Source organism: Mesorhizobium sp. M0239 (genome assembly GCF_040321815.1).
Taxonomy (GTDB): domain Bacteria; phylum Pseudomonadota; class Alphaproteobacteria; order Rhizobiales; family Rhizobiaceae; genus Mesorhizobium.
The window spans coordinates 1-57,671 of record NZ_JAMYSG010000025.1; the positions used below are offsets into that span (position 1 = coordinate 1).

General features: G+C 61.7%; 48 protein-coding genes and 2 pseudogenes (1 of these 50 running past the window's edge). 32 read left to right on the top strand and 18 right to left on the bottom strand.

The window, feature by feature from the left end:
* Window positions 1-300: 300 nt before the first annotated feature.
* Window positions 301-546: a hypothetical protein gene (locus NKI99_RS24105; RefSeq protein WP_352612303.1), complete on the bottom strand. Its 246-nt coding sequence runs from the start codon at window positions 544-546 to the stop codon at window positions 301-303.
* Between the two features lie 185 nt (window positions 547-731).
* Between NKI99_RS24105 and NKI99_RS24110 the strand changes: the two genes are divergently transcribed.
* From NKI99_RS24110 to NKI99_RS24130, 5 genes are all read left to right on the top strand, one after another.
* Complete coding sequence (locus tag NKI99_RS24110) at window positions 732-1,979, top strand: metallophosphoesterase family protein (protein WP_127297995.1); 1,248 nt, start codon at window positions 732-734, stop codon at window positions 1,977-1,979.
* Complete coding sequence (locus NKI99_RS24115) at window positions 1,976-5,446, top strand: AAA family ATPase (RefSeq protein WP_352612305.1); 3,471 nt, start codon at window positions 1,976-1,978, stop codon at window positions 5,444-5,446. The genes NKI99_RS24110 and NKI99_RS24115 overlap by 4 nt, the downstream gene beginning before the upstream one ends.
* Window positions 5,447-5,572: 126 nt before the next feature.
* Window positions 5,573-6,304, top strand: a complete 732-nt coding sequence (locus NKI99_RS24120; protein WP_352612307.1) for a DUF6088 family protein — start codon at window positions 5,573-5,575, stop codon at window positions 6,302-6,304.
* A gap of 144 nt (window positions 6,305-6,448) precedes the next feature.
* The gene (locus NKI99_RS33910; RefSeq protein WP_502905560.1) at window positions 6,449-6,550 is read left to right on the top strand and encodes a nucleotidyl transferase AbiEii/AbiGii toxin family protein; all 102 of its coding nucleotides are present in this window, start codon (window positions 6,449-6,451) and stop codon (window positions 6,548-6,550) included.
* Complete coding sequence (locus tag NKI99_RS24130; protein WP_352612308.1) at window positions 6,547-6,738, top strand: DUF309 domain-containing protein; 192 nt, start codon at window positions 6,547-6,549, stop codon at window positions 6,736-6,738. The genes NKI99_RS33910 and NKI99_RS24130 overlap by 4 nt, the downstream gene beginning before the upstream one ends.
* Before the next feature lie 330 nt (window positions 6,739-7,068).
* Here NKI99_RS24130 and NKI99_RS24135 read toward each other — a convergent pair whose 3' ends face one another.
* Window positions 7,069-7,536 carry a Ros/MucR family transcriptional regulator gene (locus NKI99_RS24135; RefSeq protein ID WP_206638070.1) on the bottom strand — a complete coding sequence of 156 codons (468 nt, stop codon included), beginning with the start codon at window positions 7,534-7,536 and terminating at the stop codon, window positions 7,069-7,071.
* Window positions 7,537-7,966: 430 nt separating this feature from the next.
* Between NKI99_RS24135 and NKI99_RS24140 the strand changes: the two genes are divergently transcribed.
* The 11 genes from NKI99_RS24140 (at window position 7,967) to NKI99_RS24190 (ending at window position 20,036) form a co-directional block, all read left to right on the top strand.
* Entirely contained in the window at window positions 7,967-8,968 is a 1,002-nt protein-coding gene (locus NKI99_RS24140) for a LacI family DNA-binding transcriptional regulator (RefSeq protein ID WP_352612310.1), read from the top strand.
* Window positions 8,969-9,160: 192 nt separating this feature from the next.
* Entirely contained in the window at window positions 9,161-10,174 is a 1,014-nt protein-coding gene (locus tag NKI99_RS24145; RefSeq protein ID WP_352612312.1) for an SIS domain-containing protein, read from the top strand.
* A gap of 28 nt (window positions 10,175-10,202) precedes the next feature.
* Window positions 10,203-11,525 (top strand): ABC transporter substrate-binding protein, encoded by a 1,323-nt coding sequence (locus NKI99_RS24150; RefSeq protein ID WP_127297606.1) that lies wholly within the window; start codon window positions 10,203-10,205, stop codon window positions 11,523-11,525.
* Between the two features lie 8 nt (window positions 11,526-11,533).
* Window positions 11,534-12,496: a carbohydrate ABC transporter permease gene (locus tag NKI99_RS24155; RefSeq protein ID WP_352441571.1), complete on the top strand. Its 963-nt coding sequence runs from the start codon at window positions 11,534-11,536 to the stop codon at window positions 12,494-12,496.
* Window positions 12,493-13,353: a carbohydrate ABC transporter permease gene (locus tag NKI99_RS24160; RefSeq protein WP_352441570.1), complete on the top strand. Its 861-nt coding sequence runs from the start codon at window positions 12,493-12,495 to the stop codon at window positions 13,351-13,353. The genes NKI99_RS24155 and NKI99_RS24160 overlap by 4 nt, the downstream gene beginning before the upstream one ends.
* Window positions 13,354-13,374: 21 nt before the next feature.
* Window positions 13,375-14,229 (top strand): sugar phosphate isomerase/epimerase family protein, encoded by an 855-nt coding sequence (locus tag NKI99_RS24165; RefSeq protein ID WP_127297609.1) that lies wholly within the window; start codon window positions 13,375-13,377, stop codon window positions 14,227-14,229.
* Window positions 14,226-15,092 (top strand): PfkB family carbohydrate kinase, encoded by an 867-nt coding sequence (locus tag NKI99_RS24170; RefSeq protein WP_352441569.1) that lies wholly within the window; start codon window positions 14,226-14,228, stop codon window positions 15,090-15,092. The genes NKI99_RS24165 and NKI99_RS24170 overlap by 4 nt, the downstream gene beginning before the upstream one ends.
* The gene (locus NKI99_RS24175; protein ID WP_127297611.1) at window positions 15,089-16,507 is read left to right on the top strand and encodes an NAD(P)/FAD-dependent oxidoreductase; all 1,419 of its coding nucleotides are present in this window, start codon (window positions 15,089-15,091) and stop codon (window positions 16,505-16,507) included. Before NKI99_RS24170 ends, NKI99_RS24175 begins: the two co-directional genes overlap by 4 nt.
* Before the next feature lie 292 nt (window positions 16,508-16,799).
* Entirely contained in the window at window positions 16,800-17,621 is an 822-nt protein-coding gene (locus tag NKI99_RS24180) for a transporter substrate-binding domain-containing protein (protein ID WP_352441567.1), read from the top strand.
* A 143-nt stretch (window positions 17,622-17,764) separates the two neighbouring features.
* Complete coding sequence (locus NKI99_RS24185) at window positions 17,765-19,045, top strand: NAD(P)/FAD-dependent oxidoreductase (RefSeq protein WP_128305986.1); 1,281 nt, start codon at window positions 17,765-17,767, stop codon at window positions 19,043-19,045.
* 19 nt (window positions 19,046-19,064) lie between these two features.
* Complete coding sequence (locus tag NKI99_RS24190) at window positions 19,065-20,036, top strand: amino acid ABC transporter permease (RefSeq protein WP_127297614.1); 972 nt, start codon at window positions 19,065-19,067, stop codon at window positions 20,034-20,036.
* A gap of 383 nt (window positions 20,037-20,419) precedes the next feature.
* Here the strand turns inward: NKI99_RS24190 and NKI99_RS24200 are convergent, their stop codons facing one another.
* On the bottom strand, window positions 20,420-20,662 hold the full coding sequence (locus NKI99_RS24200) for a DUF982 domain-containing protein (RefSeq protein ID WP_127297616.1): 243 nt from the start codon (window positions 20,660-20,662) through the stop codon (window positions 20,420-20,422).
* 407 nt (window positions 20,663-21,069) lie between these two features.
* Here NKI99_RS24200 and NKI99_RS24205 point away from each other — a divergent pair, with 407 nt between their 5' ends.
* The 4 genes and pseudogenes from NKI99_RS24205 to NKI99_RS24220 all read left to right on the top strand — a co-directional run bounded on the left by NKI99_RS24205 (window position 21,070) and on the right by NKI99_RS24220 (window position 26,032).
* On the top strand, window positions 21,070-22,266 hold the full coding sequence (locus NKI99_RS24205; protein WP_352612315.1) for a DUF932 domain-containing protein: 1,197 nt from the start codon (window positions 21,070-21,072) through the stop codon (window positions 22,264-22,266).
* A gap of 324 nt (window positions 22,267-22,590) precedes the next feature.
* Window positions 22,591-24,741 carry a ParB/RepB/Spo0J family partition protein gene (locus tag NKI99_RS24210; RefSeq protein ID WP_352612317.1) on the top strand — a complete coding sequence of 717 codons (2,151 nt, stop codon included), beginning with the start codon at window positions 22,591-22,593 and terminating at the stop codon, window positions 24,739-24,741.
* 117 nt (window positions 24,742-24,858) lie between these two features.
* The gene (locus tag NKI99_RS24215) at window positions 24,859-25,251 is read left to right on the top strand and encodes a hypothetical protein (RefSeq protein ID WP_352441565.1); all 393 of its coding nucleotides are present in this window, start codon (window positions 24,859-24,861) and stop codon (window positions 25,249-25,251) included.
* Between the two features lie 191 nt (window positions 25,252-25,442).
* Window positions 25,443-26,032 (top strand): annotated as a pseudogene (locus NKI99_RS24220) (DUF1419 domain-containing protein).
* 139 nt (window positions 26,033-26,171) lie between these two features.
* Here NKI99_RS24220 and NKI99_RS24225 read toward each other — a convergent pair.
* The gene (locus tag NKI99_RS24225) at window positions 26,172-26,567 is read right to left on the bottom strand and encodes a hypothetical protein (RefSeq protein ID WP_164780532.1); all 396 of its coding nucleotides are present in this window, start codon (window positions 26,565-26,567) and stop codon (window positions 26,172-26,174) included.
* Window positions 26,568-26,856: 289 nt separating this feature from the next.
* On the opposite strand from NKI99_RS24225, the gene NKI99_RS24230 reads away from it, so the two are divergent.
* A complete protein-coding gene (locus NKI99_RS24230) occupies window positions 26,857-27,534 on the top strand; it encodes a transposase (RefSeq protein WP_352612318.1) in 678 nt (225 codons plus the stop codon).
* A 36-nt stretch (window positions 27,535-27,570) separates the two neighbouring features.
* Here NKI99_RS24230 and NKI99_RS24235 read toward each other — a convergent pair whose 3' ends face one another.
* On the bottom strand, window positions 27,571-28,764 hold the full coding sequence (locus NKI99_RS24235) for a DUF1173 domain-containing protein (RefSeq protein WP_352612354.1): 1,194 nt from the start codon (window positions 28,762-28,764) through the stop codon (window positions 27,571-27,573).
* A 184-nt stretch (window positions 28,765-28,948) separates the two neighbouring features.
* On the opposite strand from NKI99_RS24235, the pseudogene NKI99_RS24240 reads away from it, so the two are divergent.
* The 8 genes and pseudogenes from NKI99_RS24240 to NKI99_RS24275 all read left to right on the top strand — a co-directional run bounded on the left by NKI99_RS24240 (window position 28,949) and on the right by NKI99_RS24275 (window position 38,720).
* Window positions 28,949-33,488: pseudogene (locus tag NKI99_RS24240) on the top strand (strawberry notch-like NTP hydrolase domain-containing protein).
* 13 nt (window positions 33,489-33,501) lie between these two features.
* Complete coding sequence (locus NKI99_RS24245) at window positions 33,502-34,566, top strand: DUF7146 domain-containing protein (protein WP_352612320.1); 1,065 nt, start codon at window positions 33,502-33,504, stop codon at window positions 34,564-34,566.
* A 245-nt stretch (window positions 34,567-34,811) separates the two neighbouring features.
* Complete coding sequence (locus NKI99_RS24250) at window positions 34,812-35,753, top strand: DUF2493 domain-containing protein (RefSeq protein ID WP_352612321.1); 942 nt, start codon at window positions 34,812-34,814, stop codon at window positions 35,751-35,753.
* Window positions 35,754-35,815: 62 nt separating this feature from the next.
* A complete protein-coding gene (locus NKI99_RS24255) occupies window positions 35,816-36,076 on the top strand; it encodes a type II toxin-antitoxin system prevent-host-death family antitoxin (protein ID WP_352442677.1) in 261 nt (86 codons plus the stop codon).
* Window positions 36,066-36,485, top strand: coding sequence for a hypothetical protein (locus NKI99_RS24260; protein WP_352442715.1), 420 nt, complete (start codon window positions 36,066-36,068; stop codon window positions 36,483-36,485). The genes NKI99_RS24255 and NKI99_RS24260 overlap by 11 nt, the downstream gene beginning before the upstream one ends.
* Before the next feature lie 289 nt (window positions 36,486-36,774).
* Window positions 36,775-37,308, top strand: coding sequence for a hypothetical protein (locus tag NKI99_RS24265; protein ID WP_352442678.1), 534 nt, complete (start codon window positions 36,775-36,777; stop codon window positions 37,306-37,308).
* Window positions 37,309-37,997: 689 nt separating this feature from the next.
* Window positions 37,998-38,321 (top strand): DUF736 domain-containing protein, encoded by a 324-nt coding sequence (locus tag NKI99_RS24270; protein WP_006205585.1) that lies wholly within the window; start codon window positions 37,998-38,000, stop codon window positions 38,319-38,321.
* Between the two features lie 57 nt (window positions 38,322-38,378).
* Complete coding sequence (locus tag NKI99_RS24275) at window positions 38,379-38,720, top strand: hypothetical protein (RefSeq protein ID WP_128304909.1); 342 nt, start codon at window positions 38,379-38,381, stop codon at window positions 38,718-38,720.
* 118 nt (window positions 38,721-38,838) lie between these two features.
* Here NKI99_RS24275 and NKI99_RS24280 read toward each other — a convergent pair whose 3' ends face one another.
* On the bottom strand, window positions 38,839-39,246 hold the full coding sequence (locus NKI99_RS24280) for a hypothetical protein (protein WP_352442679.1): 408 nt from the start codon (window positions 39,244-39,246) through the stop codon (window positions 38,839-38,841).
* The gene (locus tag NKI99_RS24285) at window positions 39,243-39,923 is read right to left on the bottom strand and encodes a nucleotide-binding protein (protein ID WP_352442680.1); all 681 of its coding nucleotides are present in this window, start codon (window positions 39,921-39,923) and stop codon (window positions 39,243-39,245) included. The genes NKI99_RS24280 and NKI99_RS24285 overlap by 4 nt, the downstream gene beginning before the upstream one ends.
* Window positions 39,924-40,413: 490 nt before the next feature.
* Here NKI99_RS24285 and NKI99_RS24290 point away from each other — a divergent pair, with 490 nt between their 5' ends.
* Window positions 40,414-40,821, top strand: a complete 408-nt coding sequence (locus tag NKI99_RS24290) for a hypothetical protein (protein ID WP_352442681.1) — start codon at window positions 40,414-40,416, stop codon at window positions 40,819-40,821.
* Window positions 40,818-43,043, top strand: coding sequence for a relaxase/mobilization nuclease domain-containing protein (locus NKI99_RS24295; RefSeq protein ID WP_352612324.1), 2,226 nt, complete (start codon window positions 40,818-40,820; stop codon window positions 43,041-43,043). Before NKI99_RS24290 ends, NKI99_RS24295 begins: the two co-directional genes overlap by 4 nt.
* Window positions 43,044-43,307: 264 nt before the next feature.
* Here NKI99_RS24295 and NKI99_RS24300 read toward each other — a convergent pair whose 3' ends face one another.
* Both NKI99_RS24300 and NKI99_RS24305 read right to left on the bottom strand, forming a co-directional pair.
* Window positions 43,308-43,946 (bottom strand): FMN-binding negative transcriptional regulator, encoded by a 639-nt coding sequence (locus NKI99_RS24300; protein ID WP_352442683.1) that lies wholly within the window; start codon window positions 43,944-43,946, stop codon window positions 43,308-43,310.
* A gap of 28 nt (window positions 43,947-43,974) precedes the next feature.
* On the bottom strand, window positions 43,975-44,640 hold the full coding sequence (locus NKI99_RS24305) for a helix-turn-helix domain-containing protein (protein WP_352612326.1): 666 nt from the start codon (window positions 44,638-44,640) through the stop codon (window positions 43,975-43,977).
* 86 nt (window positions 44,641-44,726) lie between these two features.
* On the opposite strand from NKI99_RS24305, the gene NKI99_RS24310 reads away from it, so the two are divergent.
* The gene (locus tag NKI99_RS24310) at window positions 44,727-45,863 is read left to right on the top strand and encodes a trans-sulfuration enzyme family protein (RefSeq protein ID WP_352442685.1); all 1,137 of its coding nucleotides are present in this window, start codon (window positions 44,727-44,729) and stop codon (window positions 45,861-45,863) included.
* A 413-nt stretch (window positions 45,864-46,276) separates the two neighbouring features.
* On the opposite strand, the gene NKI99_RS24315 is transcribed toward NKI99_RS24310, so the two are convergent.
* The 9 genes from NKI99_RS24315 to NKI99_RS24355 form a co-directional block, all read right to left on the bottom strand.
* Window positions 46,277-48,427, bottom strand: coding sequence for a type IV secretory system conjugative DNA transfer family protein (locus NKI99_RS24315; protein WP_352442686.1), 2,151 nt, complete (start codon window positions 48,425-48,427; stop codon window positions 46,277-46,279).
* A 12-nt stretch (window positions 48,428-48,439) separates the two neighbouring features.
* The gene (virB11, locus tag NKI99_RS24320; RefSeq protein ID WP_352442688.1) at window positions 48,440-49,465 is read right to left on the bottom strand and encodes a P-type DNA transfer ATPase VirB11; all 1,026 of its coding nucleotides are present in this window, start codon (window positions 49,463-49,465) and stop codon (window positions 48,440-48,442) included.
* Window positions 49,462-50,925, bottom strand: coding sequence for a type IV secretion system protein VirB10 (gene virB10, locus NKI99_RS24325; RefSeq protein ID WP_352442690.1), 1,464 nt, complete (start codon window positions 50,923-50,925; stop codon window positions 49,462-49,464). Before virB10 ends, virB11 begins: the two co-directional genes overlap by 4 nt.
* Window positions 50,925-51,722: a TrbG/VirB9 family P-type conjugative transfer protein gene (locus NKI99_RS24330; RefSeq protein WP_352442691.1), complete on the bottom strand. Its 798-nt coding sequence runs from the start codon at window positions 51,720-51,722 to the stop codon at window positions 50,925-50,927. Before NKI99_RS24330 ends, virB10 begins: the two co-directional genes overlap by 1 nt.
* Window positions 51,719-52,495 (bottom strand): VirB8 family type IV secretion system protein, encoded by a 777-nt coding sequence (locus NKI99_RS24335; RefSeq protein WP_352442692.1) that lies wholly within the window; start codon window positions 52,493-52,495, stop codon window positions 51,719-51,721. Before NKI99_RS24335 ends, NKI99_RS24330 begins: the two co-directional genes overlap by 4 nt.
* Before the next feature lie 8 nt (window positions 52,496-52,503).
* Window positions 52,504-53,547, bottom strand: coding sequence for a TrbL/VirB6 family protein (locus NKI99_RS24340; protein WP_352442693.1), 1,044 nt, complete (start codon window positions 53,545-53,547; stop codon window positions 52,504-52,506).
* Window positions 53,548-53,730: 183 nt separating this feature from the next.
* The gene (locus NKI99_RS24345; RefSeq protein WP_023785080.1) at window positions 53,731-54,465 is read right to left on the bottom strand and encodes a type IV secretion system protein; all 735 of its coding nucleotides are present in this window, start codon (window positions 54,463-54,465) and stop codon (window positions 53,731-53,733) included.
* A gap of 9 nt (window positions 54,466-54,474) precedes the next feature.
* Window positions 54,475-55,632 (bottom strand): transglycosylase SLT domain-containing protein, encoded by a 1,158-nt coding sequence (locus NKI99_RS24350; RefSeq protein ID WP_352442694.1) that lies wholly within the window; start codon window positions 55,630-55,632, stop codon window positions 54,475-54,477.
* Window positions 55,616-57,671 carry the 3' portion of a VirB4 family type IV secretion/conjugal transfer ATPase gene (locus NKI99_RS24355; RefSeq protein ID WP_352442695.1) on the bottom strand. Its footprint extends 347 nt past the window's final position, so only the last 2,056 of its 2,403 coding nucleotides appear in the window; its start codon lies beyond the right edge, outside the window — the gene reads right to left on this strand; its stop codon occupies window positions 55,616-55,618. The genes NKI99_RS24350 and NKI99_RS24355 overlap by 17 nt, the downstream gene beginning before the upstream one ends.

Here is a 57,671-nt window from a genome sequence, read left to right on the forward strand (position 1 = left end):
TGGCCTCCAATCCAGCCAGCATCTTGAATCACAAACATCCGGCTTTGGGAATCCTACGATTCTCTCAAAATAGGAATCGCTCTAGCCTCGGGCTTTTGGAAGCTGATAGAGGGCAGCCTTCTGGCCTTGGCTAACGGCGAGTAAACTAAGGCGAATCAGAACTTCGCCCCCTGAAGAATGTTCCCGCAGGGGATTGGTGTTTCTCTCGGCTGGGTCAACTGCGATCTGCGCGAGCAGCTATTTATTCCCAGAAGATAGTCACGGACCTCTACGGCATACTTAACCGTCGGTTTGGCCCCCTCACTTCGTCTGCGATGCTGCTTTTCGAACTTTCAGAGAGACGATGACCAGGCGCCGGCTGATAATTCCGGGCGGTTTGCTGGCAGCCCGCTTCGCGCCCTCGGCATGGGCTGCGCGCCGATCCCAAGGCGTCTGAAACGTTCCGACCCACACGCCGATCTTCGCCGCCTTGGCGTTTGCCTGCTGCCCCGCATAGGCGCCGTGGCTGAAAGGGGGCCAGTCGAGCGCCTGGCCGTGCTTGACCATCAAGGCGTCCGCGCTGGCGCCCTGACGAAGCTCAATGATATCTTAAGAATTGTTCGTGGGGCGGGAAGGTCGACCGCGATAAGGACGGGATCCCGTGTGGTCTGGACACCCAACACCGCGTGTCGTGAAATTCTTCTATCGGGCCGCGATCGAACATCGATATGTTCGTGGGCGGAGACCGCTCAATGGCATTTCGATTCGTACACACGGCCGATATTCACCTTGACTCGCCGCTGCGTTCGCTGGCGATGCGAAACCCCGACCTTGCCGAACTGGTCGGAGACGCCAGCCGCCAGGCTTTTATCTCGATCGTGGATCTCTGCCTTGCGGAACGTGTCGATGCGCTGGTCATTGCCGGCGATCTCTACGATGGCGATCAGACATCGATGAAAACCGCGCGGTTCTTGGCGTCACAGATGACACGACTTCACCAGGCCGGCATCAAGGCTTTCAAGATCCGCGGCAATCATGACGCCCTGTCGCGGATATCGAAACAGCTGGTGTTCCCTGACACGGTCACGATCTTCGGTGGCCGTCCGCAGTCCGTGCTGCAGACAGCCGGCGGGCTTGACGTCATGTTCCATGGTTTGAGCTTCGCGAGCCCCAAGGCACCGGAGAGCCTGCTGCCCAAGTATTCAGCGCCGCGTGAAGGCGCGGTCAATGTCGGCATTATGCATACCAGTCTGGCCGGATCGCCCGGCCACGACGTCTACGCTCCCTGCAGCGTCGCTGACCTGCACAGCCATGGCTTCGACTACTGGGCCCTTGGGCACATCCACGTCCGCCAAGTCCATCCCGGTGCGAGCACCGTGGTGATGCCAGGAATTCCACAGGGCAGGGACATCAACGAGGCCGGGGAGAAATCCGTCACCCTGGTGACGATACGAGACGACCGCACCGTAGAGATCGAGGAGAGACTGACCAGCATCGCGCAATTCGAAAGGGTGAATGTCGACCTGACCGAAACGGTGGAATGGTCCGATGTCGTCGGACGAGTCCGCTCCGCGCTCGAAGATGTGCGCGCCTCCGTCAGGTCCCGTCACGTTGTGGTCCGCCTCGGCCTGACCGGGGCTTCACCCTTATCCTGGCGGCTGATCCGTGACCGCGACCTGCTGCTCGCAGAAGCTGAGCAGGTTGGCGGAATCTGGGTGGAGAAGCTCGAACTTAACGTTGCTCCATCCGTAGCCGAAGCATCCGAGGGCGTCGCTGATCCGATCTTCGAACTCGCTCAATCCATGCGCGCCGATGCCAGGTCGGAAGCTTTCCGCGCCGAGGCGAGGGCGTTGGTCCAGAAGATGATCGGGGATCTTCCGCCTGACGGGCGCGATTTCGCCGGTAAGAACGAGGCTGAGATGGAGTTGTTTCTCGACAGGGTGGTTGCCAATGGCGCCGACCTGGTCACCGCCCGCCTTAAGGCTGGTGGGTCACAATGAGGCTCCGGCGGCTTGATCTCATTCGTTATGGCAAGTTCACCGACAGGACGATCGACTTCGGGTCGAAACCGGAATCCGGTCCCGACCTGCATATCGTCTTCGGCCTGAACGAGGCCGGCAAGTCGACTGCGCTTTCTGGCTATCTCGACCTGCTGTTTGGAATCGAGGAACGCAGCCGCTACAATTTCCTGCACGAGTACAGCGCGATGCGCATCGGCGGGGTGCTCGAACTCGGCGGCGCGGAGCACACGTTCACACGCACGAAGCAGCGCACCAACTCATTGTTGAACGCGACTGGCCAACCGGTTAGCGAAATGGCGATATCCGCACATCTGGCCGGGCTGTCTCGCGACGCATACGAGACCATGTTTTCGTTGGACGACGAAACGCTGGAAGCAGGTGGAAAATCAATCCTGGAATCGCGCGGCGACCTGGGCAAGTTGCTGTTTACGGCGAGCGCCGGCCTCGGGCACGCAAGTGATACATTGAGCGTGCTCGAGACCGAAGCGGACAGGCTCTATCGCAAGCAGGCACACGGAACCGAGCTTGCGCTGCTCAAGAAGCGGCTTGCGGAACTGAAGTCCGGGAGGGACGCGATCGACACCTTGGCGTCGACTTATGAGAGCCTTGAAGCCGAGCGTCTCGACGCGACAGAAAAATACGACCGCAGCATCGCCGAACGGTCGGTGCTGTCGGCTCGGCTCGATACGATCGCGAAGTATCTTCGCGCGATCCCGATCCTTGCCGATATCCGACGTAAGGAAGCCCAACTGGCCGAGCTGCCTGAGATCGCTTCACCGTCACGGACCTGGACGGGCAGCGTCGCCGACATGATCGAGACCGACGCCAGTCTGAGAACACGGCTATCTGCGAGTGTGGACGAGCTCGAGCGGGTGACGACGAAAATCGCCTCGGTCGATGTGGACGCGGTGATCCTGGCGATCTCCGAGCGGGTTCGCGGTCTGGCCGACCGCAAAGTGCGCTACGTCTCGGCCGGTCTGGACCTGCCAAGTCGCAGGACCGAGCTGCAGATCCTCAACAATGCCGTGACGATCTGCCTTGCTGCCCTCGGACGATCCTGCGAGCCAGAACCTGCCAGACTGCTCTTGCCTGCTGCAACCATCGGCGCTGTCCGCACCATGGTCGAGCAGCGATCCGGGATCGTTACCAGCGTGCGCGTCGCGCGCGACGAGGCTGCGGCAGCCGCTGATGCGCTTCAGGCGGCACGCGAGCGGGTTGGCGAAGAACGGGCCGTGCCCGAGCCTGCCAGGGCAAGACTGGCCTCGGCTGTGTCAACGGCAAGGGCGAGTGGGCACTTGAGGGAAATCAAGGCGGCACGCGAGGCCGTGGATGCCGGCGCAATTCGATGGGAGGCCGCGATCGCGCGCTTGCATCCCTGGTCGGGAGATGCTCAGGCATTGGCCAGGGTCGCCATTCCGAATGCTGGACAGCTTGGCGCATGGAAGGCGCTTGCAGCAGAGCTCGAAAAGAGCAGGGGCGTCGTTTCCGAGCGTCTTGCCCAGCACCAGGACAATCACGACTTGCTTTCGGTGCGGCTGGATGCCCTTCGTGCCTCGGTCGATGTCACCGACGATGATGTGGCGGGCGCCATTCGGCGCGCCCGGGACGAGGCTTGGGCAAGGCATCGCGATGACCTGACCGGCGAAACTGCGGATGATTTCGCGGAAGCACTGGCCCGAGACGACAGCGTCGCGGCAGGCCGTCTGGCTAACGCCCGGGAGCTCGTTGAGATTCGCAGCACAAACCGCAACCTCGCTGAAGCCGCGGCCAACATCGCGCATGCGCGCGACCAACTTGCACGCATTGGCTCGGATCTGGAGGCAATGTTCTTGGAAATTCGCGCAGCGGCAAGAGACTTGCTCGGCCCGTGCGAGGAAACATCCCCCGAGCAGCTGATCGAAATGATCGGGGATCGCATTGCTGCCCGGATCGATGCGCTCGCGGCCTGGGAGGAGATCGAGCTTTCCCGCAAGAAGACCGAGCGCTCGGTTGATGAGGAAGGGCGAATACGCCTGGAGCTGAGCGGTGCGCTGGCGAGTGTCGGCGTCGGTTCAGATCTTGGTGACAGCCTGGAGACGGTCATGGCGGTGGCAGAGCTGTTCCTTGAAAGGCAATTCAAAGTGGACGCTGAGCGCACCGAGGCGCTCAAGACCGTTAGCGCAAGGCAAGATGACTTGGCCGCCAGACGTCGAGCCATCGAAGTCGCTGAGCGGCGAGAGGAGGAATGGCTAACCGGCGTTGCCGAAGCGCTCAAGGGGACATGGCTCGAGAGCGGCATCTCGGCGCCCGGCGTCGGCGGCGTCCTCGATCAATTGGCTGAACTGTCCAAATGTCTTCAAGACCGCGGCGCCATGCAACTCCGTATCGAGAAGATGGAGGCCGACAGGAACAATTTCCTGGTCGACGTTACCGCCATTGCAGCCGAAGCGGACGAGGCGGCCGACGACGACGAACCGGAACAGCTCGCGATTCGACTTGCCGAGCGCCTGGAGCGCGCCGAGCGCACGCGCGAGGCCAAGGCAAGCCTCGTCATTGACCTGCAGCGCTTGGAGGATGGGCGTGAGATCCTCGATGCCGAGATTTCGGCACATGAGCGGCGCAAGAACGAGGTCCTGAGCGTCTTTGGCGTGGCCACGCTATCCGAAGTCGTGCAACGCGACGAACTGCTGCGCGACAGGGATCGCCTGCGCACAGCCGTGGCCGAACTCGAGGAGCAGGTGTCGTCCGAGCTCGGGGTAGAAGGGTTCGAGCAGGCGCGTTCGATATTGGAGGCCGTCAATCTCGACAGTCTCGCAATCGAGAAGGCCGAAGCGGAGCAACGGCTTCGCGACCTTGACGAGGTGTTGCAGCAACAGCTCATTCGGCAGACGCGCGCGACCGACAAGCTGGACGCCATTGGCGGCGACAGCGCTGTTGCTCGCATAGATGCCGAACGGCGTACGGTCCTTCTGGAAATCGAGGAAAAGGCCGTCCGCTATATCGAGCTCAAATTGGGAATAATGTCGGCTGGAAATGCTCTGCGTCTCTATCGCGAGCGTCACCGCTCCGGGATGATGGAGCGCGCATCAGACGCGTTCGCCCTTATGACGCGCGGCCAGTACTCTGGCCTGACAACTCAACCTGTGAAGGGTGGGGAAGTGCTCATCGCGTTGCAGCGCGATGGGCAATCCAAGGTCGCCGATGCGTTGTCAAAGGGCGCGCGCTTTCAGCTCTATCTGGCCCTGAGGCTTGCGGGGTACTACGAGTTTGCGCAGTTTCGGCCCTCCGTACCCTTCATCGCAGACGACATCATGGAAACCTTCGACCATGTCCGTTCCGAGGAGGTCTTCAGGTTGTTTGGCGAAATGGCAAGTGCCGGTCAGGTGATCTATCTTACGCATCACCAGCACCTATGTGAGATTGCCAAGGCTGTTGTGCCGAGCGTAGCGATTCACGAACTTGGATAGTAATGGGTGATTGTGTCGTAACCGCTCGATGAGGGCGTTTTGCGCTACCAATCATTTGATGAGGACGTCAAGCTAGTAGCAAGTAAGCCAGGTTGCCAGTCCGAAATATGTGGACATTTTTCGGACATGAGCGAGACTCGATCCGACCTGAAGGCTCTCATCCAAGATCGCATGGTGGCAAGTCCACCACGCAAGGCCTGGACGCCTGCGGATTTTCTTGACCTTGGCAATCGCGATGCGGTGGACAAGGTGCTGCAGCGGACCGTCAAGGCCGCTGAGCTGCGGCGGATTGATCGCGGACTGTACGATCGACCGACATTCAACACCCTGACCCAGCAGAAAAGCCCACCAGACCCCCGTCGCGTCATTGATGCCGTAGCACGGCGCGATCAGATCCGGGTCCTCGTCGACGGCATGACCGCAGCAAATGACCTCGGTCTGACTAACGCGGTGCCGGCTCGCATCGTCGTTCACGCCGACGCGCGGTTGCGGCCGATTCGCCTTGGCAACCTCGACATCACCTTCCGGCCCACGTCGGCCAGCAAACTTTATTGGGCAGGGCGTCCGGCAATGCGCGTCGTCCAGGCGCTGCATTGGATGCGCGATATGCTGGGCCAGGATGACGGAAACCAGAAACTGTTGCGGCGTCTGCGCAGACTGCTGAACGATTCCGACCAAGGTGAGCGCCTCCGGGCCGATCTGGCCGAAGGCCTGCCAACCCTTCCCGCTTGGATGCAAGTTCTTTTGAAGTCCCTGCTGAAGGACGCGGCCGAGATATCCCAAGCCCAGCTCCAGCCGAACGGGACTACGCCACCGAGAATGCCGAGCCAATCAATTCTGCCTATGACCAACTTTTGAGCGCCGACGCCGAGACAAGGGCGGGCCTGTTTACGACAACAGCTCAGCGTCATAGCTCCACGCCGCAGAATATCGAATAGGACTTCTGGGTGTGCTGGACCTTGGACGCGCTGTTCAACGGCATGCCCGAACGACAGTCCACGGCTGCTATTCAAACGGGGCACCTTCCTTTCCAAGGGGTTCGGCCTGATCGGCCGGTTTTCGGAAGACATCGATGTGACTGTGCTCCGCGATGCCAGCCCGTGACCATAGCCCTTGCGGAAGCACTGGGCTCGGATGTCTTTCGATGGGGAATCGACCTTTTCAACCACGGCTATTACTGGGAAGCCCATGAGGCTTGGGAGCCTCTCTGGCACGCTGCGAACGAAGCACGCAGCACCGCCTGTTCTTCAAAGGCTGATCCTGCTGGCGGCAGCCGGGGTGAAAATCCGTGAGGGAAAGCGGGTCGCTGCCGTGCGCCATGCGACAAAAGCTGCCGGGCTTTTTCGTCAGGTGGTGATGATGCCCAGCCGGCTCTTTGAGACCGCACTCGGGATGACACCTGCCGCGCTTGCAGAATATGCCGAAGCAGCCGTACCTTCCCGGATTTTGCCAGAACCAAAGCCTGACCAGCCCGAGCCGTTTTCGATTTTATTCTCGCACCAAGACTTGAGAGTGTCTGATCGGCAACCCTTGGTAGGGTTCAACCCAGCTCCGCCTGTGGAAGGCTGGTTACTCCCGCCTATTTTGTGTCCGGGCTACATAGGCCGATGGATCTGCAGCAATCAGGCCGCGGTCTTCGTGCGCGTCCGCTTCACCGGCGCCGGCTTTTCCGGTTCTTTCGGCTTTCGGCCGAGCCCCATCGTCTTGGCCAATGCCGAGCGCGCTGCGGCATAGTTCGGCGCGACCATCGGATAGTCCGCTGGCAGGCCCCATCTGGTGCGATATTCGTCGGGCGTCAGGTTGTGGTGGGTCGCGAGATGGCGTTTCAACGACTTGAACTTCTTCCCGTCCTCAAGACTGACAATGTAGTCCGGAGTGACCGATTTCTTGATCGGCACGGCAGGCTTGAGAGCCCCGGACTTATCCGGCGCAGCACCGCCGCCGGCGGTGCCCTTCAATGCGGCGTGGATCTGACTGATGAGGGCCGGCAAGTCACCGACCGGAACCGGATTGTTCGAGACATAGGCCGAGACGACGTCGGCAGTGAGTTCGATCAGGTTACCGGCATTGCTTTCAGCTTCTTCTGTCACGAAACTCTCCTGGCGGCTTGAAAGACAGTCGGCGAAATTGTCCGTTTCATAGTGGCGGTTGGCGCCAAACGCAACGAGCGCATTGGGCATTATTGTGATGGCTGTTTCTGCACAGCGGTCATGGCAATGCAGCCCGCGTCGTGCGCGGGTTGGTCCGTCCCCCTGTTCGTCTGGGCAAGCCGGTCCAGACTACCAATCGTTTTCTGTTGGCTCCATGCCGACCTATTCGGCATCGGGCAGAGATGCTTCCGGCACTTCTTCCAAAATCGATGATAGGACGCTTGAGGAAAGAGCGTGCACAAGCGGCGTTGGAAGTTTGAGAATTCGCGGATATGCCGCACAAGATAAATGCAACGCAGAGCCGGAAGCACGATGCGACCAGGTCAGGATCGCAGGAGGAAAAGTAGCCGTGACGCAGAAAGGGATCACCTTGAAGGACGTTGCCGCCGCGGCCAATGTGTCGCGCGCTACGGCGGCGCGTGCGCTCAACAGCTACGGCTACGTCGGCGACGAGACCGCGCTGCGGGTTCTGGAAGCCGCCGAAAAACTGGGCTACCGGGCCAATCTCGTGGCGCAGGCCCTGCGCAGCGGTCAGTTGCCGATCGTCGGCTTCGTGCCCGGCGACATCCAGAATCCGTTCTTCGCACGCATCGCTCACGACATCGAGGTTGAGCTGCGCAAGCATCGCCACAACCTGCTGATCGCCAGCAGCGAGGAAAATGTCGAACAGGAAAAGGAGCTGTTGGAAAGCCTGCGGTCGCTGAGCATCCGCGGGTTCATCCTGGCGCCGACCTCCGCAACCGACAGCGAGCACATCGTCCAGCTGGTGCGTGAAGGCGCGCCGGTCGTGCTGATCGACCGCGTCGTCAAAGAGGTGCATTGCGACAGTGTCGTTGTCGACAATGAGGGCGGGGCGGGCGAGGCCGTGGACTACCTCGTCGCCAATGGCCATCAACGGATCGGACTGCTGCGCGACGAGTCGCGCATCTTCACCGCGCAGGAACGTCTTGCCGGATACCAGAATTCATTGCAGTCCCATGGCATTGCGCTCGACGAATCGCTGATCAGCGTGTCGCGCTCGACCGTCGAACATGCCGTCGACGCGACCATCCGCCTGTTCAGCCGCCGCAACCGCCCGACGGCCCTGTTCACCGTGGATAGCCTGATGACCCAGGGCGCGCTTCTCGGTCTGCGCTCGATGGGCCTGTCGATCCCCCACGACGTGTCGTTGGTGGGCTTCGACGACTTCAATCTCGCCACCTTCACCGACCCCCAGATCACCGTGGTAGCCCAGCCGATCTCGGAGATCGGCCCGCTGGCTGCCAAGCTTCTGCTCGAACGGTTGTCCGGCAAGAAGATCGCGCCTCGCCATATCCGGTTCCCGACGCGCCTGATCGTGCGCGGTTCGGTTGCTCGGTTCAGCAGGCGCTGACAACGGCCGGATTCCTTCGTTTTCAATAACTTTGTCGGCAAGGGCTTGCCAATCGCGGAATTGCATGGCCATTATCCAAATGTGAGATCGATCTCACATTGATCGAGACTGATCAAAGTCTGGTGAGACGGGCGCATCGATCCTTGCGCCCGGACAGAGGCTCTACCGCATCCGAGTACAAGGAAGAACTGCATGCTGAACTTCGACAGAGACCGCTTCATAAGGATTCAGAGCGGGGCCGTTGCCATCGCGGGCGAGGCGCGCTCGCTCATGCGCAGGCTGATTTCGGAGGGCGTCGAGCGACTGTTTTTCATGGGTACCGGCGGCGTGCAGCTCCTGACGCTCCCGGCGATCGAACTGGCGCAGCGTTACTCCACCTTCCCGGTCTGCGCGGCATATCCGGCACAGGTCGTGCTCGACCCGCCGGCCGGTCTCGACAGCAAGGCTATGGTTGTCATCCCGTCTTTGTCGGGTACGACCAAGGAAGGCGTCGAACTCATGGTTTTCCTAAAGAAGCGGGGCGTCCGCACGATCTCGCTCACGGGCCATTCGGACTCGCCGATAGCGCGGGAAGCTGACCACAACTTCACGAATTTCGCCGAAGACGACACATCATCGGAATCGTTCTACCTGCAGACGTTGCTGATCGTCTTGGCGCTTCTGGCCGAACGCGGCGAATATGACGGCTTCGACGCGACTGTCGCCGAGCTCAAGCTGTTGCCGGGCCTGCTCGCCGATGCCAAGGCCGCGTTCGAGGGCAAGGCCGCCGAACTGGCGGGGACGATCAAGGACGAAACCTATCACATCTTCACCGGCGCGGGATCGGTTTGGCCCGAAGCCAACTACTACGGCATGTGCATCCTCGAAGAGATGCAGTGGATCCGCACCCGCCCTGTGCACGCCGCGGACTTCTTTCATGGCACGCTCGAACTGGTCGAACCCGGCGTTAGCGTCTTCGTGTTCAAGGGCGAGGATGCGCTTCGCCCGTTGGCCGACCGGGTCGAGAATTTTGCCACACGCTACACGGACCGTGTTCGTACGCTCGACGCCGCCTCGGTCAAATTGCCGGGCATTTCCGCCCAGGTGCGGAGCATGATCTCGCCGGTCCTGCTTGCCACCTTGCTCGAGCGGCTGAGCGCGCATCTCGAGGTGCTGCGCAATCACCCGCTGACGACACGTCGCTATTACAAACGCGTTGAATACTGACCCACTCTCACCTCTGAAGGAGCTGCTAATGGAACGTTCGCTGCAAGTCGTGGCGGTCACAGTGGCCGCGGTATCATCATTGGGGCTGTCGATGGTCGGCAGTTTCGCCGCTTCGGTGCCGGTTGCGGCCGATCCCAACGCCAAGGTGGAATACAGCGGCACGCTGTCGATCCTGACTAAGTTCGGACTGCAGCAGCTGTCGCCCTATTTCGTCAATCTGGCGCAGGACTATGAAAAGCTCCATCCGGGCGTGAAGGTCGAACTCATCCAGGAGAGCGACGACAGCGTGAAAGGCAAGACGAAGACCTTGGTGGCTTCGAATTCGCTGCCCGATATCTACTTCTCCTGGACAGGAAGCTGGGGCGGCAACTTCGTGCGCGGCAATCGCGCAGTCGACCTGAGCGCCGTCATCGGCCCCGACACGGACTGGGGCAAGACGCTCTCTCCGGCCGCTGTCAAGGCATTCGAATACAATGGCAAGTTCTATGGCATTCCGCTTTACCAGGATGCCAAGTTCATGGGCTACAACAAGCAGGTCTTCGCCAAGCTCGGCCTCAAGGCACCAGCCACTTTCGATGAACTGTTGACCAGCTGCGACGCCATTCGCAAATCCGGCGCGACACCGATTTCGTTCGGCAACAAGGAGGCCTGGCCGGCAATCCACTTCGCCGGCCAGTTGCTCGCCTACAACGTGCCGCAGGCGACCTTGGAACGCGACTTCGATCCAGCCGCTGCCGATTACGGCGATCCAGGCTATGTCGCGGCGCTCAAGCAGTTCAGCCAGCTTGTCGAGCGTTGCACTGATGGAGCCGGCGTCAACGGCACGTCTTATGCCTCGGCTCTCCAGGCCTTCACCAACGCGCAGTCCGCCATGTACTATCAGGAGATCATCGAGTTCGATCAGGCCGCCACGCCGGATTCGGCCCTGAAACCCGCCGATTTCGGGTTCTTCAGACTGCCGGTGCCCGCCGGCGCCAAGGGTGATCCCAAGTCGATTGAGGGCGCGCCGGAAGGCTACATGATCAATGCGGCATCGAAGAACATCCCGCTAGCGATCGATTTCATGAAGTTCGCGACCTCCAAGGAAAACGCGCAGGTCCTGTCAGCGCCACCCTACGGCCAGCCGAGCGCCACCATCGGCGGCGCGTCGGAAAAGAACATGAGCGCTGCTGTCGTTGATGGTCTCAAGGACATCAACGCGGCCTCCTACCTCATGCCCTGGTTGGACACGGCCAACCCGCCACGCGTCGCCGCCGTCTGGCTCTCCAGCCTGCAGGCGCTGGCAGGTGGCTCGATGACGCCCGAACAAGTGATGGACGAGGTGCGCAAGGCCGCATCCGCAGCCAAATAAAGCAGACCATGGCAAGGGCCTCGGACACGATGGAGAGCGCCGCCCTGCTTCGCGGCGTCGCCAGGCCGCAACGGCCAAAGAGGCCGCGGGCCCGCTTCGCCAATCTGTTGTCGTTGCGATGGGCGGCGATTGCACTGATCCTCATCGGCTGGTTCGTCTACTATCCGATCGTCGACAATTTCATCGTCAGCACCACCGACCAGGACATCTATACCGGCGAGGTCACCAATGTCGGCCTTGCCAATTATGACCGGCTGCTGCATGACCCGGTCGTGCTGCTGGCGTTGTGGAACAACTGCCTCTACGCCATCATTTCCGTTATCTTCCAGGTCTTCGGCGCGTTCCTGCTGGCGGCCATCATCGAGGACCTGAGGAGCGAACGCTGGCGCCGCCTGTGGCGTGCCGTCTATTTCGTGCCGTCGGCCATCTCGATCACCGTGACCGGACTGCTGTTTTATTTCATCTACCAGCCGCAGATCGGCTTGCTGGATGCCGCGCTCAGCCGCGTTGGTCTCAGCCAGTTCGTCATGCCCTGGCTCGGGAACGAGCACACCGCCATCTACGCCATCATCGCCATGAGCCAATGGCAGGGATTTGGCTACTCGACGCTATTGTTTGCCATCGCTATCCAGAAGATCCCGCGCGACCTTTACGATGCCGCAACCATTGACGGCGCCGGCCCGGTTCGTCGCCTGTGGAGCATCACCTTTCCGCTGACCCGGGAAATGACGGGGCTGATGATCATTGTCACGATCACCGGCGCGTTCCAGGTGTTCAACGAGGTCATGGTCATGACCGCGGGCGGGCCAAACAACAGCAGCCAGGTGCTGGGCACATGGCTCTACCAGAAGGCCTTTATTGAAGACAATTTTGGCTATGGCGCCGCGATTGCCGCCGTCATCTTCGTATTGACTATGCTGACCGGCGCGGCGCAGCTCTGGTACACGAAGCGCCGCCGGGTGCAGCTATGAGCGCGACGGTTGCGGTCGGGCGGATCCGGCATGTTAACGTGTGGTCCGTCTTCGCCCGGACTTTCCTCTATTCGTTCCTGGTCTGCCTCGGTGTCGTCGTGATCTATCCGCTGATCTGGATGGCGCTGAGCGGCTTCAAGGACAATGCGCAGATCTTCGGCGATCCCTTCGCTCTGCCTGCCCATTGGTCCTGGAACAACTATGTGCAGGCCTGGAACCAGGGCGTTCGGGGCTATGTCATCGTATCCGTGCTGGTGACCGTTGCCTCGGCCATATGCACGGTGCTGATCAGCGCCTGGACCGCGTTTGGCCTGACCCGAACCAGGATGCCGGCAAAGCCGCTGGTCGTCGGCATCGTGCTGGGCGGCTTGATGCTCAGCCCCACCGTGGCGATCATTCCACTGGTGAAGATGTTGCAGGCGCTCGGTCTCTACAACACCTACTGGGCGCTGATCATTCTCTACACGGCGTTCCGGGTGCCGTTCACCACCTTCCTCATCCGCGCCTACATGCTGGATCTGCCTGAAGACATCGACGAGGCGGCGACGATGGATGGCGCCAGCGAGGGTCAGATCTTCTGGCGCATCACCTTGCCGCTGTGCCGGCCGATCATCATCTCCTGCGTCATCCTGCACGTCCTGTTCGCCTGGAACGAATATCTCTTCGCCATGATCTTCACGAGCGGCTCGGATGTGCAGACACTGCCGGTTGGACTGACGTCGATCATGGCAACCCACGGGACCAATTACGCCGTGGTGTTCGCGGCCATGACGATCTCGGCCCTGCCTATCGTGATCGTGTTCTTTGCTGCGCAACGCTACTTCATCCGTGGTCTGGCCGAAGGCATCGGCAAATAACAATTCCCGAAAGGAGCCTTCATGCCGCAGCTCGCTGCCCACCAGCTGATCGGAGCCAATTTCAGCTTTCAGCACATCCCCTTCGATGAGGTCGCCAGGACGATCCGCGACTTTGGCATGCGCGAGATCGAGCTGTGGGGGATTGCCCAGCATCTGGACCTGTTCCATGCTACGGACGGGCGTGTCGAATCCGTTCGCCGGGTGCTTGCCGACAACGAGCTGTCGGCCTGGTGCTTCACCCCAGAGCAGGTGTTGTACCCAATCAACATCGCCTCCGGCGAAGCGGCACTGCGTCAAGACAGCATCGAGCGGTTTTGCCGTGCAGCCGACATCTGCGCGGCGCTTGGCGCCCGCTATCTCTTCCTGACGCCTGGCCGGGGCTACGAGAGCCAACCCCGTCAACCGGCATGGGACCGCGCCGTCGACGCGATCGGCGAGATCACCCGGCATGCCGCCGCAAACGGGGTGCGCTGCCTGCTCGAGCCGTTGCAGCGGTTCGAGAGCAACATCGTCAATGATGCGGCAGGTCTGCGCCAAATGCTGGACGAGGTGGGCGCCGGCAACGTCGATGTCGTGCTCGACACTGTCGCCATGGCCACGGCCGGCGACACCGTGGCCGGCTATGTTGACCTGTTCGGCTCGCGGCTGGCGCATGTTCATCTGGTCGATGGCACACCAGGCGGGCATCTGGTGTGGGGGGAGGGCACGCTGCCGCTCGGCCATTATGTCAGCGAACTCGCGCGCCTCGGCTATGCCGGAAAGTTCACTTTCGAGCCGTTCGGCAATGGATCCTACGCGCTGGATCCGATAGGGGCCTGGACGCGCTGCCTCAACGCTATCGAGCCGTACCTGAATCGCGCAACGGTGCTGGCATGACCTCAAAGAAGCTTGTCGCTGTCGGGGACAATTGCCTCGACGCTTACCTGACCAACGGTCTGCTTACCGTCGGTGGCAATGCGCTGAACGTTGCCGCGCAATGGCGGCGCAACGGCTGGACGGCACGGTATTTTGGCGCTGTCGGCGAGGATGCTGAGGGTGACATGGTACTTTCCGAATTGGCAGGCGTCGGCCTTTCGCCGGATGACGTCGAACGTCGCCCCGGCGACACCGCGGTCACCTTGCTTCGCGACGAATCCGGGGAGCGCAGGTTCCTGCACGAATCCTTCGGGGTTGGCGAGAATTACATGCCGTCGCCGGAGCACTATGCGATCATCGCCACAGCCGACTGGGTGCATCTCGGCACCAATGCCAACAGAGACCTTGTCCGCCGGATGGTCGCAAATCGTGTGCCGTTCAGCATTGATGTATCGACGGCGCATCTGGCACTGCCGCTCGGCGGCGTGCCGATGCTGTTTGCCTCCGGCCCGGACGATGTCGATGTCCCCATCGAGCCATTGCTGTCCGCGCTCAGGGCCGCCGGCGCGAGCCAGGTGGCTTTGACCTGCGGCCGTCGCGGATCCTACTTTGACGATGGCATGAATGACGTGGTGCATGCACCGGCGACGCTTGTCGATGTCGTGGATACGTGTGGCGCCGGCGACAGCTTTATCGCCACCTTCCTCACCGGCTTCCGTTTCGGCGGCCTTAGCGCCTCGGAGGCATTGCGCGAGGCTTCAATCGCCGCGGCGCAGACCTGCACACATCTCGGCGGGTTTCCCCAGAGACCGCGTCCCATACCAGATTGGCTGCCGGCCAAATATGCCAGCTTCATTGCCGACGCCCAGGGAGCCCGGCCGTGACGACACTGCGTTTGCGACAGCCGAAGGTGGCGCTTCCATCCGACCGCTCCTTCTGGCTGCAGGACATCGGCGCCGACACCGCGACCGAACCGTTGAGAGGCGACGTGCGCGCCGACGTGGTGATCGTCGGTGGGGGCTATACCGGCCTGTGGACGGCGCTGCGCATCCGTGAATTGGCGCCGGAAACACGGGTCATCGTGCTTGAGGCCGATCTATGCGGTTCAGGAGCTTCGGGGCGCAATGGCGGCCAAGTTCATTCCTGGTTCGCCGAAATCGACCAGATCGGTGCCGTCGTCGGCCTCGAAGAAGCGCGACAGCTCTGCGCCGACACGGTGGCATCGATCGCGGAGCTGAAGGCGCTGCAGCAAAACGGCACCATAGACATGGATCTGAGGCTGGACGGATGGCTGTGGACCGCGAGCTCAATTGCGCAGGAAGGCGCCTGGGAGAACGCGGTTGCCACGACTGCGGCTGTTGGAGAAAACCGTTTCAAGCCGCTGACGGCCGACGACATTCAACGCCGCACCGGTTCATCGGCATCCTATGTCGGAGTCGCCGAGACCAATGCCGGCACGGTCCATCCCGCCAAGCTTGCCATCGGATTGCGCAAGCTGGCATTGGCCTGCGGCGTCATCATCCACGAGCGCAGCCCGGTCCTCGACATCGAAACCGGCAGGACATGCACGGTGCGCACGGCGGAAGGCCGGGTGCGGGCAGAGAAAGTTGTGCTTGCCGCCAACGCATGGCTCTCAGCGCTGCCGGAACTGCGCCGCCATCTCTACGTCGTCGACAGCGAAGTGGTCGCGACCGCCGCCGTGCCCGAACTGCTCGACAGCATTGGTTGGCGCGATGGTGCCTCGATCTGCGATTCACAGGCACAGGTCCTCTACTACCAGCGCACCAGCATGGGCAGGGTGATCTTCGGCCGCGGCAGCGGCAATTTGGCGTTCGCCGGAAACTTCGGCGCCAGCTTCAACCGCAGCTCCGAGCATGGCCGTGACAATGTGCGGGAACTGCACAGAGTCTATCCGGCGCTGCGTGGCGTGCGGGTCGAGTATGACTGGTCAGGTCCCATCGACTGTGTACCCGAACACGTTCCGGTCTTCGATCACCTGCGCGGCCATCCCAATATTTTCTACGGCATGGGCTTCAATGGAACCGGCATCGCGCAAACGCCGATTGGCGGGCGGATACTGGCCAGCTTGGTGCTGGAGCGCAGCGATCGCTGGAGCGCCAGCGGGCTGGTCGGCATCGAGCGTCGGATGTCGCTGCCGCCCGAGCCGTTCCGCTATCTCGGCGCCAAGCTCGTCCGCGGCGCGGTGCGCCGCAAGAATGAGGCCGAGATCCGCAACCGGAAGGCGGACAGGATCACCACTCTGCTGGCTGGGCTCAAGCCGGGCCGCCGCAAGACATAAGCGACGTGCAGAGCATCTTGTCCGTCACGCCACAAGGTGGATACGACGTCACGAAAACTTCACGACAGTGCCGCCGATGCGTCGCTGTAGTCGCCGATTGTCGGCGCGTTGCCGGCAAAATAAAAGCCGGCCGGGTTTTCTGTCCAATCGCTGAAAAAAGGCTTGATGCCCTTGTCGATATGTGTGCCTAATCTGATATGAGATCGATCTCATGTCGCGCTCTCAAATTATCCTTTCTCTACGGGGGAGGCGCTTTTGGGGAGCATATGTCTGAAGGAAGAGGGAGGTTTAAGTGAGGAAATTGATCGCGTGGCTGGCATTGGCCACTACCGCGTTTGCGTTTGCGGCGTCGGCGGGTGAAACCATCGACCGGGTTACCTCGAAGAAGGCAATGGTGGTCGCCACAAACAGCGGCTGGCCGCCGCAAAGCTTCCTCGATGACAGCAATCAGTTGGTCGGATTCGACATCGACGTCTCGAAGGAGATCGCAAGGCGCCTCGGTGTCGAGGTCAGTTTCGACACGCCGGACTGGGCGACGATGACGGGCGGCCATTGGCAGGGACGCTACGATCTGGGTGTCGGCTCGGTGACGCCGACCAAAGCGCGGGCCAAGGTGATCGATTTCGAAGGCATCTATTATTATAGCCCCTACGTTTACGTGGTTCACAAGGACAGCCCGGCCAAATCGGTCGCCGACCTGAATGGTAAGATCATCGGCGTCGAGACCGCCACCACGTCGGAGGATTTCATCCGCAGACAACTCGAGATCGATGCTCCCGGCCTGCCGCCCATCGAATACAAGCTGGAGCCCGGTGAGATCAGGACTTTTGCCGACTCAATGCTGCCGTTCGACGATTTGAGGCTCGGCGACGGCGTGCGCCTCAACGCGGTCATCGCACCGGAACAGACGGCGCAGAACGCGATAAAGAACGGCTACCCCCTGCGTGTCCTAGAAGGCGGCTATGCCTTCCGTGAGCCACTGGTGGTGATCGCGGAAAAAGGTGATGGCGAGTGGAATGCCAAGATCGGCGGCATTCTCGACGAGATGAAGAAGGACGGTACCCTCGCGAAGCTGACCACCAAGTGGTACGGCAAGGATTACAGCGCCGACTGAGGAGCGTCGTGGACAAGCTTGAGCGGGATACATTCAATTGAACATCCCGCTCCATCTGTTTTGTTTCAGCTGCATTTCCACGACACCGGGCGGCTCCGCCTGCCTGCAAAATGCTCTAGTGCCACCACCTCATCATACTGATCATGACATATCCTGACACCTATTACCGACGCACGCTTGCCGACAACACCATCAGACCGGCGCTGAGCGGCGTTTCGGAGTGCGAAACAGTCGTTGTCGGAGGCGGACTGGCCGGCCTGACGACGGCGTTGCAGCTGGCTCGCGCCGGCCAGCAGGTCGTCGTGCTTGAGGCGCAGCGCATCGGCTTCGGCGCTTCCGGTCGCAATGGCGGCTTCGTCAATCCCGGCTTCGCCACCGGCACCGACAACATCGCCGCGATGGCCGGCGTGGGCGCGGCACAAAAACTGCACCGCCTGTCCATCGAAGGCGTCGACTTCGTGCGGCAGACGATCCGCGATCTCGATATCAAGGCGGCAGAGCCGCGCTCCGGTATATTGAGCGTGCTTCGCCACGATGGTGGCCCCGCGCTCAAGGCATATGCCGAGCAGCTGGCGCGGGATTTCGACTATCGGCTCGACTATCTCGATCGCGACCAGGTGAGAGCGGTGCTGCGTTCCGATCGCTACCACCAAGGCCTGCGCGATCCCAGCGCCTTCCACATGCATCCGCTTAACTATCTGCGCGCCGTTGCTGGCGAGATCGAACGGCTGGGCGGCAGGATATACGAGAGAACGGCTGCCGTTGAAGCCAACCTTGACGGCGCCGAAAAGGTCTTGCGTACCGACAGCGGCGAAGTGCGCGCCCGCCAGGCCGTATTTGCCACCGGCGGATATACGGGGCCACTGGTCAGCCGGCTGCAGCGGGCATTCCTGCCGATCGCCACTTACGTCATGGTGAGCGAGGAGGCGCCTGACCTCATCGCCAAAGCGATTACGACGACCGACGCCGTCGGCGACAACCGCCGCGCAGGCGATTATTACCGTGTTGTCGAAGACGGCAGGCGGCTGCTCTGGGGAGGGCGCATCACCACCCGGGCAGCGTCATCGGGTGTGTTGGCGAGGCAATTACGCCGTGAGATGATCACCACTTATCCGCAGCTCGAACAGCTCAAGACCGAACTCGCCTGGTCCGGGCTCATGTCTTATGCCCGACACCTGATGCCCCAGATAGGCCCGTTGCAGCCGGGCGTCTGGTACCTCACGGCCTTTGGCGGCCATGGCATCAACACCACGGCGATCGCCGGCAAGCTGATCGCCGAAGCCATACTGGGGCAATCGGACCGCTACCGGCTGTTCGCACCATTCGGCCTTGCCTGGGCGGGCGGCCCGGCTGGACTTGCGGTTGCGCAACTCACCTACTGGAAGCTGCAGGCGCAGGATTGGTGGCGCGAGCGCGCCCGTTGACCACAGGGAGATCGAGGACGTGATCGGCCGACTGTTGCTCAACCACCCGGACGCGGCGCGCCGCGTTGGCGTGTTCTTCATGCTCGCCGCCTTCGCCGCCGGCCTGTACGGGCTCGGCATCAAAGCCAGTTGGCTCGGCAAGCTTGTTCCGGGGGCAGTCGAGTGGCTCGCCGCCAACCCTGAGATCGGGCGGGCGGTCTCGGCGGTGCTGATCGCACTGATCGTGGCGGCGAACTGGAACGCGCTGCGGTATCTCAGCCGCAAACAGCAGATTGTGGCGGTTTGGATAGAGCTGTTCGTGTTGTTAATGCTGTTTTTCTATTCCTTCGACCTCTCCTTCGCGTTCATCGCCAAGAAGATCGGCTTCCTCGTCTCGAAGGGTGTAGTGACGACCCTCTACATTTCGGCGATTTCGATCGCCATCGCCACCCTCATCGCCTTCGTTGGCGCCATCGCCAAACTTTCCCGCAACGGCGTGGTCTATGGCTTGGCGACCTTCTATACCTCTCTGTTTCGTGGCTTGCCGCTGCTGATGCAGATCTACATCATCTATCTCGGCCTGCCGCAGATTGGCTACGTGATCGGAGCCGTGCCGGCCGGCATCATGGCGCTGTCACTCTGCTACGGCGCGTACATGACCGAGATCTTCCGTGCCGGCATCGAAAGCATCTCGCGCGGCCAGACCGAGGGTGCTACGGCACTCGGCCTTAGCGCTAACCAGACGATGTTCCTGGTCATCCTGCCACAGGCGATGCGCGTCATCGTGCCGCCGACCGGCAACCAGTTCATTGCGATGTTGAAGGATTCCTCGCTGGTCTCGGTGGTCGGGGTCTGGGAGATCATGTATCTCGCACGCACACAAGGCCAGACCGAGTTCCGCCACATCGAGATGCTCATCACCGCCTCGATGATCTATTGGCTGCTCTCGATGGGGCTCGAATTCCTGCAGTCGCGGATCGAGGACCGGTTCGGGCGCTCACTCAAGCGCTGATCGTCATCCGTGATTTCGCCAAAACGAGTTGCTCTTTACTGCTGCAGCCAGCTTCGGAGAGCAGCAGCAGATTGGCGACGTCGGCAAGAGTGAATTACCTGTCCGGCTCGGCCCGCGCATGGTAAAGGGTCTCGCCAACCATGACGGGGTGGCGATCATCGCTGCGCGGGCCGATGAGCCCTTCGCCTCGGTAGACGATCTGTCATCATACGGCGCTCCGTGGACGATGTTGAGATGGCAGAGCTGCCTTGGGGCCTTCAGCCAGGGAAGTTGGCGGCAGGCCATTCACCGTCAGCGTGCTGAGGGCAGGACTGTTCCCAGTCATCGTTGCCTCGTTCGGGCTTCCGAGTTCCGGCACCAAAGCCGGAAAAATCATTTGGACCTCAGTCGCTGCGTAGGATTTTCGCTTCTAAGGCCGCTGTAACAAAGGCCCGTCTCGCTACCGGCGTCCGGGCTTCACCACGCAGAACCTGAAGACACGCATCCATGGCCAGTTTTCGCTTCTCCGTCCGATGAGGGACACTTCGCAGCAGGATCGTGGCTGCGTCGTTCACATCGAATATGACGCGCTCACGGTCATGCCGGCCAATTTGCACCACCACGGGCCGGACGAACCTGCTCGACATGCAATCACTCTCTCAGTTCCGACTTCGATACCGGTCTTCGCGTATCATGACGTAGGGTCAATTTACACATTTGTGGCTAGGGCCAGAACAGAACTGACGGTTGTCCGATCTCACGACAAGTTGCCTGTCCAATTTCAGCAGGCCGCTACCCAAAATCAGACCGGTCTTGGCGCGCAAAAAAGCACAGCGGAATTCTGCCGCGTCCGGAAGGTGAAGCGGCGCTTGGTCTTCGGACTTTCCTGAAGCCCGTGCCTTCTCTCATGGTGTCAGCCTTGACGCGGCCGCTGCCGCAATGCCGACGCTTCTAATGGTGCGGGGATGCCGGGAGAGGAAGAGGGCGGGCGGGTTGCGGTGGCGGGTAAAGGTCCGGGAGAGAGTCTCCCGGCGCCCGCCAAGGAGCAACACCCATGAACCAGATGGAAATTCTTGCGCCCAAGGGTAACGAGCGTGCCGGTTACAAAGTCGACGTCAGCCGCGGCCAGCGCATAGGCCGCGTGTCGTCAGAATGGTTTAACCGGCCGGCGGACGAGCGATACCTGTCCCTCAACGACCTTGGAAATGCGGTGAAGAGCCGGTCGGAGCGCAGCAAGACCCGCATCGTCGAAAGTGAGCTGATCCGCGTCGAGGCCAGCCGCGACGATCCGCAGCGCCTGAGGCTAATGCTGCCCGATGCGCCTGGCCCTGTTGCCCCCACGCATTGGAGTTTTGGCCAACTCGCCTCCTTGGTCGGCGCACCAGCCACCTATCTGCGGCAGCTTCCAGCCCCCCTCGCGGCGATCAACCTTCAGCACGGTCTCCTCAACCACCGCGCCGAACAGGTTAAGACGCTGGAAATCGAGAACGGGCGCCTCGAGTTGCGGGCGGTGACAGGCCCGGATTACGGCAGAATATTTGACTCAGAGCTGGTGGGCGCCGTGCAAAAGATTGCCGGCAACGGTACCGGCGACACGCGCTGGAAAGTGCCCGGCGTGCTGGACTGGTCGACGGGAATCTACAATCCGCACGTCGACATCTCTAGCGACACCACGACGCTCTACGCTTCTGATCGCGATATCTTCCTGTTCCTCGTCGACGATCTGAACCCGATCGAGGCCGGGCGGCTGCCGAATGGGGAACCGGATCTCTATTTCCGCGGCTTCTATTGCTGGAATTCCGAAGTCGGAGCCCGCACCCTCGGCATCGCCAGCTTCTATCTACGTGCAGTGTGTCAGAATCGTAATCTGTGGGGCGTCGAAGATTTCGAGGAAATCACCATCCGCCACTCAAAATACGCGGCCTCCCGTTTCGCCCTGGAAGCCGAGCCGACGCTGATCCAGTTTGCCGATTCCTCGCCCATGCCATTCGTCAACGGCATCAAGACGGCGCGGCAAAGGGTCGTTGCCAGAGACGAAGACGATCGCCAGGGCTTCCTGCGCAAGCGCGGCTTCTCCAAGTCCGAGACCACGAAGATCATCGATACGGTTCTCATGGAGGAAGGCAGACCACCGGAATCGATCTTTGATTTCGTGCAGGGCATCACGCGGGTCGCGCGCGACAAGCCGCATCAGGATGTCCGCCTGGAAATGGAGGGCAAAGCCAAGAAGCTTCTCGACTTCGCCGCCTGATCCTGAGGAGGCCGGCAACGAACAATTCCGTCGCCGGCCTTGCCACCAGGCCGTCTCCATCAATTCCAGCGCCGTCCTCCTAAGCAAGAGGACAGCGCTCTTTCGTGGGAGTACGCGGTGACGCCAACATGCCGAAGGCGCCTCGGGTGCGGCTCGGCTGCGTCTAGATCCGCGAGCCGAAACCAGCAGCGCTTCATGTTGAGCCTGCAAGTCGGGAGGCGGCGCTGGCGTGAGGCCTGGAGGCAGAGGGGGGAGGGGAGGGTTGCTGACGGGCTTGGAGGTTCGGGGAGAGGCCCCGGGCCGCCCGTTATGGAGAACCTGACCATGGCAAAGAACGCCATTCAGAAGATCGCGATGAACGCCGCGGAGAATATTCCCTATGACAAGCTAATGTTGTCGCAGAAAAATGTTCGGCGCATCAAGGACGGCGTGTCGATCGAGCAGTTGGCGGAAGACATCGGACGGCGAAAGCTGATCCAGAGCCTGAACGTCCGTCCCGTGCTCGACGGCGAGGGCGAGGAGACCGGCACGTTTGAGGTGCCGGCCGGCGGCCGGCGGTACCTGGCGCTCGGCATCCTCATCAAGCAAAAGCGCCTGGCGAAGAACGAGCCAATCCCCTGCATTGTCAACCGCGGGCAGGAGACCTCGGCCGAGGAGGATTCGCTTGCCGAAAACCTCCGGCGCGCCGACCTGCACCCGCTCGACCAGTTTCGTGCCTTCAAGACGCTCAGCGATCAGGGCCTCGATCCCGACGAGATCGGTGCCCGCTTCTTCGTATCGCCGGCCACCGTGAGACAGCGCCTGCGGCTGGCATCGGTATCGCCAAAGCTTCTCGATCTCTACGAGAAGGACGAAATCCGGCTCGAGCAAATCATGGCGTTTTCGATCTCCGACGATCATGCGCGCCAGGAACAGGTCTGGGAGCGGATCTCCAGCTCGCACACGCAGGAACCGTATTACATCAGGCGTCTGCTGACGGAGACGACGGTGCGGGCCGATGATCGCCGGGCCGTCTATGTCGGCGCCGAAGCTTATGAGGCTGCCGGCGGGGTCATCCTTCGCGATCTGTTCGAGCAGGATTCCGGCGGCTGGTTCCAGGATGCCGCACTTCTCGAGCAGCTTGTCTTCGACAGGTTGAAGGTGGATGCCGAGGCGATCCGCGCCGAAGGCTGGAAATGGGTAGATGCGGCGATCAGCTTTCCCTATGGCCACACCTCCGGCATGCGGCGCATCTACGCCGAGGCGCAGGAGCTCAGCGCGGGGGAGATTGAACGCTACGACGCGCTGAAGGCCGAATACGACCAGCTGGATGCGGACTATGCCAAGGCCGAGGATGCCGATGAAGCAATCGAGGCGAAGCTTGACCAGTTGGGTTCCGAGCTCGATGCGATCGATGATCGTCCTCAAAGCTACGATCCCGCCCAGAAGGCCATCGCCGGTGTGTTCGTCACGCTTGCCGCGAACGGCGCGCTCCAGGTCGATGCCGGTTTCGTGCGGTACGAGGACGAGCCGCGGACCGAAACCGGGGACGTCGATGAGGGCGAGGAACAGGGCGCCGACGGCGAAACCCGATCTAATGGCGGCGACGATGGCGATGGTGTTGTTGTCAACGGCATACCGGTGCACGACGCCTCGGGCGACGACGGCGAGGACGATGGCATCAAGCCACTGCCTGATCGGCTCGTCTTCGACCTGACCGCGCAGCGGACGCTGGCACTACGCAACGCGGTCGCCGGTGACGTCGACAGCGCCTTCGTCGCCGCACTCCATGCCTTCGTCCTGCAGGTTTTCTATCGCTTCGCGCCGAACACGTGCCTGGAGATCAGCCTGAAGAGCGGCAGCTTCGGTCAGGTCGACGGTCTTGCCGAGACATCCTGGGCCAAGGAGATCTCCGAGCGGCACGAAGCCTGGGACCGCGATTTGCCAGATGAGGCGGAAGGCCTGTGGGACTTCCTGCTCGGCCTCGATGAAGCAAGCCGCAAGGCGCTGTTCGCGCACTGTGTCTCGCTGACCCTCAATGCGGTGGTCGAACCCTGGAACAGGCGAGCGAAGGCGCTCGAGCATGCAGTCGTGCTTGGCCGCTCGCTCCAGTTCGACATGGTCGACGCCGGCTGGACGCCCACGGTCGAGTTTCTCGGGCGGCTCACCAAGGCGCGGATTTTACAAGCTGTCCGTGAAGCGCGTGGCGCAGACTCCGCACAGCTGATCGACCACATGAAGAAGGACATCATGGCCCGTGAAGCTGCCCGTCTTCTCGAAGGCTCGAACTGGCTGCCAGAGCCGCTGCGCGTTGAGGTCGATGAAGTGTCTGCCGATGCTGGCGACGCGGTCGCCGGCGACATGTCGGTCGAGGCGGCTCTCGACCGCGATGCCGCCGAGCTTCCCGCCTTCCTCGCCGACGATGCGGATCCGTCCTCCGATGAGCCGGTGACCATAGACAGCGACGAGGCGGACCACCTCCAGGCCGCCGAATAACCGGTATCACGCTCGCACAGGGCCCGGCACTCCCGCCGGGCCCTTTTCAGTTCCAACTCACTCTCGAGCCCGGGATCGCCATCGCGACCCGGGCGCTTGCGTTTCATGGAGATCGACATGTTCGACTGGAACAGAAGCTGCTCCTACGACGAGCAGCAGAAGAGACGTTTCCACACCACAGCCCGTTCACGGCTGAAGAAACTTGCCGCCGAACTTGCCCTGCCGCAGGGAAGTTTTGACCTGCGCTCAAACAAGGCGTGCATAGCCGTTTCCGGTGAAATTACCCTGCACCATGACCGCGCCTACATCCAGGTCGGCCAGTTCGGCTTATCCTCAGGTCACGGCATCCTGATCCGCACCTGCAAGGGCCGCAACGACTATACCGGCGGGGCCAACCACTTCGTTGCGCTCGGCATGCTCGACGACATCCCGGCGCTCGCCGCCGCCGTGCGTGCCATCACCGGGGTTGGTCGAGACGCTTCGCGTTCCTCCGAGCGCCGCGCCGCCTGAACCCTGCAAACCCCATCATCGCGGGTGTACGCGCCGGCCGCAGGCTCGGCCAGTCGACAGCCACAACACCACCAACCAATTGCCACGACGCGGTTCATGCCGCGCGTGGCCGACCTGCGTTTAGGAGAACCCCCATGACCGCACATCCGCCGTTCAGTAAGGTGCTCGACGTCGTCGTCACCCGCGAGCAGATGTTCCAACTGTTCAGCCGACACAAGGACACTCCCGGCATCGATCCGCTTTCCGGCACTCCCTATTCAGGCGAGTGGTTCGAGATCCCCGCGTCAGAATACCACTTCATACTCGATTTGATGCCGCCGCTGTTCATGCGCACCGGCATGTTCGGCATGTCGGAGTTCAAGGCCGGCAACGTGACAGCGTATTCTTCGCGATCCGGATCCGCGGGCGCGAGCGCTGGTTTCATGGCTTCTGCGATCTCACGGATCGGCAGTCGCCAGACAAGATGCGCGCCGCCATCATCGCCCACGAGACCGGCGCGAGCGATAGCATGACCCGCGCGGAAAAGCTTGAGGCGATCTGGAACATGACCCCTGTCGAGCTTAGGGGGATCGCCCGCAATGCAGATCCCGAGACCGGTGGGCCGAACATCGCGGCAAACGCACGATTCTCGTTAACGCCGGAAGGCATGGTGCTGTCTTCAAGCTGCTCGATGATCTGTCGGATCTCGAGATCGACGAGTTCCTGTCCAAAGTCCGATTGCGTCGGAGCTGATGAAGGAAGACGACGATGGCCATCTATAAGAACCGCGGTTTGGCGGTGAAGCGTCTCCATCACGGGGAGCGACTTTCGCTCAATGGATGCACCCGCGTACGGCCCATCCTCAAGCTGTTGAGGCATGCGAGACCGTATGGCCAACTGCCCCGAGGATACAAGCATCCGGCCCTCAGCAAAACGTGGCATCAGTGCCTGCGACGCGGGAGGTACCCGGCATTGCGTAAAGCGCCGATGAACAGGCTGGCCGAGCCGGCGATCGTCGTCCTGGCCTGCGTTGCGAGCGGCAGCGTGTTCCAGTCCTCCAACGGAGCGATAAAGCAGGAGAAAGTGCCATTGACCATGCAATGGCTGGTCAACAAGCCTTGCTTATCCAGCACGAGAACGCCTGTCTGATTGCTTGGATACCGGATGGCGGCGACGCGCTGAAATTCCATGTCGCCATCGATGCGCAAATTGAAAAGCAGCACGCCGTGGCTTCTGTGGGCGATTTCTTCGACTTTTTCCGCGAAAGGAACAGAAAGCGCCCGAACGCTGTCGACCGCCATCCCGAAAACAAGCGCGTCCAGCTCATCCGCCCCCATGAGAAGATTAGTTCCCAAGAAAATTGGGATTGCAATCGCTCCAGCCGGATTGTGCACAGCATCCCACACCGCCGGCTAGACGCCTGAGGATGTCGTGTACGATGCAGCTCTCTCTGTTGGCGTGTTTGCCCGCGTTGATTGAGCCGATTGCCCTAGGCCCATGACACACCGCTTGCTCGTTGCGGGGTTTCTCCGATAAAGCACGGCGAGTTCGATAAGATACGTCGGGTACCAGATAACACGGGCAGCGACTTGGCTTGCAAGACATGCTCACATCAAGGAACAGACTATGAAGCGCCAGATCCGGCCATTCATCGTGGAACTGAAACAGAGGCGCGGTAAGCAGAAGCCAAGCCATTCGATCTGGGGCGATCTCGACCTGTCCAAGATAGCCACGGAGATGACGCGGCCGGCTCATGCTGCTCAGCTTCCAAATTCCCAGGTCATTGACTTCAGTATTCGACCCCTTGATGCTGAAGAAGGGGAAACACCACAAGCGGAGTATATGATGGCCGATTTTCAGGATGATCAGACTGTTCAGACGACAGTAGCGCCAGCCAGAGTGCCTGAATCGAAGAAGAAAGTTCCGCGAGCAAAGAAAGCGAAGGCAGAGCTCGTAGAGCCGGTCCGCAAGAACGGAGCGAAACCTGCGCCCCAGGCCGCGGAAGCTCCCGTGGCAGCGAAGACCGCCCGAAAGACCTATTCTGAGAAGGAACGCGCCCAGAAGCTTGCCCAGACCGAGAAATCGATCGCTGGCGGCGCGACCAGCAAGATTGCGGTCGGCCAGGCCGGCATATCCGAGCAGACCTACTATCAGTGGAAGAGGTCTGCCGCACCTTCTTTAGACAGCGGCGATCTCCGCGATCTTGTCGCACTCGAAGAAGAAAACAAGCGCCTTAAGAATCTCCTTGCCGACCGTCTGCGCAAGGAAAATGCCGAGCTCAAGAAGAAGCTGGGCCTGGCCTAAGGCATACTGAAGCATCGACGGAAATTCCGCCGACGCTCAAGGCGGTAGCGGCGGCATATCGCCTTCGCCGACCCGCCACACCCAGGAGCCGATCTCCGGTCGTGCGGCGATCATTTCGTCGAGCGACGCTTCGTAGTTCTCGTCTGCTCCGGCCGGAACGACAAAGAGTGCAATCGGCTCTGGCCTGTTCTGGAGCAAGGCGTTGGCGATCGGGTGGTCGGGTTGCAGGTCAAAGCGCAATCCCTTCACGCTCTTCTCGCGAAGGCGGGCGAGCCCATCGACGAGCCTTTTCTCCGGGACCGTCTCGTAGGGAATCCAGTTTTCGGACACCACTATCAACGCGACCTCCTCGACAATGGCGAGGCCGGCCGGGTTCATTCCGAATGTCGCGATCGTCATGAGATGCGAGCTGGAATCCGCTGCCCATAGCGACAATTCTTTCTCAAAACGCGCCTGCAAGCGGCGATGCAATGCATCGTCGATCATGAAGGGGAAGCCGGGCAGGTGCCTGATGACGAGTTTCTGACCGGAGCGGGCGGGCACGATCTCTTTCACCTCGCCGACCAGGACGAGCAACTTTCGGGGACCGGATTTCGGCGGGAGCGCCGTGCCGAGAACCGCGTTGCGACGATTTTCGATCGCTTGCCTGTTCTCGGCGCGAAACGGCTCGGGCACGAACATGATATCCGCGAGCGGTCCGCCTCTCACGGTCATTTGCCCGGCGGCCTCGAGCAGATGCCAGCGGACATTCCACCAATGTCGCTTGCCGGCCCATCGCGATGTCCAGACCGTCAATTCGGCCTCGTGCCAGAGATAATGAAGGAGGCCTCGCAGCGACATCCTCCTGGGATCGGCGGTTACGCTGGCGGAACTTTGCCCCGCAGGCACCGATGCCGCGCGGCTCCCCGTCTTCGACAGGCTGAAGTCCAACTTGAGGGCCGCCAAGCCATTTTGCGGATCGAGCTGTATCGCGCTGCCCATCAAGGCGCCCAGGCCGGACAGTTCGTAAGGCGCCTCATACGATTCACAGGATGGATCATGCCCGCCGCCGCTCAGCGGCATGCGCTTGATCAGGTGAAGGTCGCCGATGCGGGCGATGTACATCGGACAGCCTGGTTCGCGGCACAGGCATAGCGGACGCTCGGTGCGGGCATAAGCGCTCGCCAGCGCCGCCTGCAGGTCAGGCGCTGCCTCCTCGTAGACCGCACTGCCAATTCTGAACCGTCGCATCACCTCCACAGCTCCAGGTCGCCGCCGCATCCCTGTGCGCGCATTCAAGTCATGGGTTTGCACAGAGCGCAACCCCTTTGGTGCATCGGCGCCAGAGGCAGAGGGGAGCCGGGAGGAGTGTGGCCCGGCTGGCGCGGAGAGAGTGCCGGCGCGGGCATCATTCCCCCTCGCGAAGGACATCTCCATGAACATCGTTTCCGCCACAGCTGCCGTTACCCGGACCGCCGCTCCCCTCGACGCGCCGACGCCGGCCTCCATCAACAACGCCCAGGCAATCTATCAAGCGGCAACGCTGCTTCTGCCTTTCCTCGAGCAGGGCAAGCCTGTCACCACCGCCGCACTGCGCACCGCCATTACGACAGGTTTTGGCGGCAGCGATGCGCAAGGGTTCTGGGTCTGGAAGGAGGCCTATGAGGCGCTCGAAGTCGCCCAGGTGCTGTTCTTGCGCCGGTTCGGCCCTGCGATCCTGTCCCGGTCCACCACGCCCCAGGCAACGCTGGCGATGATGAAGCGCATCGCGGAACTCGTTCCGACCCACACACGGCGCTCCGACGAGAGTCAGGCCATGCAGCAGCTCTCCACGCCCTTGCCGCTGGCCTTCGTCACAGCGCACGCCGCGGCGATCGCATCTTGCGACCTCGTTCTCGAACCCTCGGCCGGCACCGGTCTGCTCGCCGTCCATGCCGAGATGGCGCGCGCCTCGATCGCCCTCAACGAGTTTGCCGCGACGCGGACCGATCTCCTCGGCCTGCTGTTTCCACAGGTTTCCGTCTCGCGGCACGACGCCGCCCATATCGACGATCATCTCGACGCGGCCATGGAGCCGTCCGTCGTGCTGATGAATCCACCCTTCAGCGTCGGCGCCTATGTCGATGGCCACGTCACTGACGCGGCATGGCGGCATCTCTCCTCCGCATTCGCACGCCTGCGTCCGGGTGGACGCCTGGTCGCCATCACCGGCACCGGCCTGTCTTCCGAAAACCCCAAATGGCGGCCCGCCTTCGAACGCCTGCAGCAGCGGGGCACCATTGTCTTCACCGCGGCGATCGACGGCCGTGTCTACGCCCGCCATGGCACCACCACTGAGACCCGCTTGACCATCATCGACAAAGTTCCTGCTACCGACCCAACCAGCTTCTCCGGCTCGCCGGGCAAGGCCATGGATGTCGAGACGTTGCTCTCCTGGATCTCCGCCCTGCCGCCCCGAGCACCGGGCGGCTTTCCGGACTCGATCGGTGCGTTGTTAAGCGGCATCCTGCGCAATGCCGCCATGCACATGGGCGCCCGATCGGGGGCGAGAGCCGCACCCCTCCGTGTTTCAACGGCTGCTCCGAAGGCCATCCGATCGGTCCGTCCGATTGTGCGGGCGAAGCCCGCTCGCCGGGTCATGGCAAGCAGCGCGCCTGCCGTCCCGCTCGCCTATGAGCTGCGCGACTGGATGCCGGAGGAGGGCGGCCGGCTCACCGACACGATCTACGAACCGTACGCGCTCCAGTCGATCGACATTCCCCGCGCCAAGCCGCATCCGACGCCGCTCGTGCAGTCGGCCGCAATGGCCGCCGTCGCGCCACCAAAACCTTCCTATCGGCCGCTTTTACCTGATGCGATCGTCGACGAAGGCCTGCTGTCGGACGCCCAGCTCGAAAGCGTCGTCTATGCGGGTGAAGCCCATTGCGGCCATCTCACCGGCGCCTGGACGGTTGACGAGACCTGCGATGTCGTCTCGGCCGCGCCAGAAGGGGCTGCGGACGCTGTCCGCTTCCGCCGTGGCTGGTTTTTGGGTGACGGAACCGGCTGCGGCAAGGGACGGCAAGTCGCCGGCATCATCCTCGACAACTGGCTGCAGGGCCGCCGCCGTGCGATCTGGATTTCCAAGTCCGACAAATTGCTGGAAGACGCCCAGCGCGATTGGGCAGCACTTGGCCAGGAAAAACTTCTCGTGCAGCCGCTGTCACGTTATCGGCAGGGCACACCGATCCGCCTTGCCGAGGGCATCCTGTTCACGACCTACGCGACGCTCCGCTCGCAGGAACGGGAGGGCAAGAAATCCCGGATCGCCCAGATCCTCGACTGGGTTGGACAAGACACGGGAAGGGCCGAAAGCCCGACGGGGATTAAAGAAAGCCAGACGGGGATTGGAGAAAACCCGTCGGGGGCAAAAAAATCTTTCGATGGCGTCATCGTCTTCGACGAGGCCCACGCCATGGCCAATGCCGCTGGCGGCAAAAGCGAGCGAGGCGACGTCGCGCCCTCGCAACAAGGCAAGGCGGGTCTGCGGCTGCAGCATGCACTGCCGGACGCCCGCATCGTCTATGTCTCCGCCACTGGCGCGACCGCCGTCGAGAACCTCGCCTACGCGCAGCGCCTCGGCATCTGGGGCAGCGAGGATTTTCCATTCGCCAACCGTGCCGAGTTCGTCGCGGCGATCGAGGACGGCGGTGTCGCGGCGATGGAAGTGCTCGCTCGCGATCTCAAGTCGCTCGGACTCTCTACAGCGCGCTCGCTTTCCTATGACGGTGTCGAATACGACCTTCTCGAGCACGCGCTGACCGAGGAACAGATCCGCATCTACAACGCCTATGCCGACGCTTTCCAGGTCATCCACAACAACCTGACCGCCGCACTCGAGGCGACCAACATCACCAGTGAATCCGGCACGCTGAACCGTAATGCCAAATCGGCGGCGCGCTCGGCCTTCGAGAGCACCAAGCAGCGCTTTTTCTCGCATTTGATCACCTCGATGATGACGCCCACGCTGATCGGCGCGATCGGACAGGATCTTGCCGACGGCCATTCGGCGATCGTGCAGATCGTCTCGACCGGCGAAGCGCTGATGGAACGGCGACTTGCCGAAATCCCGACCGAGGAATGGTCGGACCTGCATGTCGACGTCACGCCGCGGGAATATGTCGGCGGGTACCTGATGCATTCCTTCCCGACGCAGTTGTTCGAGGAATACTCGGACGCCGATGGCAATGTCTATTCGCGGCCCGTTCACGACGAAGATGGCAATCCGGTTCAGTGCCGGGAGGCCGTTCGCCGGCGCGACGAGATGGTCGAGCGGCTTGCGTCGTTGCCGCCTGTCGGCGGGGCCCTTGACCAGATCATCCATCACTTTGGCACCGACACCGTCGCCGAGGTGACCGGCCGCTCGCGGCGCATCGTCAAGAAGACCGGCCGCGACGGTATCGACCGGCTTGCCGTCGAGAACCGCCCGGGCTCGGCCAATCTCGCCGAGACCAAGAGTTTTATGGATGACCACAAGCGCGTACTGATCTTTTCCGACGCCGGCGGCACCGGCCGCTCCTACCACGCCGATCTCGGGGTCAGGAACCAGAGGCTGCGCAAGCACTATCTGCTCGAGGCCGGCTGGCGCGCCGACAATGCCATCCAGGGTCTCGGACGGACGCACCGCACAAATCAGAAGCAACCTCCCTTGTTCCGGCCGATGGCCGCCAATGTGAAGGCGGGCAAGCGCTTCCTGTCGACGATCGCACGACGGCTCGACACGCTGGGCGCGATCACGCGCGGCCAGCGCCAGACCGGCGGGGCAGGGCTGTTCCGTGCCGAGGACAATCTCGAAAGCCCCTACGCGCGGGCCGCACTTCGCCAATTCTACATGCTGCTGCATCAGGGCAGGATCGAAGGTTGTTCGCTCACGACCTTCGAGACCGTGACCGGCCTGTCGCTGACGACTGACGAGGGCGGGCTGCGCGACGAACTGCCGCCGATCACGACCTGGCTCAATCGCCTGCTGGCGCTGCGCATCGAAACCCAGAACCTGCTGTTCGAGGTGTTCGAGCAGTTGATGGCGGCGAAGGTCGAGGGCGCGATCGCTGCCGGCTCCTATGACAAAGGTCTGGAGACGATCACGGCGGAGAGCATCGTCGTCACCGATCGCCGCACCGTCTACGCGCACCCGGTCTCGGGCGCGCAGTCGCATGTGCTGACCGTCGCGCGCAAGGACCGTACACGGCCGCTCAGCCTCGTCGACGCGCTGGCCATCGTCCGGGCGGAACCGCAATCGGTTCTGTTGGTGAACACGCGGTCGAACCGCGCGGCGATCCGCCTGCCGACGGCGAGCCTGATGCTCGACGACGGAACCGTCGAACACCGAGTGCGCCTGCTGCGGCCAACGGACGAGCTGCGCTTCGGTCTCGACGCGCTTGCCGAAACCCACTGGCAGCCCGCCGACCGAAAATCGTTCTGCGACCTGTGGCAGGCAGAAGTCGCCGCCGTCCCGGAGTTCACCACCAGCACCTTTCACATCGTGACGGGTCTGCTGCTGCCGATCTGGCGTCGGCTTGCCAGACCATGATTGTCAGGTCTACCGGATCCAGACCGACGCCGGCGAACGCATCATCGGCCGCCACATCGCGCCGACGCTGGTCGCGACCATGTTGCGCAATCTCGGCGTCGACGATGTTCCGACCCTCGCTCTGGACGAGGCATGGACCGGCTTGATCGAGGGGCGGATCGGGTTGCAGCTTGCCGACGGCCTGATCCTGCGCCGCAGTCGGGTCATGAACGACTACCGTGTCGAATTGATCGGTTTCACCGACGCGATGGTCCCTCGGCTGAAGGCGCTGGGGCTGATCTCCGAGATCATCTCCTGGAAGCTGCGGCTGTTCATCCCGACGACCGCGCAAGGGTCCGCCATTCTCGCCACGCTTATCGACAGCCATACGCTGGTTGGCGTCACCGACCGTACAGCAGCGGTTTGAGGGGGAGGCGGTCATGTCCGGCTCGGCATCCGAGCTGGCACGCCGCCTCGGCGAACATGCCGAGGCGGCGTGCCGCGAATATCTCTCCAACGGCCATCGCTTCGGCAATTACTGGATGGTCGGTGATGTCCGCAACACGCGCGGCCGTTCCATGCATGTGCGGCTCAAGGCGGTTGGCGGCAAGGCAGCCGGAAAATGGGTCGACGAGCAATCGGGGGAATATGGCGACCTTCTTGACGTCATCGAGCAGAGCTGTGGTCTGGTCGACTTCCGCGAGGTCGCGGATGAAGCACGTCGCTTCCTCTCCATGCCGCTGCCACCGCCCCAGCTCCCGCCCCAGGACCTTGGCTCGCATCGCCAGTCTGCTGCGACACGCGGCTCGCCTGACGCCGCGCGTCGCCTGTTCGCCATGTCCCATCCGATCGCCGGTACGCTGGCCGAACGCTATCTTGCCGGTCGCGGCATTTTGCTTTCGACGCATGAGCGCGCGCTGCGCTTCCATCCTGGCTGCTACTACAGGGATCTCGTCACGGGCGAGACGCGGACCCTGCCTGCGCTGATCGCCGCTGTCACCAGCCTCGACGGGCGTATCACCGGCCTGCAGCGCACTTACCTGTCCTCTGGGCTGGACCCGAGTGGCAAGGTCGGCAAGGCGCCGGTCGCCGATCCACGCCGCTCGCTTGGTCACCTGCTGGGCAACGGCATCTGGCTACGCCAACAGTCCGGTGCGCCCGTCATGGCCGCCGGCGAGGGCTTCGAGACGATGGCGTCGCTCCGGACGGTGATGCCGGCGCTGCCGTTGGCTGCCGCCACCTCAGCCAATCACCTCGCCGGCCTGATCTTCCCGCCTGGCTGCCGTCGCCTCTACATCGCAGCCGATGCCGACGCCGCCGGCCGGCACGGCATAGAGCGTCTCAGCCAGCGCGCAGGCGAGGCAGGGATTCTCGCCCTGGTGCTGCGGCCGCAGCTCGGCGACTTCAACGACGATCTGCGTCATCTCGGCCAAGCCCACCTCGCGGCATGGCTCCGCGATCAACTCGTCCCGGAGGATGCCCGTCTCTTCCTGCCGCCCGGATGAATGGGTCGGGCCGGCACGCGGCTCGGCGCGGCATCGGACAGCCTGCAGATATGGCGGGGGTCCACCGGAGAGGCCGCGCGCGCGGCCTGCCTGAGAGGCGACCCCTGCCACCCCCCAGTCACGGCCGCAACGGCTTCGCCGTCCTCCGCTCGCGCTTCGGCCTTCGGTGCGGCCGCGCCCGGCGCGCGGCTGGGATGCGCTGTCAGGCCGCGATAGGCGCGGCCACAACCGACGGAGACACCGCCATGACCTACGACATTCCTCTCGACGACGCCTACGAGCCCTCCCACGCCTCCTCGCCGACCGACCGCGTCATCCTCGAACTGCAGATGTACGGCCATCGCCCGCATCAGGACGAACCTGACCCTCGGCCGCTTCCCGACGACGAGGTGATCCGGGCCGGCCTCGCCGGGATCGTAGAAACCTTCGCCGGCATGCTCGGGGACACCAGGCTCGAACCCGATCTCGACGACCTGCTCTGGTCGTTCGCAAACGTCTTCCACCGTGCCGCCGAGCGTGTCGCCCGCAGCCTCGACCGCAACGAGGAGGCGCAGCGCTCGAGTCAGCAGGAGCAGGACGGCTCGGAGGTGAAGTCGGTCGAGCTGGAGCGGCTGACCGCGGAAGGCATCAGCTATATCGAGCGCCGCAACGTGCTCGAAATCATGCGCGATGAGGCCGCCGAGCTCTACGAGGCACAAACCGGATCGGCATGGCGGCCGCGCACCGGCTCCAAGGTCAGCCACCAGGCGATGACCGCAGCGGTGATCGACAGCCGCGACTTCCTCGCCGCCCGCCGCCACGCCGAAAACGAGGTGCTTGTTCCGGCCGGCACCAAGATTGCCTTCGCCGGCGGCCTCGACTGCAACGATCACGACCGGATCTGGGACGCGCTCGACAAGGCCCGCGAGAAGCATCCCGACATGGTCCTGCTCCACGGCGGCAGCCCGCGCGGCGCCGAGCGCATCGCCGCCTGCTGGGCCGAGAACCGGAAGGTCACCCAGATCGCCTTCAAGCCGGACTGGAACCGGCACGCCAAGGCGGCTCCGTTCCGCCGCAACGACCAGCTTCTCTCCGTGGTGCCCTACGGCCTCATCGTCTTTCCCGGCTCCGGGATAACCGACAACCTCGCCGACAAGGCCCGTCGGCTCGGCATCCCCGTCTGGCGGTTCGCGGAGGGCGGCGCGTGAGCGCCGTTTTCTTGCAAATCAGGGAAATCTGGATAATATGGAGATCGATAAGGAGTCCAGCCATGCGCCAGTTCACGACGGGGGATCTCAACAAGCAGGTTGGCGACGTCACCGACGTTGCCAGCCGCGAACCCGTTATTCTTACCAAGCACCGGAAACCCCGGTTCGTGCTGATGAGTTACGAGCACTACGAACGGATGCGCATCGGCGGCGATCCCCGCCGCGCATACCATGCCGCCGAGATGCCGGAGGAACACACGGAACTCTTCGCCGCCGAGATCGACCGATTGGCGCGCGGGGAAGGATACGATGATGAGCGGTAGATTTCTGCCCGGTCAGGTGATCTCCTATCCTTATCTTTGGGCATGGCAATACGAGCGCGGCGAAACGGAAGGCCGCAAGAGCCGGCCGACCTGCGTGGTCATCGCTGTCCGCGGCGCAAGAGATGGCCTGACCCATCTCGCGCTCCTGGCTATAACCACCCAGCCACCGACCAGCGATCGGGTCGGTTTGGAAGTCTCCGCTATCGAGTGCCGCCGCGCCGGTCTGACCGATCTCAAACGCTGCTGGATAGTGGTTGACGAATACAACTACGATATTGCCGAACGCTCCTGGTACATCGAAGCCGACGGTAAGCCCCTCGGTCGTTTCAGCAAGGCATTCATGATGAAGATCGCAGGCGCCTTTATCGAAGCGCGCAGCGAGGGCCGCCGCGTCAGCCGTCTGGATTGACGTTCTCTTTTCGCGGCCATGCGCTCGATCCAGGACGGGAGCCTCTGGCTGGCCGACAAGACCACTAGCTCCAGCGCGAAGCGCCACTAGCCAGATGCGCGTAGCGCCTCCGGCAGCTGCAGGATCCGGGCGCGCCGGCCTGCGGCCGGCCGGGCTCTCGTCGCGGCGTCCCGCCGCTTCCCGAGCCGGCTTTGCCGTCTCGGCCTTCGGGTGACGATCCCTCGCGCAGGGCCAGGGGAGAGGGCGGCCGGCGCGGGGCGGGGGACGCGGGAGAGAAGGGAAAGTCAGCATGTCGATGATATTCATAGGTGGATCACGCGAGATATTCGAGCTGCCGGAACCTGCCATCGCTCGCATCGGCGCAATCGTTGCTGCCGAGCACGGCGTGCTGGTTGGCGACGCGTCGGGAGCCGATGCCGAGGCGCAGGGCCTGCTCGCGGGCTACAAGTACGAGCATGTCGGGGTCTTCCATGCCGGCAAGGAACCCCGCAACAATCTGGGCGACTGGGCCGCCTACCATGTCCCGTCACCTGGAGGCACTCATGGATCTTGGTACGACGCCGCCAAGGACCGGGAGATGGCGCGGCGCGCCGACTTTGGCATGATGGTCTGGGACGGCGCATCACCCGGTACGGCCGTCAACGTGCTTCGGCTCGCCATCGCAAACAAGCCGTGCGTCATTTACGATCTGGCCAGGGGCCGGATGGCAACGACGTACAATGTGGAGGACTGGTGCGCCATGCTCCGCCATGCCGGTTCGGACATTCGCCGCCAAGCCGAAGCCCGCATGATGCCGGAGGAGCGTCTAACGTTGCCAGGATGATGGCTGCCGACAGCCCGGCGGGTTCAATCCGATATGTTGATCCGGCTCCGCGCCGCCTAATCCACTGTATGTGCGGACGGAGCCGGCCCCTTTCGAAACCGGTCCACGCGCAGAGCCGCGGGGCGTTGTGCGGATGATCATCTTGATGCTTCTCGCCTCTGAAGCGGGTGCAAGCGTGCCGAACAACATCCTGGCTTGCCGGGTCATCCAACCTGACTGCGCGGTATCGTCCCCGAGGGGCGTGAAGGCCGCTGCCAGCCGGCTCCGATCTCGAAACCACTCTGCCGCGAGACCGAACATGCAAGGCGGCCACGCGCCGGGCTGCTGTTCGATGTGTTGGCGATGCCGACGACATGCAGCATGTTCCTGCGATCCGGCAGCGTTGCGTCGGCGGTCTAGCGATGGCGGCCTGAGTTCTTCTCCTTCGGTCGCATCCGGGGCCATTCCCGTTTCATGTCGCCTTTGTAGACGACCGCCTGCTTTGTGCGGTCAACCCCCGTTGGGGGTACACTCGGCGAATATTCAGGAAAATTCGATTTCTGTTTTTGTCTGCGGGCAGGCGAAGGGCCTGCCCGCAATTTTTCGGCAAATAGAATTTTCCAGAATTTTCGCCGAGATGACCGCAGCAGGACGGCCCTCTCCTTTGGCGCCATCGGGAATGGTCCCGATGCAACCTAAGGAGAACTACCATGGCCACCACGATCGCAAACCTCACCACCAAGGCCGACGGCTCGATGGAAGGCGTCTTCGCCACGCTCCGGGTCAACGCCCCGATCACCCTGATCCCGAACACCAACAAGTCGCGCGAGGACGCCCCCGACTACCGGATCGTCAACAAGCGCACGGGCTTCGAGATCGGAGCCGGCTGGCACCGCATCTCCCAGCGCTCGGGCGAGGAGTACCTCTCGGTCAAGCTGGAAGCCCCCGAGATCGGCGTGATCTTCGGCAATCTCGCTCCCGCCCCGGGTGGCGAGGAAAACAAGAAGGTCATCCTCTGGAACAACCCCCAGTGAGGCATCGGTGGCCGGCCCCGCAAGGGGCCGGCTCCCCACCGGCAAAAGGAGGTTGCAATGAGCCGCTACACCATCACTGTCACTGGCACCGTCACCGGACAGGGCCGCTCGGACCCAGACGCTGTCATCGGCTACGATCCACCACTTCGGACCTACTTCCTGCAAGCGTTCCCGCACGAAGAAACCGACGAGCCCGGTCTTTGGCTCGGCACCCACGATCGCGCGTTCGAAACGCTTGAGGATCTTCACCGCGCAGCCATCTCACACGGCTACGACTTCATCCCGCTGTCGCCCAAACTGGCCGCAAAGCTGGTCGACGACAAAGCGGCAGCCAGCGGGCGTCCGGTGCGAGACACAATCCTCGGCCAAGTGCTGAAACACCTCAACCATCCCAAGTAGGCAACACATCTCAGGGCCCGCGACGGAGTGTTCCGTCGCGGGCCCTTTTTTTGCACGTTGCAAAGGAGCCACTAACATCACCCGTCACGGCATGCGAGAGCGACTCCAAAACCGCCGATTATTCCTTCGGCAGTTTGTGCTTATGTATGCGGATATAATCCTGCACGGCCTTACGCAGCAGTTCGGTCATGCTGTGCCCGTTGCTGATCGCCAGCAATTTGAACTGGCGCTGCTCCACGGCCGTCAGATAGTATCCGCAGCGGATCATCTCCTCCTCGCGAATCTTCTTTCCGGCGATGGGGTCCTTTTTCTGACCCTGCCGCAGCAGCTTGCGGAAATCGGGCCCGACTGCCGGGGATGGCTTTGTCGGTTCCTGCATCTGGGGCGTAGCTTGCTCCTTGATCCCTGATGGCTCGGCCTTCTGTGGGATGAACATGCTGGGCAGCGCCGGCGGCTGCGTGGAGATCGCCTTCATCATGCGGGCTTTCTTGTCGTCACCGGCTTTAGGTGCGGTTTCTTCACTCATGCCGCGTTCCTTGTGGCTTCGATGAAGGTTTGCAGAAGGTCGTCGAAGACCCCTTCGCTCTCGGCAATCGCCTTCGCGTCGGGCACCTCGGGGCTGTAAAGGGTCTGCCCGGTCTGAAGGTCGCGGTAGGCAACGCGATTGTGCAGGACGTGTTCCGCAATCGGTGTCCCGTTGGCCTGGATGATGGCGCGCAGTTCTGTCAGGGCTCGCGCCCTGCCATCGATGATGGTCTGCTTGGTCAGCACGAATATCGCAGGCAGCGGTCTACCCCGGCTCTCGACCGCCAGCGGGATGTAGTGGTCGGTGATCTGGATGGCGGCGGTCACATCGTCGAGGGCAAAATAGACCGGCACGACGACAATGTCGGCCGCGAAGAGCCCGGCCATGAGGTTGTCATTTGTGGTGCCTTCCGTATCGATCAAGACGACCGAGCGTTCTCCGTTGTGAGTGGCTGCCGCGCGAAGGATTTCCTGTGGCGTCATTGCGCTCACCATCGTAAGTTTGTCAGGACGATTGCCAGCTTCGCCGAGCATCTGGAACCAGCGGTTCATGTTCTGCCGCCGGTCGCCATCGATAAGAGTGACCGAGTACCCTCTATGCAGCGCGACGGATGCCAGGGTGCGCAGCATCGTCGATTTGCCAGTGCCGCCCTTTGGGATCGCGGCGGAGATGATCATTGGGCCTCCTTCCGGCGTTGTCTCCTTGTTTCCATGCATGGAAACAAGTCATCATGGATGCATAGAATATGTCACGGTCGAAACATGGTGACATTGTCGACGGGGAAGGCTGGTTTGGCAACCCAGGCGCGCATCAATAAGGGCTCGCTAAAGGGGCAGTTTTTGCCCAGCTGCTAATCCTCAGCAGAGAAGGGGTCCGGTGGCCCGTCGACCGCGCATTTTCCGACTACGCTTCCGGCTGACCATCAGAGGCCGATGTTTCCGTGTTAACACGGAAACAAGTCGCCAACGCATCATAGACACATCGCATCAAATCACGACGGGAACATTTCGCCCGCGCCCGACAACTGGGCCGGTGAGAAGACGCGCCCATAATTTCCTTTCCTCCTCTCCCATTTGTTGGTATTGGCAGGATAGCCTATTTTGTGATACACACAAAATAAGCGGCGCGGCCCTGACGGGCCTTAGCGCCCGCAAGCGGGCTTGAGAGATGGATGCAGACGCCCAGAATGCAGCGGTGAAGAGCGCGTCACGACGCTACGGCGAGGTGACACACATCCGGTTTTCGGCTGACGAGCTGGCCAGTCTCAAAGCCGTTGTGGAGCGGGACGGCGTGACCGTCAGCGAGGTCGTGCGGCGTCTTGTGCGGGCAGAGGCGGGGCATCTGCCTGTCGCTTCAGAGGCGTTACGGCCGGCGATCGTCGACATGACCGACCAGCTGCGGCGCGTCCGTGTCAATTTCAATCAAGCCGTGCGCGCCATGAACGACGGCCGTGTTGCCCATGATGAGGATCTTGAGCAGGCGCTGATCGCCGTGGGCAACCTGGTGCGGCAGTTTCGCGAGGAACTGAAGACGATGACTGGCGGGTCACGCAAGGCGAGGGAAGCCAGCCCATGAGCGGTCGTCTTGCTGGCTACGCGGCCGAAATCGAACGCTATCTGCGGGGCGAGTCCGACGTGAAGCGTGAGGAGCTCCACGACGACAAGTCCGTGACGGGCGCCCGACGCGAGGCCGGTGAATTACAGGCGATGAAGAGTTATGAGCGAACCGGTGGCGGCGGACGCCTCGGGCAAGGACAGGCCGGGTCGACGCTAGGTGGCGGCAGCAACACCCCTCGTTCGTCGCCGGGAGGATTGGGGGCTTCGGGGAGTTCCATGTCCAGCAGGGCACCGAAGTCGACTGCTGCTGCGAGTTCGCCCAGAGCCCCTAGCGCGCCGATCATGGTCTATGGCGCCACGCTCGCCGGTTTCCGGCCGGAAGAGGAGGAGGAAGACTGGAAGCGGCGCGGCGGCGGTGGTGGCCGTGGCGCGGGTCGCGCGAGCGCTACAGGGCGAGCGGCGCGGGCGGGTTATCAGGCGCGGGCTGTGGCGGCGAGGGCAGGCTATGCGGCGGGCGGGCAGCCTGCCGTGTTCAAGGTCATGCCCAATCCTCCGTCGACCAGGGAAGCCGCCGCGCGGCTGCTCAATTACATCGGCAAGCGCGAGGACGAAAAAGGCGAGAAACACGACATCGAGATTTTCGACGAGGATGGGCAGATGCTTGCGACAGGCGGCGCAAGAAAGGCGTTCCTGGAGACGTTTTGCGAGACGTTCGAACCGCCCCTGGAAAATACCAATTTTCTGGAGGTTCGTTTCGAGCTCGCCAGCGAGGTCACCGATGCCGCCGTGAGCGAGGCGCTGAACAAGGCATTCGGTGCAAAACCGTTCATCTATGCGCAGGACGGACAGACGGTGGAGGTTTACGCGCACACCGATGAGCGGGCTGGACCGCTCGCCAAGGTCCTGGCCGGTGGTCGGGAGAATTCGCGCAGCAAGGCGCTCGACAAGATCGAGGCGCGGTTGTCTGAAACCATGGGCGCGGCGGGGGTGGTCGCCAAAGCAGAGGTAACGGCGGCTGTGAGCCGTGAACCCAAAGCAAAATATTTCCTGCAGAAGTTCATCCGCACCCACAGTCACGTCCGTCACGCAAATGGCGAGCCCGTGCCTTTGGTGAAGAACTCCACGAAGGCTGCGGCTTCAGTCTACGAACAATGGCGCCCGCAGTTTTCGGGGCGTGAGCGCCGCAATGCCTATCACCTGCTTTTCTCGGCAAGGGCCGGCACCGATGCCAACGCCGTCATGGCCGCGGCGCGCGCCGTGCTCGAGGAGCGAGCGCCAGGATACAAGTTCGTCTTGGCGCATCACAAGGATACTAAGCACGTCCATGTCCATGCGATGGTGCAGGCGCGCTCTGCCGACGGCGAGCGCCTGAAATTCTACAAGCCTGATCTCGCAGCCTGGCGCGAGACTTTTGCGGAAAAAGCACGCGAGAACGGCATTGCGATGGTGGCGACGCGGCGCATGGATCATGCGATGACGCGGCCATTCACGAAGGAGCATGCCGGAGCCTACAGCCGCGCCCAGAGCGATCCGCGCTACCAGGTCAGCGCCAGGACGATCGAGCGAGTGGAGGCCAAGCGGCAACGCCGACTGGATGGGCAATCTCTTGTCGTGAACGGCGATGCAATTGCTGCCGCATGGCAAAAGACTGTGACGACGATGCGGACCGCGGGCGTAGTCGGTCAGGCGCTCGCTGCAGCGGAGTCGATCGGCAACAATTTTCTGCAGTTCCGTCGCGATCGGACAGGGGAGGGGCAGCCAGCTCCTGCGAATCGTGGAGCTGATCAATCGGGGCAGAAGTCTTTCTTGTCCCATCCCGGTATGAGAGAATTGAATGCACTGACAGGAGATTTGAACATGGCGCAAACCCCCTTGGAAATGCGGCGTCAGATGGCCCGCGTCAATCAGGCTCTGGACAACATGCGCGAGACGCTGCCGCCGGCGCATCAAGGACAGTTCGAACAGTATCGTGAAGAGGTGAATGACAAGATGCACGACCGTCTCGCGCGGCTGCAATTCGAACGGCAGCAACAGCGTCGTGGTGGTGGCGGTGAGGAGCCAATCCCCGAGCGCGAGGCGCGAGGGCGAGACCTCCCAACTCGGGACGATCCCCGCCAGCCGGTTGAGCCGCGCACAGGCACCGAGCAGGAGAAGGTGAGCCGCCAAGCAGAAGGACGCCAACAAACAGAAGGCGCGGCAGTCGGAAGAGCAGGACCGGAAGACCCAGCGCTCAAACGATAACGATTACGAGCGCTGAGCAAAGACCGCTTACCGGCCCTCTGGAATGAGGGAGAGTGCAGGGAACTACAATGTCGCCGGGGCTCGTTCGTGCCTCGAAGGTTCAGGATCAAGGGTCACGCATGTCATTGCGGGGCATATTGAAATGTTGCTGCCTGCCGCATCGCGGGTGGTCAGATGCTGGTCTAGTTTCCGGCGAAGACGCATTTGTCTCTCGAGGACCCGTTGGGAAATCAGCACCTGTGCTTTGTCGGGACAAGATTGTTGCTATTGGGATTTGGCCGCTGCCGCCGCGAGCATCGCTTCTCCCACCTCAACAGCGCCTTGTGAAGTCAGCGTCGCTCCGGCGTTCTGGATGTCGCGCACCTCTTTGTTCTGGCTGAGCTTGAATTTTCCAACCAAGCTGGTGATTTCGATCTCCAAGGCCACGATCGCTTTGGTCATTGCGTCAATGAAATCCTTCGGCGCGTCGCCCATCTTCCATGGGGCCGGCTGGTTGGCCTCGTGCATGTGAGTGAGCTTCGCGACGTTGCGGCGCACATAACGCTCATCGTCCCGGACAGTGATGCGACCATGGGCGTGGGCGACGAGATAGTTCCAGGTCGGCACCTGCTTATGGAATTCGTGTTTGCTGGGATACCAGTTCGGCGAGATGTAGGCGTCGGCCGCTCGGAAGACAACGAGGACCTCATCGCCATTGGCAACTTCCTCCCAGACAGGGTTTTTGCGGGCGACATGGCAATTGAGGACGCCCTTATCGCCCTTTGAGCGGTCGAGCTCGAAGGGGATATGGTTGGCGTCGAGGGAGCCATTGCTGTGGGTGATCAGGATACCAAACGGGTGTTTTTCGATAATATCAAAGAGGGCGTTCTGATCGGGCACGGCGAAATGCGGAGGAACGTACAAAGGGGGATCTCCTGTTGAAGGGCAGTTGTCAGTGTCCTGCGAGGTCTTGCGAAACAGCAACGGGCGACTTCGCTGCCTGCGACGAGGGCGCCGGAACCCGCTGTCCACCGCGCTCAAGCACCGCCATCGAGAAGTGGGCGGGCACGTCGGATGCCGCGGCATACGAGTGGGGTTGATCTGTAACCAGGCGCGCACTCTCGCCTGCATTTAAAAGGATCTCGTGGCCGCCCACCCTGACGTTGATCGAGCCTTGGGTAACCGAGAGCAGTTCGCGCGTATCGGGACTATGCGCATCGGCGGCAAACACATCACCCGGCATGAGGACCCAGCTCCAGAGTTCGAACATCATGCGTCCCGAGGTCGATGTGTGAAGCTGTGCCCGGCTGCCTTTGGCGCTCGTCCAAAGCGTCCTGGACACGCTCCGTTCGATCGGGTGGTCGGGGGCTGTGGAAGGCGCCTCGTTTAGCAGATCGGCAACCGATAGCGAAAACGCTGCGGCAAGGCGGCAAAGGATGCCGATACTCGGGTTTGCCTTACCCTGCTCAAGCGCGACCACCGTCCCTTTCGACAGACCGGTCAGTTTGGCCAGTCGATCAAGTGTCAGGTTTTGGTCGCGCCTAAGATCCTGGATCCGGATCGCAATCGCCTGGCCAAGCGCCTGCTCGGTCTCCAGAGGTGTTGGGGTGTCGGTCATTATATTGACTTGGTCTCGCGCTTCGCTTACGGTCAATATAATGACCGGCGCAAAATTGCAACCGCGCCTTAAACAGGAATTGGCCAGTGCGCTTTGAAACGAAGGCAATCCATTGCGGTCGAGCTATCGATCCATCCACGGGCGCGGTTTCATTACCGCTTCATACCAGCACGACGTTTGAGCGCGGTGCCGACGGCTCTTTTCTGTTTGGGTTCGAGTACACTCGTGATGCAAATCCGACACGTAATGCATTCGAGTCGGCGATGGCCGCGCTCGAGGGAGGATACGAAGGAATAGCCTTTGCGTCAGGCATGGCTGCAATCACTACCGTCTTTGAAAGCCACCCCTCGACGGGACGGATCGTCCTTCCTGACGATATGTATTTTGGCATCCGCTCGCTGATGGACGACACCGATATAGGGTCTCGCTTCGATTTCTCTGAGGTCGATATGCGCGATCTGGATGCCGTGCGCGCTGCGGTCACATCAAAGCGGACTGGCCTCGTGTGGGTCGAGACGCCGTCGAACCCGATGATCCGCGTTGTCGACATTTCGGCTATCTGCAAAATCGCGCATGACGCCGGTGCCTTGGCGGTGATGGACAACACGTGGGCCACGCCTGTGCTTCAGCGAACGCTTGAACTTGGCGCGGATGCGGTCATGTACTCGGCGACAAAGTACATTGGCGGCCACTCGGATCTGATGGCGGGAATCGTTGTTGTCCCGCAATCGTCGCCACTCGGACGGCCACTACGGATGGTCCAGAAACACAAGGGCAGCGTCGCAGCGCCATTCGACTGTTGGCTAGCCTTACGAGGGCTACAGACATTGCCGGTTCGCATGCGCGCTCATTGCGAAGGCGCCCAGAAGGTTGCGGAGGCTTTGGCGTCTCATCCACGCGTCGAGAAAGTGCTTTTTCCAGGCCTGCAAGATGATCCGGGACACGATCTGGCTACGCGGCAAATGAGCGGCTACGGAGCGATGCTTTCCTTTTTCGTCGAAGGTGGAACCGATGCCGCGATGGCGGTGGCCGCCCGCCTCAAGCTTGTTGTCCGGGCGACAAGCCTTGGAGGGACGCACTCGCTGATCGAGCATCGCGCATCCGTGGAGGGTGCGAAATCGAAAGCGCCAGGCGGATTGCTGCGAATGTCCGTGGGGCTTGAGCATCCTCAGGACATCATTGACGACCTGATGCAGGCCCTGGGCGCAACCCTCAATGTGTAAGCGAGTCCAGATAGCCCTCGTCTGGCGAAGGATCTGTGATGGGCCATACCTTATCGGACGTTCGCCAAGCGATTGTCCGCCACCTGATCGACAACATCGGCAGTCCGAGCATTTCGATATCCGAGGTTAGCCGGACCGTGAGGAGAATGCTTCCGCTCTTGCGAACTCACGGATTGGGAACTTGGCGATGTCATTGCGCGAAGCGCGGTCGATGCGGGATTTGCGATTGAACTTGACGGGGTGGGTCCCTGAAACGCCTGTCGAGGCCCAGTATCGTCGACGTCTCGCGCCGTGTGATCTTCTCGATTGAGACATGGTACTGCCCGAAGCGCGCGGCAATGTCTTGCGCCGCCATGACGTGTGCGACAAGGTCACGGTAAACAATGACCTTTCCGCCGCATGGGAGTGCTAGCCTACCCATCGACTACATCTGGCAACGTATCTTCGACGATGCTCAGATTTCGATCGAAAGTCTCGGCGTCGGATGCGTTGGCGCGCAGAGAACGCACCTTGTTCAGAATGGCGGCAACCGCCGCTTCTTTGTCGGGCGCTATGCGCGTTGTCACCGCTTTGGCCGCCAAGGCGGAAAAATCTATGGCGGCATAGACCGGTACCGCTGCAGCGTCTGTTGCTTTCAACCGGTCTTTTACGATTGCGCGCCGGCCCGGCGTCGGAGCTATACGGCCTGCCTTTGCGGCAAATGTTGCGCCGCGCCGCAGCCGGATCTGCAAGAGGCCTGAGCGGTACGTGGGTGCTTTCGGCACAATCGTCGGGAGCGCAGGAGATGGAACCGCCGCGGAAGCGTCCAATGCAGGGCTTTTCGTGAGCGAGGGGTCGGTAGAGGCGGGCAGGGGCATGAACGCGCGTTTGGCGAGCTGGCCGTCGGCGAAATAGAAATTGCGCGTGCCGAGGATTGGCAGTTCGCCGCGCGGCAATATGATGACCTTGTTCTTATCGAGCGTACGGATTTCGTCCGGCCGCATGAGGGGCCGCCGCACTTCCTTGCGGTGCTCCGAGCGCGTGTAATAAGTGTCGAACAACGTTGCCTTGGTGCGCGTCACGTCCTTTTGCACGTCCGACGTTTCGCCGAGCTGCTCGGAAACGTAGCGCAGATCGTCAGCGTCTTGCGCACCGAAAAAGATCTGCACGCGAGCGGCGTTGATAAGTGTCTTGCGCCCTTCCTGGCGATAGATCTCGTCCACAGCCTTCAGCGACTGCACGAAAAACCACATCGAAACGCCGTTGCCGCCGAGCACGCTTGCCATTTCGGTCACGTTCTCGAGCTTGCCGAGGTTCTGGAACTCGTCGAGCAGGACAAGCACCGGATGCTCGTCCGCGCGCGGCATGGTTTCCGACATGAAGTTCATCATCTGCGTAATCAGGACGTTGAACAACGGTCCAAGCGACGTAATCTGCTCGCGCCGCACGTCGAGATAAAGAGAAATCCGGTCACGCTTGAGCTGGCGAATATCGAACGTGCTGCGCGCCGTAGCTCGCATCAGGCGCTCGTTGAGAAAAGGGGCCATGCCGGTGCGTACGCCGGCATAGATTCCGGAAAACTGCCGCTCTGACATCTCAAAATACGGCAGCAGGGTTTGCAGGGTGAAATGCGAGCATTCGCGGCGGCGTTCCTCGCGCAGCGAGCCGATGAATTCCAGGAGCGGCTGCTCGGCACCGTTCATGATCTCCAGGATTGCGGCGAAGGTCTTCTTCTCGTTCGGGATTGCAGACGATTCCATGACGAAGGACGCGATGCCGGTAAAAAGGAGGCGGGCATCGTTGACCCAATAGGGATCCGCGTTGGACGGGGGGCGCGGAAACAACGCCGCAGCGATGTTGCGGAGGTCGATGTCGCGCTGAGCTGAGTCCAGCGAGATGAAGTCCATCGGATTGTAGCATGCGGTATTGCCGTCGGGATCAGCCGGCGCGAAACGCACCACGCGGCTCATGGCTGAACGGTAACCGGCGGTCGCTGCATAGGTCTCGCCCCGGAGGTCGAGAACCACGAGCGAATGCGGCCAGGTCAAGGCGTTCGGGATGATGAGAGACGTGCCTTTACCGGAGCGCGGCGGCCCTATGACGAAGCCGCCGACGTCATCGCCATCAATCCACAATTTCTTGCCGCCGATCAGCTTGCGCTGCGTGAAGCGGATCTTGCCGGAGCGCTGATCGCGGCCCGGCGACAGAATTTCGGCAAGCCTGCCGGCGGCTCGACCGACGAAGACGCCGCCCACTTTCGCCAGGCCGGTTTTCGATACGTCGCTCATGGTCATGAAGCGAGAGTCATTGCGCTTTCTCGGACGCATAAGAAACAAGCAGACCAGTGGCAAGAGAAACCCTAATGCTCCTGCTGCAACGCCGTATTGTACCCGGCCAAAATTCCTCGCCATCGTGTCCGCCCAGGCCTGACGAACGACCGGCAAGGGATTGGCGTTCAGCTGGTCGAACAGGACGTGGGAGCTGGTCCGGTACCAATCAGTCGCGGCATAGGCGACCGTGAAGAGCAGGACGCCCAAGGCCGTCGCCATGAGCACCGTGAAAATTGCTGTTGCGACTTTCTGCATGGATGGGCCCCGCTAGATTGTCTCCGCCTTGGTGAACTTGATCTCGCTGATGCCGCGCCGTCCGCCTTCGGTGCGGACCATCTGAACGACCACCGGAATGACCTCGCGCAGATAGTCGAGGATTTCGCCTCGTGAGAGGCCCGAACTGCCCTGCATGACCATCAGCGCCAGCCGCTCGTAGGCGGACCGGGCGGAATTGGCATGGACAGTCGTGAGCGAACCAGGATGGCCGGTGTTGATCGCCTGGAGGAATGCGAAGGTTTCAGCACCGCGCAACTCGCCCAATAGCAGACGGTCGGGTCGCATGCGAAGCGACGCTTCGAGCAGCTGTTGCGCGGAGACTTTGGCAAGGCCCTGGTCGCCCTTCGAGGCTATCAGGGTGACGTTGTTGGGAGCCGGCAGCCTCAGTTCGCGGGTGTCTTCGATCGTGATGATCCGTTCATGGGCCGGGATCTCCTTCAAGAGTGCATTCAAGAACGTCGTCTTGCCAGTCGACGTACCACCTGAAACGACGATGGAGACGCGGTTGCGCACCGCATATTGCAGGAAGTCCATCGGCGACGTGTCGTGCAGCATTTCCACAAGTCGCTTTTCTTCTGTTGAAAGCGCCAAGCCGGCGCCCATCGCCGTGTTCTCGAATGCGCCGAGATTGTTGTAAGCATCAAGGCTCATATCCATGATGACCTGCTTGCGGATCGAGATCGCCCCGCCTTCGGGAGCCGCGGGCGGCAAGATGCATTGGATGCGCTCGCCCGAGGGTAGAGCGGCCGACAGGACCGGCTTTTCTTCGTTGATGACCTGATTTGTCGCCGAGGCGACGCCGGTCGAGATATGCCTAATCCAGCTGGGCGTGACCTCGCGCTTGACGACGTGCTCCATTTCCTTCGCGCCGAGGCGTTCGATGAACAATTCACCCGGCCTGTTTATTGCAATCTCGGAAACTGCATCTTCGTTCAAATAGGACCATATCGGTTCCAGATGAGCGCGCAGGACCGGGGCTCTCGCCCAAGGATCGGGGAGGGGATGCACGGCGTTCATTTCACCGGGCTCCCATAGCCGGGATAGAAATGATCCTTCGGCGTGCCGTAGAGAGGCGTCGGATCGATCGCCGTCTTCGGCCGCCCGCCTGCCTTCAGGCGTGCAACTTCTTTCTGAACGGGATCGGCGTACACATCCGAGAAATCGAGATCTCGCCGCACCAGCACGACGACCGATGTGCCCTGGTCGACGTAGACCGTTGGGCCAATATTCTGCGCATCGCGAAACGCCTCTTGCGCGAGTTGCTGCAAGGCGGTCGATGATTTGTCGAAGGCGATGCTACGCGCGTCGCGCTGCGAGCCATTGCCGCCATAAGTTACGGTCGTGGTCTCGCCGGTCACGGGATCGACCGTCGACACCTGGCGCTGTTGTCCATTCTGGCTGCTATCGGAAAGCGAGGACAGATATTCAGAGACACCGCCAACGACGGACAGCATGATGGCGTTGCCGTAGCGTTCAACCCAGTGCGTATCGACACGGCCGCCCATGCCGCCGCGGCCGAGCGCGTCTGCGCCAGGCGACTTGATATCAACGGAAATGCCGTCCGAGCGAATGACCCTGCTCCAGACGATAAAAACACGCTTTTGACCGCGCGCGAGCCCTGAGCGGTATTCCCCGGTCAGGCGCGAGCCCTTCGGAATGAGGATCCGCCTGCCGTCGAGCGAGAAGACATCCTCACGCACGACAGCGCGTACGGCGCCGGGAAGGTCGGTGTTGATCGCGGTTTCCAAATAGCCGCGAATGATCGTTCCTTCGGGGATCAACGCGTCGGTACGCCGGAAGGCCCTAGCCTTGACGATGCCGGAAGAACTTGCCTCAGACTGCGCCAGGAATGCCTTGTTGGGATCACTGTCGGCGCCGGGGACCGGGACGATCTGCCCGTCTGGCGCGATTTCGACTTGCGCCGCCTGGGCGCCGGCATCTGTCGAGCCGGTTTGATCATTCGTCACCATCTGGTTCGAGCGCAGGCGTTCCCACACCGCTTTTTCGCGCTCGGCCGCCTCCGCTTTGCGACGAGCCTCGTCCTCGGCCGCGGCCTTGCGGCGGGCTTCGTCCGCCTCAGCCTTGCGGCGAGCCTCCTCGGCCGCCATTTGTGCCTCCAGCGCCCGCCGCTGCGCATCAAGGTCGGCGCCCTGCTGCACGGTCTGATCGACATTATCAGCCTGCTGCGTGCCGTTCTGGTCGTCAGCCGGTGGCGGCACCACGATCTGGTCGATCGTGCCGTCGGCAGGTTGCGGCGGTTCGTTCAACGCCGGCGGGCGAAACTCGGGCGGGTTGAAGTTTTCCTCGCCATCGCTGCGAACATCGCGCGATACCGGCTCCCGAGGCCAGTTCAGCCATATCAGCGCGCCTACGAGCACTACGCCGAGGCCGACCAGGGCGATCCTGGTACTCACGCCCGCACCACGGCGCGCGACCGTCGGGCTGCCGTCCAGTTGGTTATAATCGATCTGGGTCATCACCGCCCTCCGCTGGATCCGAACAGGGTGGAACCACCCGTCAGTTTCGTTGGACCGTAGACCTCCTCGACTGGATCGATAGCGTTGGATCGCGCCCGGTTGTAGAGGCAGAGCGTCTTGCCATCGGCCCGCAAGGTGAATTGCCGTGCGACCTTGTCGATAACGGTGTATTTGCCCTGCGTGCGAACGTTGAACAGCGACTCCTCGCGCTTGTCGTCGACAACGAAAATCGCCGGAATGTCACCTTTGAACTCCAGAAACACCTTGGTGCCGTCGTCGAACACGGTACGCGGCTTTAAGCTGTCGTCGCCCTTATAGGCATAGTCGTAGTTGAGATCGGCATAGTTCAGGTCCTTCAAATCCGGATCGGCCGCACTCTCCTTGGCCTGTGAGAGCAGGCGCGTGTTGATATCCTCGTCCGGGTATTTGAACCGGACCTGGAAGGATGCCCGGTCACGGCTATCGTCAGTCGCCTGCAGCAGCAGGGAATAGACGCGCCGGTTGGTGACGACGTTGACGTTGGTCCACGCATCGCGCTCCAGCGGCTTGACGAACAGAAATCGCGATCCCCGTTTGGGGATAATCGACCAGCCTTTCGTGTCGCCAGCCGACACGGTTTCGATGACTTCGGTCGGGCTGAGCTCGACCATCGTGGAAATGCCAAGCGCGGCGCGCACCGACGTCACGTCGTCGTTGTTGAAGGTGACATATCGGATCCGGCCGTCGCGTGCGGCCGCGCCGTGCATCGCGCCGAGCATAAGGGCGACCGATAGGACGAGGCCCGCGCGCCGTCTCATTGCAGGCTCCCCGCGGCCGGGGCCGATTCCTGGTCGCGGCGATAATCCGTAACCTGAAATCCCAACGGGTTGTCGAAACGCCATTCGTTCTTGAGCGGCGTTGAGGTGTAGCGGAATTTTATCACCGCAACCCAATTGTCGGCTGTGGACGAATTGTCCCGCCGCGTCGTGGTGGCAAAGCGCACCGAGGCTGTGTTGCGATTGAGCAGGGAAACCGACTTTATCTCGACCGAGACAGTGACATTGCGGCCAAAAATCTTGTCCAGCGATTGTGGGTTTGCTGGCGTATAAAGCCATGTCAAATCCTTGGACGCGGCGTCGGTCGAGTAGAGCTGTGCCAGGTCGTAATTCTGTTTCAGTTCACGCGAATCGTAGATTTCGCGGGCCCGAATGTAGCGCACCAGATTGGCCGCCGTGACGGCCTCGTTCTGGGATAAATCTCCAGGCTTCAGCGCGCGCATGATCTCGAGGTAGCCCGTCGATTTGTCGACCTCGACAACATACGGTTCGAACTGCCGGAGCGGCAGGATCAGCACGAGCGCCAGCAGCGACAGCACCGCCACCAGTCCGGAAACGCCGCTGACGATCCAGGCCAATGTACGCGATCGACGCATTGACCTGTGCGTGTCGTCTTCCCAGGTCGCGCCCGCCCTGTAATAGCGCTTGTCGACGAGTTCGCTGCTGCTGTTAGCAGCTGTTTCCATTGGAATTGCCACTTTACTATTGCCTCGTTTTCGCGACGCATCTGATCCAGCACCGCGATCGGTGATCATTGTGTGGTCTAGGCCAGAGGCCTGGAGTTATCGCGCGCACCTTGCTGGATAGCGGTCCGGGTTGCGGCATCCGCCCTGGCTGCTCGCGAAGATCGAAAACTGTTTGTCGCGAGCTGCCGGGCGCCCCGAGCGGCGCGGCCTGCGGCCCATCGCGCGCCGGAGTAGCGCACGGCATTCCTGCCGAACGTCCCATATGAGTAGCGAGCGCCCATGGTGCTGAGATACCCGCCGCCATTCAGGATCGAAGCAATCGAGGGTATCTGCATGAGAACGTAGATGCCGATGATCGTCACCAGCACCAAGGGCAACACCAGCGACATTTTGCTGTCCATGGTCGCTCCGCTGGACGTGGCGGTGTTCAGCGCCGCATTGACGAGCGAGAAGTAGAAACCGAGAAAGCCGTAGATCAGAATTTGCTGGATCATCAGAAAGGTGGTCAGCGAAAGAAAGCCTTCGCTCATGCGTGAGGACCATCGGTAAAGCCAAAGGATGATCCATATCGGCGCCAAGGCCAGCGTGATGAACAACATCACTTTGGCGGCGATGATCGCGGCAATGGCAAGCGCTGCGAAGATGATGGCAGACAGCAGGACGAGCAGCGACAAGAGCGCACCAAAAATGTCATAGAAGGATCCGCTGTAGACCTGATTGGCGACGTCCTGGGCCCCTTGGTACAGATTGTCGATCAGCGCTGGAATTGCCGCCTGGTCGCTAAGCTGATTGCCGGTTGCCCGCGACACGGCGCCGACGATCACCTTACCGACCTCGTCTGGAATGCTTTGCACGAGCTGATAGATCGTTGACGAAAATGTGCCCCATCCGGTCAGCAGCAGATAGATGATGACGGCGCGGCCGAGGCGATAGGCCGCTTCGATTGGCGAAATCGACTCACGCCCGCTCAGGATCGAATAGCCCCACCACAAGATATAGAGGGTCAGCATGAGGGTGAAGACGTTGCCCATCGCATTACCCAACTGCATATAGACGGTGCGAACGAAGTCCTCGCCGATGTTGTCAATGCCACCGAGGATGCTTGCGGCGAGACCGTTCATGGATCCTCATCAATGATGCTGGCGAACGGCGTTGAATTGACCGGCTTTAGCGCGCCGCATTCGTCGGCGTGGGCATACGCCAAAGGCCCGCACGGAGCTTTCAGTTCGCGATTTGCGCATCCAAAAAGCCCTGCGCCGAGCCCAATCACAACGCATATGCGCAGGACTCGCCCCGACAAGCGTTCAGCCCCCGCTCTTGCCGAATTCCGCGAACGGATTGACGGTGCGCGGTGTCATCATCTTCTGCACCTGGCTCTGGCGAAGAAGATCTCCCTTCAGCTTCTCATTCAGGGCCGCGACCGCGCCGTTCTGGACGCCGATCAGTTCGTTGACCGCACGCGCGTTTTCCAACTGCATTCGCGTGTTCTGGTCCACCGAACCCTTGACGTCCTGCGACTGCCCGATCTGGCCGCTCGCTGACTGCAGAGACTGTTGGCGCTGGGTAACGCCCTGCGAGGCCTGCGAGGTCAATGCGCTTAGCAGCGAGGCCACATTGACGCTGCCGCCATAGGCGGTGTTGACGGCGCTCGTCTCCTTGCCGGCAATCTGCTGGAGCTGCTTCACCAGCTGGAGCCCATTGATGACCGCGCCGGCGATTTTCTGGATTTCGGGCGAAAGGCCGCCAAACGAAAGAGCCCCGCCGTTCAGGATCGATCCGAACGACGGCGCCTGGGCAATCGACATATTGCCGCCAAGGCCCATCTGCCCGATCCCGAGCGAACCGTCACGACTGCCGCTGAGAGCCTGCAGGATCTCCTCGCTCTTTTTCAGGATATCCTTGTTCGAATCCATGATGGAGTTGGTGTTGTCCGCATTCTTGCGGGCGACATCGAGATTGGCGCCATCAATGACGGCAATCTGTGCGTGGGCCGTGCTTGCCCAAAGCGCCAGACTGGCAGCAATCGCGAATTTTTTCATGTCAGCCTCCTATTGCTGTAGAGAATTGATCACGCTGGCAGCGCCGGCAGGATCACTGGTGATGATCATCGAGCGGCTGTCGGCCGAGCTTGCCCGCGCGTTCTCAAGTGCGCATGGTAGCCACCGGCCGCGATCGATCCTCAACCGCTCCAATTCCGCGGGATCACAAGAGAACGGGTTTGGAGAGCCGCTCTTCGGCTGTTGCACCAGCTTGGACGACTGCGATGCCTGAACATTCTGCAACGATAGAAGTTGGGCCAGCAACGTCGTAAAATCCCCCGCCTGGGCGAGGTACTGGTTAGTGACATCGGCGTTGATCCCACGAGCCGACGAGTTCAGCTCCCAGGCGTCCTTGTATTCGGTCACCTGGCCAACGTTGCCCGCCAGCGCGTCGATTGCCGCGCCGTTGGCGCCGATCTGCGATGAGCTTGCATCAAGGCCGCCAGCCGCCTTCCTCACCGTGCCCATGGCCGCGTCCTGAGCCGTGCCGCCTGCGCCGTCGGCCGTTACGATCGAGAATGGCGGCGGCGCGGCGGCCGGAGCCTTGCCGCTCGACACATAGTCGTTGAAGTAGCTGTTCCAGCGGCCGACGCCGCCGGCCCATTGGTTCTGCTCGCCTGCGTTCGATCCGTTGTAGAAGGAGGCGAGACAGCTGTAGTTCGTCGCCCCGCATTGCTTCACGCCCATTCCGAGGTATTTGACGCCGCCTTCGACATTTTGCTCGTTCACGTCGCGGTCCAGTCCCATGGACTTGCCGGTGCCCTTGGTCAGCTGCATGACGCCTTTGACGCCGGTGTGGCTCCCGGCGCATGTGTCGAAGCGCGATTCCTGATAGGCGACGGACAGTGCTAGGCCTTCGGGCACGCCGTATTTTTGCGAATAATAGCGGATCATCTTCACGTTGCCCGCGTCGCGCTGCAACGCTTCGGCAGGCGACCGGCGAAACATCTGTGAGCGGTATTTGTTCGAATAGGTGCAGACGACGCTTTTCTTCTTGTCGGTTTCGTCCTTCTTGGCCTCATCCGACTTCGTGCTGTGCTGCTCGTCCTCTTGCCGCTTGTCGAGATTCGGTCCGTCGATCACCGCGATCTGAGCGACCGCCACGCTCATGCTTTCCGCCGTAGCGAGAGCCATGACCAGACAAGCGCTGCTAAGCCGCTTCGTCATGCTCGTTCTCCCATCCGCAGAAGTATGGCAGCCACATCTCTGGCTCGTCGCCGAAGGTCTCCCGGAGCCGTGCGCATTCCTTGCTGTTGGCTTCGTTCGAGGACAGGACCTTGATGAGATCGGGCATCGCCGACAAATCGAGCTTGGCCACGATCGAGTCGCTGTCGTGCTTGACGAGGAAGGTGCGCGTCTCCTTCGCGGTTCGGCGCACGAACTCGAATTCCTTCGCTGTCAGCGAGAAGCGCTCCATGTAGGATTCTTTGCTCGCCTTCGGGTTGGGGAAGAAAATGTTGGTCTTCGTTTGCTCGATCAGTGACGACGAGATGGAGGAATTGACGACGTCTTCCGCTGTCTGCGTGCCGAAGCCCACCACGCCGTTGCGGCGACGAATGGTCTTCAGTGTCTCGTTGATGAAAGCGGCGAAAACCTCGTCGTCCAGCAGCTTCCAGCCTTCATCGAGGAAGAGCATGATCGGCGAGCCATCAATGACTTCTTCAAGACGGTGGAAGATGTAGAGCAACGCCGCCGAACGCAGCTTTCGGTCACTCAGGATCTTGGTCATATCGAACCCGACAACCGGCTTCGAAAAATCGATGAGATCGACGGGATTGTTGAAAAGCCAGCCTTTGTCCTTCGGGTCGAGCCAGGGCTGTATCCGTGCGGCCAGATCGTTCATGCCGGGCATGAGCGAGCCGCGCAGCACTTCGGGTAGCAGGTCGAAGGTGCGCTGTTCGCGCGGGATCTTGTAGATCATGTCGACGGCGGCGTTGATGACGCGCATCTCCGCCACATCAAGCGTGCCGCCTTCCGGGGTCAGAATGTAGAGGAGCAAATCTTCCAGGAAAGAACGGTTTTCTGCCGTGTCATCAAGCTGCAATGGCGCGAACCCGGTCGGCTGGGAAGGTTCCATCACCTCGTAGCGACCGCCGAGCGCCCGAACGAAAATTTCAGCACCGCGCATATAGTCAAAATAAACACATCGCGGCCGCGGCATGATGCGCATGGCCTGCGCCATCAGGAACGACAGCACCACGGTCTTGCCCGATCCGGTCGGGCCGAACACCGTGAAGTGCCCGACATCGTGAACGTGGAAATTGAAATAGTATGCCGTCTGGCTGGTCGTTTCGAGCAAAGCGATGGGCCGTTTCCAGTGCAGCCGCTCACGTTGGCCGGAGGGGAAATTGTGTCCGGAGAAAAGGCCGGCGAAGTTAAGCGACGAGATCAACGCACGTCGCGCGATGTAGCTGAAATTTCCCGGCAATTGCGCCCAGAAGGCCAGTTCCGTGTTCAGTGTCTCGCGAACCGGCACGATCGACATCCGCGAAAGCTCGGCCGTGATGTCGGATAGCGCACGGTTGAGCCCGGTCATGTCCGGCGCCAAGGCCATGACGCTCATGTGATGTTGCCCGAAGACCACTTCGCCGCCGGCCAGCTTGTCGGCGCCGTCGTGGACGGAGTCCTCGACCGTCGTGCCCGCCTCGTCTGAACCCTCGACCTGGTTGGCGATGGTGTTGATCCTGCGCATCGCCGTTACACGGTCCTCGATCGCGAAACTCTGCGTCAGGACAAACTCATGTGGCAGACGCAAGAGACCGTCCAATGAGCCCGGAGCTGTGAACGGTGGGTATTCCTTGATCGACACCATGGCGCCGAGCTTGCCTGCGTCCGGCCCGCGAAGTTCCAGCGCGGATTTGCCGAAAAACAGCTGTCGTGTCGCCAGCACATCGCCAAGGCTCATGCGCGGCAAAGGCATTTCCACGTCGACGCCGCCGGCGAGGATCTTCGCCAAGAATTCCGCCGGCTCGGAAAAGAAGCTTTCGCGGCGTTTTACGACGCCGAGAAGACGCGCACCATAAGCCGTGAAATCCTTGACGACGCCGTCGAGAACGTCACGCAATTCGGCCATCGCCTCTTCGCGGGTTTCCTCGCCCGCGGTACTTATGCGAAACGCATTGAGCGCCTTGTCCACCCAGCCGACGCGGCCGACCATCGGTCGGCGTATGACAGTCAGATACGCCTCGTTGACGAAAAGGTTTTTC

Bases quoted from the DNA above. Each gene is read 5' to 3' on its own strand.
- NKI99_RS24105 (WP_352612303.1), bottom strand. From the start codon at position 546: ATGGTCAAGCACGGCCAGGCGCTCGACTGGCCCCCTTTCAGCCACGGC.
- NKI99_RS24110 (WP_127297995.1), top strand. From the start codon at position 732: ATGGCATTTCGATTCGTACACACGGCCGATATTCACCTTGACTCGCCG.
- NKI99_RS24115 (WP_352612305.1), top strand. From the start codon at position 1,976: ATGAGGCTCCGGCGGCTTGATCTCATTCGTTATGGCAAGTTCACCGAC.
- NKI99_RS24120 (WP_352612307.1), top strand. From the start codon at position 5,573: ATGAGCGAGACTCGATCCGACCTGAAGGCTCTCATCCAAGATCGCATG.
- NKI99_RS24145 (WP_352612312.1), top strand. From the start codon at position 9,161: ATGCTGAACTTCGACAGAGACCGCTTCATAAGGATTCAGAGCGGGGCC.
- NKI99_RS24150 (WP_127297606.1), top strand. From the start codon at position 10,203: ATGGAACGTTCGCTGCAAGTCGTGGCGGTCACAGTGGCCGCGGTATCA.
- NKI99_RS24155 (WP_352441571.1), top strand. From the start codon at position 11,534: ATGGCAAGGGCCTCGGACACGATGGAGAGCGCCGCCCTGCTTCGCGGC.
- NKI99_RS24160 (WP_352441570.1), top strand. From the start codon at position 12,493: ATGAGCGCGACGGTTGCGGTCGGGCGGATCCGGCATGTTAACGTGTGG.
- NKI99_RS24165 (WP_127297609.1), top strand. From the start codon at position 13,375: ATGCCGCAGCTCGCTGCCCACCAGCTGATCGGAGCCAATTTCAGCTTT.
- NKI99_RS24170 (WP_352441569.1), top strand. From the start codon at position 14,226: ATGACCTCAAAGAAGCTTGTCGCTGTCGGGGACAATTGCCTCGACGCT.
- NKI99_RS24185 (WP_128305986.1), top strand. From the start codon at position 17,765: ATGACATATCCTGACACCTATTACCGACGCACGCTTGCCGACAACACC.
- NKI99_RS24200 (WP_127297616.1), bottom strand. From the start codon at position 20,662: ATGTCGAGCAGGTTCGTCCGGCCCGTGGTGGTGCAAATTGGCCGGCAT.
- NKI99_RS24205 (WP_352612315.1), top strand. From the start codon at position 21,070: ATGAACCAGATGGAAATTCTTGCGCCCAAGGGTAACGAGCGTGCCGGT.
- NKI99_RS24210 (WP_352612317.1), top strand. From the start codon at position 22,591: ATGGCAAAGAACGCCATTCAGAAGATCGCGATGAACGCCGCGGAGAAT.
- NKI99_RS24215 (WP_352441565.1), top strand. From the start codon at position 24,859: ATGTTCGACTGGAACAGAAGCTGCTCCTACGACGAGCAGCAGAAGAGA.
- NKI99_RS24225 (WP_164780532.1), bottom strand. From the start codon at position 26,567: ATGGGGGCGGATGAGCTGGACGCGCTTGTTTTCGGGATGGCGGTCGAC.
- NKI99_RS24230 (WP_352612318.1), top strand. From the start codon at position 26,857: ATGAAGCGCCAGATCCGGCCATTCATCGTGGAACTGAAACAGAGGCGC.
- NKI99_RS24235 (WP_352612354.1), bottom strand. From the start codon at position 28,764: ATGCGACGGTTCAGAATTGGCAGTGCGGTCTACGAGGAGGCAGCGCCT.
- NKI99_RS24245 (WP_352612320.1), top strand. From the start codon at position 33,502: ATGTCCGGCTCGGCATCCGAGCTGGCACGCCGCCTCGGCGAACATGCC.
- NKI99_RS24250 (WP_352612321.1), top strand. From the start codon at position 34,812: ATGACCTACGACATTCCTCTCGACGACGCCTACGAGCCCTCCCACGCC.
- NKI99_RS24255 (WP_352442677.1), top strand. From the start codon at position 35,816: ATGCGCCAGTTCACGACGGGGGATCTCAACAAGCAGGTTGGCGACGTC.
- NKI99_RS24260 (WP_352442715.1), top strand. From the start codon at position 36,066: ATGAGCGGTAGATTTCTGCCCGGTCAGGTGATCTCCTATCCTTATCTT.
- NKI99_RS24265 (WP_352442678.1), top strand. From the start codon at position 36,775: ATGTCGATGATATTCATAGGTGGATCACGCGAGATATTCGAGCTGCCG.
- NKI99_RS24270 (WP_006205585.1), top strand. From the start codon at position 37,998: ATGGCCACCACGATCGCAAACCTCACCACCAAGGCCGACGGCTCGATG.
- NKI99_RS24275 (WP_128304909.1), top strand. From the start codon at position 38,379: ATGAGCCGCTACACCATCACTGTCACTGGCACCGTCACCGGACAGGGC.
- NKI99_RS24280 (WP_352442679.1), bottom strand. From the start codon at position 39,246: ATGAGTGAAGAAACCGCACCTAAAGCCGGTGACGACAAGAAAGCCCGC.
- NKI99_RS24285 (WP_352442680.1), bottom strand. From the start codon at position 39,923: ATGATCATCTCCGCCGCGATCCCAAAGGGCGGCACTGGCAAATCGACG.
- NKI99_RS24290 (WP_352442681.1), top strand. From the start codon at position 40,414: ATGGATGCAGACGCCCAGAATGCAGCGGTGAAGAGCGCGTCACGACGC.
- NKI99_RS24295 (WP_352612324.1), top strand. From the start codon at position 40,818: ATGAGCGGTCGTCTTGCTGGCTACGCGGCCGAAATCGAACGCTATCTG.
- NKI99_RS24305 (WP_352612326.1), bottom strand. From the start codon at position 44,640: ATGACCGACACCCCAACACCTCTGGAGACCGAGCAGGCGCTTGGCCAG.
- NKI99_RS24315 (WP_352442686.1), bottom strand. From the start codon at position 48,427: ATGCAGAAAGTCGCAACAGCAATTTTCACGGTGCTCATGGCGACGGCC.
- virB11 (WP_352442688.1), bottom strand. From the start codon at position 49,465: ATGAACGCCGTGCATCCCCTCCCCGATCCTTGGGCGAGAGCCCCGGTC.
- virB10 (WP_352442690.1), bottom strand. From the start codon at position 50,925: ATGACCCAGATCGATTATAACCAACTGGACGGCAGCCCGACGGTCGCG.
- NKI99_RS24330 (WP_352442691.1), bottom strand. From the start codon at position 51,722: ATGAGACGGCGCGCGGGCCTCGTCCTATCGGTCGCCCTTATGCTCGGC.
- NKI99_RS24335 (WP_352442692.1), bottom strand. From the start codon at position 52,495: ATGATCACCGATCGCGGTGCTGGATCAGATGCGTCGCGAAAACGAGGC.
- NKI99_RS24340 (WP_352442693.1), bottom strand. From the start codon at position 53,547: ATGAACGGTCTCGCCGCAAGCATCCTCGGTGGCATTGACAACATCGGC.
- NKI99_RS24345 (WP_023785080.1), bottom strand. From the start codon at position 54,465: ATGAAAAAATTCGCGATTGCTGCCAGTCTGGCGCTTTGGGCAAGCACG.
- NKI99_RS24350 (WP_352442694.1), bottom strand. From the start codon at position 55,632: ATGACGAAGCGGCTTAGCAGCGCTTGTCTGGTCATGGCTCTCGCTACG.